57 protein-coding genes, 1 other RNA gene and 1 other annotated feature are annotated in these 50,627 nt (G+C 36.2%); of the genes, 55 read left to right on the top strand and 3 right to left on the bottom strand.

Annotation, left to right across the window (positions count from 1 at the left end; genetic code table 11):
• Window positions 1-108: 108 nt before the first annotated feature.
• Window positions 109-1,110: a WxL domain-containing protein gene (locus F5ESL0228_RS06400; protein ID WP_122023241.1), complete on the top strand. Its 1,002-nt coding sequence runs from the start codon at window positions 109-111 to the stop codon at window positions 1,108-1,110.
• A gap of 261 nt (window positions 1,111-1,371) precedes the next feature.
• Here F5ESL0228_RS06400 and pepC read toward each other — a convergent pair whose 3' ends face one another.
• Window positions 1,372-2,715, bottom strand: coding sequence for an aminopeptidase C (pepC, locus tag F5ESL0228_RS06395; RefSeq protein ID WP_122023240.1), 1,344 nt, complete (start codon window positions 2,713-2,715; stop codon window positions 1,372-1,374).
• 79 nt (window positions 2,716-2,794) lie between these two features.
• Complete coding sequence (locus F5ESL0228_RS06390) at window positions 2,795-3,097, bottom strand: hypothetical protein (RefSeq protein ID WP_122018716.1); 303 nt, start codon at window positions 3,095-3,097, stop codon at window positions 2,795-2,797.
• Window positions 3,098-3,206: 109 nt separating this feature from the next.
• Between F5ESL0228_RS06390 and F5ESL0228_RS06385 the strand changes: the two genes are divergently transcribed.
• The 38 genes from F5ESL0228_RS06385 to tsaD all read left to right on the top strand — a co-directional run bounded on the left by F5ESL0228_RS06385 (window position 3,207) and on the right by tsaD (window position 30,536).
• On the top strand, window positions 3,207-3,758 hold the full coding sequence (locus tag F5ESL0228_RS06385; protein ID WP_122023239.1) for a dUTP diphosphatase: 552 nt from the start codon (window positions 3,207-3,209) through the stop codon (window positions 3,756-3,758).
• Window positions 3,758-5,134: a DNA repair protein RadA gene (radA, locus tag F5ESL0228_RS06380; protein WP_122023238.1), complete on the top strand. Its 1,377-nt coding sequence runs from the start codon at window positions 3,758-3,760 to the stop codon at window positions 5,132-5,134. Before F5ESL0228_RS06385 ends, radA begins: the two co-directional genes overlap by 1 nt.
• 75 nt (window positions 5,135-5,209) lie before the next feature.
• Complete coding sequence (gene gltX / locus F5ESL0228_RS06375) at window positions 5,210-6,709, top strand: glutamate--tRNA ligase (protein WP_122018710.1); 1,500 nt, start codon at window positions 5,210-5,212, stop codon at window positions 6,707-6,709.
• Between the two features lie 127 nt (window positions 6,710-6,836).
• The gene (gene cysS, locus F5ESL0228_RS06370; protein WP_122023237.1) at window positions 6,837-8,261 is read left to right on the top strand and encodes a cysteine--tRNA ligase; all 1,425 of its coding nucleotides are present in this window, start codon (window positions 6,837-6,839) and stop codon (window positions 8,259-8,261) included.
• A 7-nt stretch (window positions 8,262-8,268) separates the two neighbouring features.
• The gene (locus tag F5ESL0228_RS06365; RefSeq protein ID WP_369916858.1) at window positions 8,269-8,694 is read left to right on the top strand and encodes a Mini-ribonuclease 3; all 426 of its coding nucleotides are present in this window, start codon (window positions 8,269-8,271) and stop codon (window positions 8,692-8,694) included.
• The gene (gene rlmB, locus F5ESL0228_RS06360) at window positions 8,681-9,436 is read left to right on the top strand and encodes a 23S rRNA (guanosine(2251)-2'-O)-methyltransferase RlmB (protein WP_122023243.1); all 756 of its coding nucleotides are present in this window, start codon (window positions 8,681-8,683) and stop codon (window positions 9,434-9,436) included. Before F5ESL0228_RS06365 ends, rlmB begins: the two co-directional genes overlap by 14 nt.
• Window positions 9,437-9,669: 233 nt before the next feature.
• The gene (locus F5ESL0228_RS06355) at window positions 9,670-10,251 is read left to right on the top strand and encodes a sigma factor (RefSeq protein ID WP_122023236.1); all 582 of its coding nucleotides are present in this window, start codon (window positions 9,670-9,672) and stop codon (window positions 10,249-10,251) included.
• A 71-nt stretch (window positions 10,252-10,322) separates the two neighbouring features.
• Window positions 10,323-10,541 (top strand): hypothetical protein, encoded by a 219-nt coding sequence (locus tag F5ESL0228_RS06350; RefSeq protein WP_122023235.1) that lies wholly within the window; start codon window positions 10,323-10,325, stop codon window positions 10,539-10,541.
• 177 nt (window positions 10,542-10,718) lie between these two features.
• Window positions 10,719-10,868 carry a 50S ribosomal protein L33 gene (gene rpmG, locus F5ESL0228_RS06345; RefSeq protein WP_122023234.1) on the top strand — a complete coding sequence of 50 codons (150 nt, stop codon included), beginning with the start codon at window positions 10,719-10,721 and terminating at the stop codon, window positions 10,866-10,868.
• 7 nt (window positions 10,869-10,875) lie between these two features.
• Window positions 10,876-11,046 (top strand): preprotein translocase subunit SecE, encoded by a 171-nt coding sequence (secE, locus tag F5ESL0228_RS06340; RefSeq protein ID WP_122018696.1) that lies wholly within the window; start codon window positions 10,876-10,878, stop codon window positions 11,044-11,046.
• A 95-nt stretch (window positions 11,047-11,141) separates the two neighbouring features.
• Window positions 11,142-11,690 (top strand): transcription termination/antitermination protein NusG, encoded by a 549-nt coding sequence (gene nusG / locus F5ESL0228_RS06335; RefSeq protein WP_122018694.1) that lies wholly within the window; start codon window positions 11,142-11,144, stop codon window positions 11,688-11,690.
• Between the two features lie 123 nt (window positions 11,691-11,813).
• Window positions 11,814-12,239 (top strand): 50S ribosomal protein L11, encoded by a 426-nt coding sequence (rplK, locus tag F5ESL0228_RS06330; RefSeq protein WP_122018692.1) that lies wholly within the window; start codon window positions 11,814-11,816, stop codon window positions 12,237-12,239.
• 71 nt (window positions 12,240-12,310) lie between these two features.
• On the top strand, window positions 12,311-13,003 hold the full coding sequence (gene rplA, locus F5ESL0228_RS06325) for a 50S ribosomal protein L1 (protein ID WP_122018690.1): 693 nt from the start codon (window positions 12,311-12,313) through the stop codon (window positions 13,001-13,003).
• A gap of 134 nt (window positions 13,004-13,137) precedes the next feature.
• Window positions 13,138-14,004 (top strand): phosphate ABC transporter substrate-binding protein, encoded by an 867-nt coding sequence (locus F5ESL0228_RS06320; protein ID WP_122023233.1) that lies wholly within the window; start codon window positions 13,138-13,140, stop codon window positions 14,002-14,004.
• Between the two features lies 1 nt (window position 14,005).
• The gene (gene pstC / locus F5ESL0228_RS06315) at window positions 14,006-14,998 is read left to right on the top strand and encodes a phosphate ABC transporter permease subunit PstC (RefSeq protein ID WP_122023232.1); all 993 of its coding nucleotides are present in this window, start codon (window positions 14,006-14,008) and stop codon (window positions 14,996-14,998) included.
• A gap of 6 nt (window positions 14,999-15,004) precedes the next feature.
• Window positions 15,005-15,898, top strand: coding sequence for a phosphate ABC transporter permease PstA (gene pstA / locus F5ESL0228_RS06310; protein ID WP_122023231.1), 894 nt, complete (start codon window positions 15,005-15,007; stop codon window positions 15,896-15,898).
• A gap of 9 nt (window positions 15,899-15,907) precedes the next feature.
• Complete coding sequence (gene pstB / locus F5ESL0228_RS06305) at window positions 15,908-16,708, top strand: phosphate ABC transporter ATP-binding protein PstB (protein WP_122018681.1); 801 nt, start codon at window positions 15,908-15,910, stop codon at window positions 16,706-16,708.
• Between the two features lie 12 nt (window positions 16,709-16,720).
• Entirely contained in the window at window positions 16,721-17,476 is a 756-nt protein-coding gene (pstB, locus tag F5ESL0228_RS06300) for a phosphate ABC transporter ATP-binding protein PstB (protein ID WP_122018678.1), read from the top strand.
• Window positions 17,477-17,492: 16 nt separating this feature from the next.
• Window positions 17,493-18,161 (top strand): phosphate signaling complex protein PhoU, encoded by a 669-nt coding sequence (gene phoU / locus F5ESL0228_RS06295; RefSeq protein WP_122018676.1) that lies wholly within the window; start codon window positions 17,493-17,495, stop codon window positions 18,159-18,161.
• Between the two features lie 29 nt (window positions 18,162-18,190).
• Window positions 18,191-18,315: a sequence feature (ribosomal protein L10 leader region), on the top strand.
• A 34-nt stretch (window positions 18,316-18,349) separates the two neighbouring features.
• Window positions 18,350-18,859 (top strand): 50S ribosomal protein L10, encoded by a 510-nt coding sequence (gene rplJ, locus F5ESL0228_RS06290; protein ID WP_122018674.1) that lies wholly within the window; start codon window positions 18,350-18,352, stop codon window positions 18,857-18,859.
• Between the two features lie 46 nt (window positions 18,860-18,905).
• The gene (rplL, locus tag F5ESL0228_RS06285; protein ID WP_122018672.1) at window positions 18,906-19,268 is read left to right on the top strand and encodes a 50S ribosomal protein L7/L12; all 363 of its coding nucleotides are present in this window, start codon (window positions 18,906-18,908) and stop codon (window positions 19,266-19,268) included.
• Window positions 19,269-19,427: 159 nt separating this feature from the next.
• Window positions 19,428-20,048 carry a class I SAM-dependent methyltransferase gene (locus F5ESL0228_RS06280; protein ID WP_122023230.1) on the top strand — a complete coding sequence of 207 codons (621 nt, stop codon included), beginning with the start codon at window positions 19,428-19,430 and terminating at the stop codon, window positions 20,046-20,048.
• The gene (gene tadA, locus F5ESL0228_RS06275) at window positions 20,048-20,563 is read left to right on the top strand and encodes a tRNA adenosine(34) deaminase TadA (RefSeq protein WP_233551602.1); all 516 of its coding nucleotides are present in this window, start codon (window positions 20,048-20,050) and stop codon (window positions 20,561-20,563) included. The genes F5ESL0228_RS06280 and tadA overlap by 1 nt, the downstream gene beginning before the upstream one ends.
• Window positions 20,564-20,591: 28 nt before the next feature.
• Window positions 20,592-20,685: signal recognition particle sRNA small type (ffs, locus tag F5ESL0228_RS06270), an RNA gene on the top strand.
• A gap of 55 nt (window positions 20,686-20,740) precedes the next feature.
• Complete coding sequence (gene dnaX / locus F5ESL0228_RS06265; RefSeq protein WP_122023229.1) at window positions 20,741-22,525, top strand: DNA polymerase III subunit gamma/tau; 1,785 nt, start codon at window positions 20,741-20,743, stop codon at window positions 22,523-22,525.
• Window positions 22,526-22,536: 11 nt separating this feature from the next.
• Window positions 22,537-22,866: a YbaB/EbfC family nucleoid-associated protein gene (locus tag F5ESL0228_RS06260; RefSeq protein WP_122018666.1), complete on the top strand. Its 330-nt coding sequence runs from the start codon at window positions 22,537-22,539 to the stop codon at window positions 22,864-22,866.
• Window positions 22,867-23,469, top strand: coding sequence for a recombination mediator RecR (gene recR / locus F5ESL0228_RS06255; RefSeq protein ID WP_122018664.1), 603 nt, complete (start codon window positions 22,867-22,869; stop codon window positions 23,467-23,469).
• Window positions 23,466-23,696: a YaaL family protein gene (locus F5ESL0228_RS06250; protein WP_369916857.1), complete on the top strand. Its 231-nt coding sequence runs from the start codon at window positions 23,466-23,468 to the stop codon at window positions 23,694-23,696. The genes recR and F5ESL0228_RS06250 overlap by 4 nt, the downstream gene beginning before the upstream one ends.
• Before the next feature lie 102 nt (window positions 23,697-23,798).
• Window positions 23,799-24,446, top strand: coding sequence for a dTMP kinase (tmk, locus tag F5ESL0228_RS06245; protein ID WP_122018659.1), 648 nt, complete (start codon window positions 23,799-23,801; stop codon window positions 24,444-24,446).
• Between the two features lie 5 nt (window positions 24,447-24,451).
• Window positions 24,452-24,775, top strand: a complete 324-nt coding sequence (locus tag F5ESL0228_RS06240) for a cyclic-di-AMP receptor (RefSeq protein ID WP_122018657.1) — start codon at window positions 24,452-24,454, stop codon at window positions 24,773-24,775.
• On the top strand, window positions 24,775-25,626 hold the full coding sequence (locus F5ESL0228_RS06235) for a DNA polymerase III subunit (RefSeq protein WP_122023228.1): 852 nt from the start codon (window positions 24,775-24,777) through the stop codon (window positions 25,624-25,626). The genes F5ESL0228_RS06240 and F5ESL0228_RS06235 overlap by 1 nt, the downstream gene beginning before the upstream one ends.
• A gap of 20 nt (window positions 25,627-25,646) precedes the next feature.
• Window positions 25,647-25,982, top strand: a complete 336-nt coding sequence (yabA, locus tag F5ESL0228_RS06230) for a DNA replication initiation control protein YabA (protein WP_122018755.1) — start codon at window positions 25,647-25,649, stop codon at window positions 25,980-25,982.
• Window positions 25,983-25,994: 12 nt separating this feature from the next.
• Complete coding sequence (gene rsmI, locus F5ESL0228_RS06225; protein ID WP_122023227.1) at window positions 25,995-26,849, top strand: 16S rRNA (cytidine(1402)-2'-O)-methyltransferase; 855 nt, start codon at window positions 25,995-25,997, stop codon at window positions 26,847-26,849.
• 9 nt (window positions 26,850-26,858) lie between these two features.
• Window positions 26,859-27,596 carry an acyl-[acyl-carrier-protein] thioesterase gene (locus F5ESL0228_RS06220; RefSeq protein WP_122018651.1) on the top strand — a complete coding sequence of 246 codons (738 nt, stop codon included), beginning with the start codon at window positions 26,859-26,861 and terminating at the stop codon, window positions 27,594-27,596.
• Between the two features lie 54 nt (window positions 27,597-27,650).
• Window positions 27,651-28,169, top strand: coding sequence for a folate family ECF transporter S component (locus tag F5ESL0228_RS06215; RefSeq protein WP_122018648.1), 519 nt, complete (start codon window positions 27,651-27,653; stop codon window positions 28,167-28,169).
• A gap of 29 nt (window positions 28,170-28,198) precedes the next feature.
• A complete protein-coding gene (gene tsaB / locus F5ESL0228_RS06210; protein ID WP_122023226.1) occupies window positions 28,199-28,939 on the top strand; it encodes a tRNA (adenosine(37)-N6)-threonylcarbamoyltransferase complex dimerization subunit type 1 TsaB in 741 nt (246 codons plus the stop codon).
• A gap of 189 nt (window positions 28,940-29,128) precedes the next feature.
• On the top strand, window positions 29,129-29,494 hold the full coding sequence (locus F5ESL0228_RS06200; protein ID WP_122018642.1) for an N-acetyltransferase: 366 nt from the start codon (window positions 29,129-29,131) through the stop codon (window positions 29,492-29,494).
• Window positions 29,487-30,536, top strand: a complete 1,050-nt coding sequence (gene tsaD, locus F5ESL0228_RS06195; protein ID WP_122023225.1) for a tRNA (adenosine(37)-N6)-threonylcarbamoyltransferase complex transferase subunit TsaD — start codon at window positions 29,487-29,489, stop codon at window positions 30,534-30,536. The genes F5ESL0228_RS06200 and tsaD overlap by 8 nt, the downstream gene beginning before the upstream one ends.
• A 48-nt stretch (window positions 30,537-30,584) precedes the next feature.
• Here the strand turns inward: tsaD and F5ESL0228_RS06190 are convergent, their stop codons facing one another.
• Window positions 30,585-32,495 (bottom strand): ABC-F family ATP-binding cassette domain-containing protein, encoded by a 1,911-nt coding sequence (locus F5ESL0228_RS06190; RefSeq protein WP_122023224.1) that lies wholly within the window; start codon window positions 32,493-32,495, stop codon window positions 30,585-30,587.
• Between the two features lie 281 nt (window positions 32,496-32,776).
• Here F5ESL0228_RS06190 and F5ESL0228_RS06185 point away from each other — a divergent pair, with 281 nt between their 5' ends.
• The 16 genes from F5ESL0228_RS06185 (at window position 32,777) to F5ESL0228_RS08250 (ending at window position 50,455) form a co-directional block, all read left to right on the top strand.
• A complete protein-coding gene (locus F5ESL0228_RS06185; RefSeq protein ID WP_122018636.1) occupies window positions 32,777-33,421 on the top strand; it encodes a redox-sensing transcriptional repressor Rex in 645 nt (214 codons plus the stop codon).
• Window positions 33,422-33,595: 174 nt separating this feature from the next.
• Window positions 33,596-33,880 carry a co-chaperone GroES gene (gene groES, locus F5ESL0228_RS06180; protein WP_122018634.1) on the top strand — a complete coding sequence of 95 codons (285 nt, stop codon included), beginning with the start codon at window positions 33,596-33,598 and terminating at the stop codon, window positions 33,878-33,880.
• Between the two features lie 16 nt (window positions 33,881-33,896).
• Window positions 33,897-35,528, top strand: a complete 1,632-nt coding sequence (groL, locus tag F5ESL0228_RS06175; RefSeq protein ID WP_122018632.1) for a chaperonin GroEL — start codon at window positions 33,897-33,899, stop codon at window positions 35,526-35,528.
• 157 nt (window positions 35,529-35,685) lie between these two features.
• A complete protein-coding gene (locus F5ESL0228_RS06170) occupies window positions 35,686-36,348 on the top strand; it encodes a DUF969 domain-containing protein (protein ID WP_122018630.1) in 663 nt (220 codons plus the stop codon).
• On the top strand, window positions 36,349-37,272 hold the full coding sequence (locus F5ESL0228_RS06165) for a DUF979 domain-containing protein (protein WP_122018627.1): 924 nt from the start codon (window positions 36,349-36,351) through the stop codon (window positions 37,270-37,272).
• A 21-nt stretch (window positions 37,273-37,293) separates the two neighbouring features.
• Window positions 37,294-37,941: a pyroglutamyl-peptidase I gene (gene pcp / locus F5ESL0228_RS06160; protein WP_122018625.1), complete on the top strand. Its 648-nt coding sequence runs from the start codon at window positions 37,294-37,296 to the stop codon at window positions 37,939-37,941.
• A gap of 155 nt (window positions 37,942-38,096) precedes the next feature.
• Entirely contained in the window at window positions 38,097-40,679 is a 2,583-nt protein-coding gene (mutS, locus tag F5ESL0228_RS06155) for a DNA mismatch repair protein MutS (protein ID WP_122023242.1), read from the top strand.
• A 2-nt stretch (window positions 40,680-40,681) separates the two neighbouring features.
• Window positions 40,682-42,565: a DNA mismatch repair endonuclease MutL gene (gene mutL / locus F5ESL0228_RS06150; protein WP_122018623.1), complete on the top strand. Its 1,884-nt coding sequence runs from the start codon at window positions 40,682-40,684 to the stop codon at window positions 42,563-42,565.
• A 3-nt stretch (window positions 42,566-42,568) separates the two neighbouring features.
• Window positions 42,569-43,153, top strand: a complete 585-nt coding sequence (gene ruvA, locus F5ESL0228_RS06145) for a Holliday junction branch migration protein RuvA (RefSeq protein WP_122018621.1) — start codon at window positions 42,569-42,571, stop codon at window positions 43,151-43,153.
• Between the two features lie 44 nt (window positions 43,154-43,197).
• Window positions 43,198-44,211: a Holliday junction branch migration DNA helicase RuvB gene (ruvB, locus tag F5ESL0228_RS06140; protein WP_122018619.1), complete on the top strand. Its 1,014-nt coding sequence runs from the start codon at window positions 43,198-43,200 to the stop codon at window positions 44,209-44,211.
• A 65-nt stretch (window positions 44,212-44,276) separates the two neighbouring features.
• Window positions 44,277-44,699, top strand: a complete 423-nt coding sequence (gene yajC / locus F5ESL0228_RS06135) for a preprotein translocase subunit YajC (RefSeq protein ID WP_122018617.1) — start codon at window positions 44,277-44,279, stop codon at window positions 44,697-44,699.
• 132 nt (window positions 44,700-44,831) lie between these two features.
• Window positions 44,832-46,280: a glucose-6-phosphate dehydrogenase gene (gene zwf / locus F5ESL0228_RS06130; protein ID WP_122018615.1), complete on the top strand. Its 1,449-nt coding sequence runs from the start codon at window positions 44,832-44,834 to the stop codon at window positions 46,278-46,280.
• Complete coding sequence (dinB, locus tag F5ESL0228_RS06125) at window positions 46,273-47,403, top strand: DNA polymerase IV (protein ID WP_122018751.1); 1,131 nt, start codon at window positions 46,273-46,275, stop codon at window positions 47,401-47,403. Before zwf ends, dinB begins: the two co-directional genes overlap by 8 nt.
• A gap of 55 nt (window positions 47,404-47,458) precedes the next feature.
• Complete coding sequence (locus F5ESL0228_RS06120) at window positions 47,459-48,415, top strand: bifunctional oligoribonuclease/PAP phosphatase NrnA (protein ID WP_122018613.1); 957 nt, start codon at window positions 47,459-47,461, stop codon at window positions 48,413-48,415.
• The gene (locus F5ESL0228_RS06115) at window positions 48,408-49,766 is read left to right on the top strand and encodes a DEAD/DEAH box helicase (protein ID WP_122023223.1); all 1,359 of its coding nucleotides are present in this window, start codon (window positions 48,408-48,410) and stop codon (window positions 49,764-49,766) included. The genes F5ESL0228_RS06120 and F5ESL0228_RS06115 overlap by 8 nt, the downstream gene beginning before the upstream one ends.
• A gap of 398 nt (window positions 49,767-50,164) precedes the next feature.
• Window positions 50,165-50,455 (top strand): hypothetical protein, encoded by a 291-nt coding sequence (locus tag F5ESL0228_RS08250; RefSeq protein WP_147441046.1) that lies wholly within the window; start codon window positions 50,165-50,167, stop codon window positions 50,453-50,455.
• Window positions 50,456-50,627: the final 172 nt, after the last annotated feature.

The raw sequence follows: 50,627 nt of genomic DNA, 5'->3' as shown, positions 1-50,627 counted from the left end.
ACTTGGAAGACGATCAATCTTTATTAACTAGTAAACAATCGTTGGAATAATCATTGCAAGATGATTAGTTGTGTATGAAAAATATGTATTTGAAGGAGGAACTTCAAAATGAAATTAACTAAAATAGTCAGTATGGTAATGACAAGTGCCACGGTCTTATCGACTGTAGCTGCCGCTACTCCGGCCATTACCCAGGCTACGTCGCAAGAGGGTATAGCTGCGGGAAATAAATTTAATAATGGCCGGACCTTACCTGATAACGGAAGAAGTAAAGTAGGAATTACTTTTGGAAAAGGCAGCGGTACTAATCCTGGCGGCGGCGGTACTAATCCTGATAATCCTGGCGGCGGCGGTAATCCAAATAAACCAGATGATGGCAAGGGTTCAAATACTGATCCTGGCGATGGTGACCACAATGGTGATGGTACCCTCAAGCCAATCGGCTACTTACGTCTGCAACATGTGCCAGAAGTACTCGATTTTGGTAGTTATACTGCGTTTAATTCTGCCAACCCTGTCTTTACCGCAGCTGGTACGAACTTAAATGATACCGGCAATGATGTACATCCTGGATATGCCGGTGCAGATAACCAGACCCCGAAGCTTTCTACCACTGATCCTAATTTAAGTGGTGTTAATGGTAAGACTTGGTTAACAGTGGTTGATAAGCAAGATAAGCGTACAACTACTGATGGCAAGAATGATAAGTATACAGGTAGTTGGCAATTAAAGGTTAAAGCCGATGGTCCGCTGACTACTGGTAGCGACGCTAATGCTAAAACAATTGCTGGAGCTACATTAACCTTTAAAAATACGAAAGAGAGCACAACAGATAAGCTTTTTGACTTAACGGGGAATGAGGCCGATAAAGGGTATGAAACTTTTACTCCCTTAGTAAATCTTCCTGTCTCTGATTTTACGGTTAACTTAAATTCTAGTAGCACTGCAGTTCAGATTGGAGAGGATAAAGGACCAAATTTATCTGGTGGAGCCTATGTTTTTGCTTGGGATCCAAGTGATATCAAGTTGACTTTACCAGCAAGTGCCAGTGTTGATGCAGGAACTTATACGACTTCATTAACTTGGACTTTATCCACAGGAATTCAATAAACTTAAGATTTTGTCAAGATACTTACTAACTAACAATTAAGTAATATATCTCTGCACTAATACCTACAAGTTTTAACTAATTTTCTTAAATTAAAGTTTAAGGAAATTCTGTAGAAGTTTGTTGTTAGGCAACAATAATAATGATTTTATAAAAGGTGCTCAAGCATAAAGCTTGAGCATCTTTTTTTGTTTAATTAGGATTATAAAAAGGCAGTAGACAACTCTAGGTCTACTGCCCTTTACTTATTGTTGCTAAAATAATTATTTCGCTAAGGCGCCCATTGGATCCCATGGCAAAAGTTGAATAGGATCTTTAGCCCCTTCATCAAATTCGGTCTTTAAAGTATCAGAGAGAAACTTTCTGTTAATCACCGCTTGGTATACAAAAGCATCAAACCAAGTATCACTCATTACAAAGTAACCTTTAAAGCCGGGCTTTTCACCCCAAGAGTTTTCAATTTTCCATTTAGTTGGTTTTCCTTCAACTAAATCAACCCCAGTAATCACCATGGCGTGATCCATCATGCTTTCGCCAGAATCAAGTTTGTCGCCCTTTGACATTGACATATCAATATCAAATAATTCATCGCGCTGGTAAATCTTGGTATCAAGCAAGCCTAGTTGTCTTTCGGAATCTTTGCCCACATTTGAGCCAAACCAAACAACTTCACCACCCTTTAATTGTTGGATGATTAAATCTTTCATTTCAGAAATTTCTAAGTTCATGTGCCTTACTTGACGACCACCGACAATATTGCCAAGGTATTCAACAGAAAAGACTTTATGATATGGCTTATCAGTTGTTGGTGAATTAATAATTGATACGTGGTCTTCAAGATTCATTCCGACATACTTATCGAAGAATTCTTTTGGTGTAAGATCTGCTTCGCGGTGATAGTTGCCATCATCATCTTTGTATTCAAAGTCAAATTTCTTTGGTGGCATTCCTAATGAAATAACAAGAACTCTGAAAACATCATTCAAAAATTCATTCTTGCGAGCAGTAACTTCATTTTCGGTTTTACCACTATTAATCATCGCGCGCAAAGCTAACCCATCTTTACGTAAAAGAGTATTCAAAGTGTCATTCAAGGCACTTGAACTAGTGGCATTAGCTGTTTCGGGATAAACTGCTTTAGGTACAATACCGTATTTTTCGATTAGGCCGCATAGCATATCCCATTGCCCACCATCTTGTTGTGGAGTTGCAAACAAGAAGCTAACTTTCCGATCTCCTAAAGGTTTATCGGCAGTAGCAATTACGTTTTCAAAGAACCAGTTAGACTTTTCGAATTTGTCCCAGAAGTTAGTGTAATTTTGGGATAATTCAAAGTCTTTAACTTTGTATTCTTTTTGTAAAGGGTGACGCATGGTATTTAAAGCTGAAAACATCCAGCAGCGACCTGATTGTTTTTGGTCAGCGGGTTTACCTGTATCAATTTCGATAGAAAAAGTTGGCTCGAGGTCAATCTTTGATTGCAAATTTTGACTAGCCTTGTAAATGCCATTTTGTTGGGCAGCTCGGCTAGCAATGTTAATGCCAGGGTGCTTGTCTAGATCAGCAGCAAAATTAGCAATTGCTTCATTGGTGATTTCTTTTGTCATAAAATGTTTCCTCCTTAAAGTTAATTACTTCTATTTTAGCCTAATGCACGTGAGTAGTCTAATATAGAAAGTTTGATAATTATTTGCTATAAGGCTTGTGATACCAAATTTTATCAAATTCTGAATGTTGGCTAAAATAGGCGATGACTTGTGGGTCAAGTGGCCACACTGGTATTTGAGATTTTTGAGCAATTTCCATTACTACTTTCATCTGATCGTGTAAAATTTGTTTACTATTTACATCGGGGTTAATAAATAAGTGATTCATTACCCAGACTGGTCCAGTTTGTCGGTTAATTTTGTCCATTGACCACCGGCAGATTAGGCGATTATTATCGTCGTTAACTTGAAAGGCTTGATGGGGATTATCAATATCGAACATGGCATTTTCCTTTTAAAATAACTTATTTTTACGTATTTAATCATATAGAAGATTTCTGAATCTTTGTAATCTATTGTAAAATAAATATTAGTGTTTTAAAGGAGATAAAATGAAGAAAAATCGTGGCTTTGAAGTCGTATCTAAATATCAAGATCAAAAAATCATGTTACCAAGACGGCAAACACTTGCAAGTGCAGGCTATGATTTAGAGGCGGCTAAAGATATGGTAGTTCCGAGTATTTGGCGTCTTAATTTTGTACGCATTTTTCGTTTATTGCGTAATGGTCATCAACTTTATGAATCTGATTATGAGCTTGCTGATGAAATTTTACGACCAATATTAATACCAACTGGAATCAAGGCGTATATGCCTGAAGATGAAGTTCTGATTTTGGCAAATCGCTCATCTAATACTTTTAAACGTAGCTTAAGTTTACCCAATGGAATTGGAGTCATAGACGCAGATTACTATAATAATGAGAAAAATGAGGGTGAAATTTTCGTTCAAATGCTTAATTACGGTATCAGACCAATTAAAATTCACAAGGGAGATCGCATTGCCCAAGGTATTTTTATTAAATACAACAAAGTTGATAATGATTTGCCAGTCGATCGTCAAAGATGTAACGGCTTTGGTTCAACAAATGAGAAGGAGGACTAATGGGAAAGATTAAAACTAAGTATAAATGTCGTTCATGTGGCTATATTTCTGCTAGTTATTTAGGGCGTTGTCCTAATTGTGGGGCATGGAATCAGTTTGAAAAAGAAACTGAAACATTGCAGACACGATCAAGTAAAGGTAGTCCCAGTAGACTCATTAAGCAAGCTGGTGGCAGTGAACCGATTAAAATGGATCAGGTAAAAGCAGAAAAAGAAGAACGTATTCAAACTAGCATGGGTGAATTAAATCGTGTCCTTGGAGGCGGGATTGTACCTGGATCACTTGTTTTGATCGGTGGAGATCCAGGGATTGGTAAATCAACATTAATGTTGCAAATCATGAGCGAGTTATCGCATCAGCATAAAGTGCTTTATGTTTCAGGAGAAGAGTCTGCAAATCAGATTAAGTTGCGTGCTGATCGTTTAGGGTTAAAATCTAGCGAAATGTTACTATATCCTGAAACCGATATGGAAGATATTAGACGTCAAATTGATACCATTCATCCCGATTTCGTAGTTATAGATTCAATTCAGACGATGAATGAGCCAAGTCTTGATTCAATGACGGGTTCAGCTTCACAAGTGCGAGAAGTAACAAGTGAATTAATGAAGATTGCTAAAGTTGATGCAATTACGGTTTTTGTAATTGGTCATGTCACTAAAGAAGGCACAATTGCTGGACCAAAAATTTTGGAGCACATGGTTGATACCGTTCTTTATTTTGAGGGTGATGAACACCATGCCTACCGCATTTTACATTCAGTAAAAAATCGTTTTGGCGCCGCAAATGAAATTGGAATGTTTGAAATGGTAAATAGGGGTCTCAAAGAGGTAACCAATCCGTCAGCAATATTTTTGGATGAGCGTTTACCTGAATCAACGGGCTCAGCAATTGTAGTTTCATTAGAAGGAACAAGACCAATTCTGGCAGAGATTCAGGCACTAGTTACGCCAACGGCATTTGGTTATGCTAAGAGAACGACTTCAGGGGTTGATTTTAATCGAGCGGCTCTTTTATTAGCAGTCTTAGAAAAGCGGGGCAACTTAATGTTGCAAAATCAAGATGTCTATTTAACTGCAACGGGTGGTATTCGTTTGAATGAACCTGCCGTTGATTTAGCGGTTGTAATGGCGATTGCTTCTAGTTATAAAAATCAGGAGATACTGCCGACCGATTGTTTTGTGGGTGAAGTTGGTTTAACGGGCGAGGTGCGCCGTGTTAATCAAATTGATGCCCGGATTAGGGAAGCCGCTAAGACTGGTTTTAAGCGTATCTTTATTCCAAAACATAATATGAGGAATAGCTTGAAGCAATTAGGAATTGAAGTAATTCCTGTTGCAAGTATTCCACAAGCATTAAAATTGGTTTTGGGATAAGGAAAGATTGAACTTTTAGCTTATTACGGGTAAACTAAAATTGTTTGAATTTACTATATTGAAAGAGGCATAATTTTGGCAAAACAAAAAATTCGAGTAAGATATGCCCCCAGTCCAACGGGGCATTTACACATCGGTAATGCACGTACCGCGCTTTTTAATTACTTATTTGCTCGGCACAATAAGGGCACTTTTGTTTTAAGAATTGAAGATACTGACACTAAGCGTAATGTCGAAGGTGGCTCTAAGTCACAAATGGAGAATCTTCATTGGCTCGGAATAGATTGGGATGAAGGTCCTGATAAAGGGGGAGACTTTGGCCCCTATCGTCAATCCGAACGTAAAGAAATTTACAATAAGTATATTCAGCAGCTACTTGATGAAGGTAAAGCTTACTATTCTTATAAAACTCAAGAAGAACTTGAAGAGCAACGAGAAGAGCAACGTGCTATGGGAATTGCGCCGCACTACACCTATGAGTATGAAGGCATGACTGCTGATGAAATTGCGCAGAGTCAGGCCAAAGCCCGAGCTCAAGGCTTAACTCCAGTTGTTCGTATTCATATTCCAGAAATGGAAACTTATGAGTGGGAAGATTTGGTTAAAGGGCATTTGAGCTTTGAATCGGATACCATTGGTGGTGATTTTGTTATTCAAAAACGTGATGGCATGCCAACTTATAACTTTGCGGTTGTGGTTGATGATCACCTAATGGAAATTACTCATGTTCTTCGCGGTGATGACCATGTTTCTAATACACCTAAGCAGTTAGCAGTGTATGAAGCATTAGGCTGGGAACCACCTAAATTTGGTCACATGACGTTAATCATTAACGCTGAAACTGGGAAAAAGCTATCTAAGCGTGATGAATCAGTTTTACAGTTTATTGAACAGTACCGTGATTTAGGGTATCTTCCTGATGCAATGTTTAATTTTATTACGCTACTTGGATGGTCGCCAGTTGGTGAAAGCGAAATTTATAATCAACGAGAACTGATCAAGCAGTTTGATCCTGAGCGTTTATCTAAATCTCCGGCTGCTTTTGACCAGAAAAAGCTGGAATGGATTAATAATCAGTACATTAAACAGGCAAATCGTGATACCTTACTTGATTTAGCTTTAAACAACTTACAAGAGGCTGGATTAGTTGAAGAAACCCCATCACCAGAAAAGCTAGAGTGGGTTCGACAATTAGTAAATATTTATTCTGTACAAATGTCTTACACTAAACAAATTGTTGATTTAGCTAAAATATTCTTTGCTGCACCAAAAAATTTGGATGACGAAGAAATTGCTGAAATTCGTAAGGATGAGGCACGACCAGTAATTGAAGAATTTAAGAAGCAGCTTGAATTGATTCCTCGCTTTACTGCTACACAAATAATGAAGGCAGTTCAAGCAACACGTAACGAAACAGGAATTAAGGGTAGGCGACTCTTTATGCCAATTAGAATAGCGACAACTAGATCAATGGTTGGTCCTGGAATTGGAGAAGCTATGGAGCTTTTGGGTAAAGAACGAGTATTGCAACACTTAGACTTAACTTTAAAACAAATGAGTGAAAACGGCTTATAATTGCTTATCGAAATAGCGTATAACGTTCTTAAAGCGTGATACGCTATTTTGTTTTGAAAATTGGTGTTGAATGTGTTCTTTCTGTTAAAATAAAAAGAAAAGTTTAAAGAAAGGCAAGTTAGCCGCTGTGAAAATTTATAATACTTTAACTAAGACTAAAGAAGAATTTCGACCGATTACGCCTGGACAAATTACGATGTATGTTTGTGGCCCGACTGTATATAATTATATTCATATTGGTAACGCACGCAGTGTGATCGCTTTTGATACAATTAGGCGCTATTTTGAATATAAGGGTTACCAAGTTAACTATGTCTCTAATTTTACTGATGTCGATGACAAGATGATTGATGAGGCACGAGCGGAAGAGATTACAGTTCCTGAACTAGCTGCACGCTATATTCAAGCTTATTGTGAAGATATTCAAGCATTAAACGTTGAAAAAGCGACCATGAATCCACGGGCAACAAATGAAATTCCAGCAATTATTGACTTTATTAAGAAATTAATTAAACGAGGTTATGCTTATGAATCTAGTGGAGATGTTTATTATCGAACACGCAAATTTAAGCATTACGGAGAACTGAGCAATCAAAATATTGCTGAACTTGAAGCTGGTGCTTCTGAACATGTGAATCAAGAAGAACAACAACGTAAGGAAGATCCAATTGATTTTGCTTTATGGAAAAAGCAGAAACTACCAGATGAAATTGCGTGGGAATCTCCTTGGGGCAAGGGACGTCCAGGGTGGCATATTGAGTGCTCAGTAATGTCAACTAAGTATTTAGGTGAAACAATTGATATTCATGGTGGAGGACAAGACTTAGAGTTTCCACACCATGAAAATGAGATTGCTCAGAGCGAAGCAGCCACGGGTAAGAAGTTTGTACACTATTGGATGCATAACGGTTTTGTCACAGTTGGGGCTGGTCAAGAAAAAATGTCTAAATCTTTGCATAATTTTGTGACTGTGCATGATTTGTTAAAGACGACTAATCCGCAAGTTTTACGCTTTTTTATGGCTAGTGTACATTATCGCCGGCCAATTAATTATTCTGATAACAATTTAGCTCAGGCGAAAAATATTTTAAACCGGTTTAAAAACACACTAATTAACATTGCTTATCGTCTTAATGACCAGACTAACAGTATGGCTTCATCAATATTAGTGGCTAAAATAGCTCAGACTGAGGATCAATTTACTGAGGCAATGGACGATGATCTAAATGTCCAAAATGCCCTTGCAGCTATTTATGATTTACTACCAGAAATCAACGCTAATGTTGCATCTGCTTTTGCTGATAAGGATGCACTTAATAGGGCTCAACAATTGTTGATTACATGGTTAGGAATTTTCGGAATTGACGCTCAAAAATTGACTACTTCGGTTAGAAGAAAATCGGATGACGAAATCAGTAATTTAATTCAAGAGCGAGAAAAGGCACGAGCAAGTAAAGATTGGGCAAAAAGTGATGCTATCCGTGCACAATTAAAGAAAATGGGTGTTATGTTAGAAGATACCCCTCAAGGGACAAGGTGGATACGTGATTAAAAGAAAAATGACAGAAAGAAAAATCAATCCTGATACGTTAAATGGACAAACTTTAGCTTATTTGGGGGATGCAGTATACGAAATTGCTATTCGTGAACATTTAATTAAATGTCAGATTGTTAAACCGCAGGTTTTACAGCGTCAAGCTACGTACTATGTTTCGGCTAAGGCACAGGCAGCTTTGATTACAAAATTGCAAGCTGATAACCTTTTAACTGCTGATGAAGTAACAATCTTTCATCGTGGTCGTAACGCTAAGACACACACTAAAGCGAAGAATACAAGCCTGTCAACTTATCAATTGTCAACAGGTTTTGAAGCAGTATGGGGTTATTTGGAATTGTTAGGAGAAAAAGACCGTATTTTTGAACTAACCTCATGGTGCATAAAAGCAGTAGAAAATGGTGGGATAGATGAATATGAGTTCAATTAATAGTGATTTTATTTTCGGTAAGCATGCTGGACTAGATTTTTTAAAAACACAGGATGCTGAACGGATTAATAAAGTTTTTCTTCAACAAGGCGTACAAGAAAATTTTGCCAACGAAGTTTTTGAATTAGCAAGAAATAAAGGTGTGATTGTTCAGACCGTACCTAAAAATAAGCTGGATCGATTGGTAGCGGGCGAAAATCATCAGGGTCTAGTTTTAACGATTGCAAGTTTCGAATATACAGATTTAGCTCGGTTGTTAGACCAGTTAGATCAAGCAAAAGAAGATCCTTTTTTGTTAATGTTGGATTCAATTGAAGATCCGCACAATTTGGGTTCAATTCTGCGAACAGCTGATGCAACTGGAGTAGACGGAATAATAATTCCTAAACGTCATGCAACGGGGCTGACATCGGTTGTTGCTAAAACTTCTACCGGTGCAATTGACCATGTCCCAGTTGCCCGTGTTAATAATCTGGTTCAAACTAGTAAAATTTTAAAAAATAAAGGTTATTGGTTATTTGGAACAGATATGAATGGTATTGATTATCGTCGCTGGAACAGTAAAGGTAAGGCCGTGTTGGTAATTGGTAACGAAGGCAAAGGTATTTCACGGTTACTTAAAGAACAAATGGACCAAATGTTAACTTTGCCAATGGTTGGACACGTTCAATCGCTCAATGCAAGCGTGGCAACGGGTATAATGCTTTATCAGATGCTCAATAGTCGTAATCCGTTAAACTAAAGAATAAAAATACCCTGAAACTAAGTAATTAACAGTTTAATTATTTAGTTTCAGGGTTTTTTTATGTTGATTAAGATTATTTTGGTAATTATATTAACGTTGAAAATAATGTGTTTTAATGTTTTGTTGCACCAAAAATAAATTGTAGTATATAAACGTTTGTTCGATATTTTAGTAAGAAAAAGTTGCGTATTCTTCACCTCAAATACTAAGAAAGTTTGAGGATAAGAAGAATGGTCAGAAAAAAATCATTTGATGTAAACGCAGATGAAACGAATTTAATCTCACAGATTAAGGAAGGAAAAGACGATGCACTTGTAAAACTTTATCAACTATATTATCCGTTAGTATATAGTGTGAAGCAAAAATATTACGTTCGATATTATGATGACCAAGATTGGAATCAGGACGCATTAATTATTTGTCATGCCTCGGCTATGAATTTTGATCAAAGTAAAGGAAGATTTGGCAGTTATTATAAAACTAGGCTCACTAATCATGCTAAAACATTGGTCAGATATGATTCTGCTTACAGAAGAAAGGCAATGAATCAATCAGTTTCATTAGACGCGGCAAAAGAAAAGGGATTAGAACCGATAGCAAAATCAGTTATAAGCCCAAGTGAAATTCCATTAAGTGAATTATTAGCTAGTTTAATTGCCAGCTTATCTGATTTAGAAATTAGTGCTCTACTAATTGAGTTAGGGATTATTGATATAGAAGATGCCCTGCAAAAGCTTAAAGTGGAACGGGTTACAATTTTGCGTGCACGCTCACGCGTGTCACGAAAAATGCGCCATGTACTTTTAGATTAGTTATTTTAGTAGTCGGCACTAAAAAGGGGTATAATAAATAATTGTAGAATAATATTTAGGAGGTAATTAAGATGGCAGAAGAAGTTATAAAGACAGCATTGCTAGATCGTCACATGAAAGAAGTATTTGACTGGAGTGACTCTGATATTCCTGTTAGAGATGCACTTTGGGACTATTTTATGGAAAAAAATGGAAGAGATACTATCAAGACAGAAGAAGATATGCTTCCGTTTCTTGATGATGCTGACGACAAAATCGAATCCTTCGTAAATGAAAATCTTAAGAAGTAAGTCCGACTAATAAGATATTCTACGCTCAGTGGTCACGCTATATGTTGATCACCAATGGCCGCCCGCGATAGAGTGGCTATTTTTATTGAGACCATTTTACTAATTAAAGTGGCAAACTGTAATTAATTGCTTATAGAGATTTTTTTTGCTAAAATACAATAGTTTGGAAGTGAGATTATGGCAGTGAAAAAAGCATCCTTAGCCTGTAGCATTTGTGGCTCACGTAACTACTCGATCACCGCAAGTAAGAATCGCACTCAGCGGCTTGAGTTGAATAAATTTTGCAAGTATTGTGGTAAGATGACTTTACATAAAGAAACGAGGTAAGAGGATAATGATTAAATTTTTTAAGAGCGTTGTTGAAGAAATGCGATTAGTAACTTGGCCAAGTGCTAAGCAGAACCGTCATGACACGGGAATTGTTATCGGCTCCTCGATTTTGTTTGCATTATATTTGGGACTACTTGACTGGGCATTTAGCAGTCTAACTCAAATTGTTATGTGATAGCAAAATAAATTTATTTGTGTTAAAATATATAATCATTTATAACCTCTGACCTAGAGGTTTTTTGTTTGCCTTAAAAAGGAGAATCTGTAGTAATGGTTGAAACAATAAAAAAGCAATGGTATGTACTTCATACATATTCAGGATATGAAGATAAAGTCAAGTCGGACTTGCTATCACGTGCACAAAGTATGGGAATGCAGGATTATATTTTCCGCGTGATGGTTCCTGAACAAGAAAAAATTGAAAAAGTCAACGATAAGAAAAAAGAGATTGAAGAAAAAATATTCCCTGGTTATGTGCTAGTTGAAATGGTAATGACAGACGAAAGCTGGTTTGTAGTTAGAAATACACCTAATGTTACCGGATTTGTTGGCTCCCATGGTGGTGGATCCAAGCCTTCACCTCTTCTTGATGAGGAGGTTAATCGGTTATTGCGTCAACAAGGTGAGCCGGTTAAGCGTCCACAAATTGATTATGAAATTGGCGAAACAGTCACAATCATTGATGGTGCATTTAACGGTGTTGAAGGTAAGATCACAGAAATTCAACCTGATAAATACAAATTATTTGTTTCAGTCGAAATGTTTGGTCGAGCAACAACAACCGAGCTTGACTATGATCAAGTAAAGAAAATTAATTAAATTTTCAAATATTGCAAATTTGTTCAAACGATGGTACGCTATTAACGTAGTTTTATTATTGTGGGAGGAAGAGCAAGTTGCTTTTCCATTTTAACCACACACGGAATCAAGGAGGTTTTGACCGTGGCAAAGAAAGTTATTAACGTTGTCAAATTACAAATACCAGCTGGTGCTGCAACACCTGCACCTCCAGTTGGTCCAGCTTTAGGTCAAGCCGGGATTAACATTGTTGGCTTTACCAAGGACTTCAATGCTAGAACAGCTGACCAAAAAGGCATGATTATTCCTGTAGTCATCACTGTTTACGAAGATCGTTCATTTGAATTCGTAACTAAGACTCCACCAGCTCCAGTGCTATTGAAGCAAGCTGCTAAGATTGACAAAGCATCTGGCGAACCTAACACCAAGAAAGTTGGTAAGGTTACCAAGGCTCAAGTTAAGGAAATTGCTGAAACAAAGATGCAAGACCTTAATGCTGCTGATGTCGAAGCTGCTATGCGGATGATCGAGGGTACTGCTAGAAGTATGGGCATCGAAGTCGAAGACTAATCCTGTTATTTATAACATTTTAGGTGGGAGAGCTTAACGCTTGTTTGACCACATATTAAGGAGGAAATCACATGCCAAAGCATGGTAAAAAATATTTAGAAGCTGCTAAAAAAGTAGATTCAAAGAAAATGTATTCGGTTGCCGAAGCAATTAAGCTAGTTAAGGAAACCTCGTATGCAGGCTTCGATGCTTCAGTTGAAGTTTCATACAACTTAAGTGTTGACCCTAAGCAAGCAGACCAACAAATTCGTGGTTCAATTGTTTTGCCAAATGGTACAGGTAAGACTCAAAAAGTTATAGTTTTTGCAGAAGGTGCTCAAGCTGAAGCAGCTAAAGCTGCCGGTGCTGATGAAGTTGGTTCAGACGACTTAGTTGAAAAAGTTCAAAATGGTTACTTAGACTTTGATGTTGTTGTTGCTACACCAACAATGATGGCTAAAGTAGGACGCTTGGGTCGAGTATTGGGACCTAAAGGCTTAATGCCAAACCCTAAGACTGGAACTGTTACAATGGATATTGAAAAAGCCGTTAAGAATGTAAAGGCTGGTCAAGTTGAATACCGTGTAGACCGTCAAGCTGCAATTCATGCTGCGATTGGTAAAGTTTCATTTACTGATGAGCAATTAGTTGAAAACTTTGATGCTTTACGTGATGTTATTTTACGTGCGCGTCCTTCGGCTGCTAAAGGTCAATATATTAAGAGTGTAGCTGTAGCTGCAACCTTTGGACCTGGAATTAAGCTTGATCCATTAAACCTAGACTAAAATCAAATAAGACCAAAAGCAACTTTGCTGTAAACGCAAGTTGCTTTTTTTAAACCATTTTTCAAGGGAATATGATTGGTCAATTATCAATGTTTTGATAAACTAATAATGAATTTAATTGAGGGAAATGTATAATGCGAAAAAGTAATTTAAGCAAAGTGCTGGTTGTATTTTTGATTATATCGATTTTTTTAGTTGGTTGTAGCAAAAATAATAAGAAAATTACGATTGTCGGCTCAAGTGCCTTGCAACCCTTAGTTGAACAGGCTGGAAATGATTATCATTTATCCCATCTTGATAGTAATATTGTTGTTCAAGGTGGAGGTTCTGGTACTGGTCTTAGTCAAGTTCAAGCAGGGGCAGTTGAAGTAGGAACTTCTGATGTTTTTGCAGATACTCAAAAGGGAATTGATGGTAAGAAGTTGGTAGACTTTCCTGTTGCGGTGGTTGGTATTGTTCCAATCGTTAATAAAGGCGTTGGAATAAAAAGTTTGTCACGCAAACAACTTGCCGCTATTTTTACAGGAAAGATTAAAAATTGGCGTCAAGTTGGGGGAAAAGACTTGCCAATAATTGTTATTAATCGTTCTCGCGGTAGTGGAACAAGGACAACCTTTGAGGATCTTATCTTAAAAGGTCAAGAAGCCGTAAATTCACAGGAACAGGATTCTAACGGTAGTGTAAAGAAAATAGTTAATTCAACTCCTGGGACGATTTCGTACATTTCTTTTCCATATGCAAATGATTCTAACATTCAAAAGATTAATCTTGATCATGTAAAACCGATTAATGAGAATATTCGTACTAACAAGTGGCCATTATGGTCTTATGAGCACATGTATACTAAAGGAAAGCCTAATAAGGCAACTGCTGCTTTTATTAAGTATATTTTGAGTAAAAAAGTTCAGCAAGATTTAGTGCCAAAAATTGGTTATCTCAGTGTACACGAGATGGAAGTTACGCGTGACAGTCAAAATAGAGTTACGAAAATAGGTAATTAGCATGGCAAAAAAAGAACAAGATTTGCAAAAGGTTGTTGAAAAGGCAATTGCACAGCAGAAAGTACCACATGTTAAATTTAAGGGGATAGATCCTAAAAATATAGATATAGCACGTTTAACAAAACCATCTAAGGAAACAAAGCAAGAACGATGGGGCAAAGGTTTAACATTTTTGGCAATTGCTCTAATTGGTATTTTAATTGTGGCAATCATTGGTTTTGTGGGGATGCATGGACTTGCTACTTTTTTTGATAATAAAGTTAATATTTTCCACTTTTTATTTTCTACTGACTGGAATCCAAGTGCTGGAAATAATCATGTTGGTGCAGCTGCAATGATTGTTACTTCATTTGCGGTAACACTACTGGCTGCATTAATTGCGACTCCATTTTCAATTGCTGTTGCTTTATTTATGACAGAATATGAATCTGGTAAAAGAGCGGGACTGCTACAATCAGTTATTGAACTCTTAGTGGGAATTCCTTCTGTTGTCTATGGCTTTTTAGGCTTAACAGTTGTCGTTCCGGCTATACGAACAATTTTTGGTGGGACAGGATTCGGAATTTTAACAGCAACCTTAGTATTATTTGTGATGGTTTTGCCAACAATTACTTCTTTGACAGTCGATGCTTTTAAGGCTGTTCCCAAGGAATTGCGAAAATCCTCAGCTGCACTTGGTGCTACTAAGTGGCAAACAATTTTTCATGTCGTTTTACGAGCCGCAAGAGCAAGAATAATGACCGCAATTATTTTTGGAATGGCACGTGCTTTTGGCGAAGCTCTGGCTGTACAAATGGCTATCGGCAATGCGGTGCTAATGCCTTCTAATTTGGTTAGTCCAGCTGCAACTCTGACTAGTCAATTAACTAGTCAAATGGGTAATACGGTCATGGGAACCTTACCAAATAATGCTTTATGGTCTTTGGCATTACTCCTATTATTAATGTCACTATTTTTCAATTTCTTGGTTCACTTAATTGGAAAGAAGAGTTAGCAGCATATGAATTCAAAAAGAAATAACCGAATTGCTACAGGCATAATTTATTGTTTAGTCGGAATAGTAATTCTCCTATTAATCGGTATTATTGGCAATATCCTACTATCAGGTGTGACACACTTATCATGGCATTTCTTAACTTCAGCTTCATCTTCTTTTGAAGCAGGTGGAGGGATTAGAGATCAATTATTCAATTCACTGTATCTCTTAATATTGACCTTGCTTATTTCATTGCCAATTGCCCTTGGAGCCGCAATTTATTTAGCTGAATATGCTCCAGACAACTGGTTAACACAGATAATTAGAACAACAATTGAAATTTTAAGTTCATTACCCTCAATTGTAGTAGGTTTATTTGGATATTTAGTTTTTGTAGTCCAGTTTGGATTAGGTTTTTCAATTATTTCCGGTGCTTTAGCACTAACCTTTTTTAATTTACCAATATTAACTAGTAATATTGAAGAAGCGATTAAAGGGGTTCCCCAAACTCAGCGTGAAGCTGGTTGGGCTCTTGGCTTATCTAATTGGAAAACTATTCGTGGAATAGTTATTCCAGCTGCATTACCAGGAATTATTACAGGTGTTATTCTTAGTGCTGGTCGGGTATTTGGAGAAGCTGCAGCCTTAATTTATACTGCTGGTCAAAGTGGTTCAACGGTTGACTACACTAATTGGAATATGTTTAGTCCAACGAGCTTTTTAAATGTAATGAGACCTGCTGAGACCCTGGCTGTACATATTTGGAAAGTAAATACTGAAGGAATTATTCCTGATGTCAATATTGTGTCAGCTGCAACCTCGGCTTTATTAGTAATTGTAGTTATTATTTTCAATTTTGGGGCGCGAGCTTTAGGCAATTGGTTATATAAGCGGTTAACAGCTGCTAAGTTAAAATGAGGAAGTTTTATGGACAATTGGCAAGATCAGCCAAGATATATCAAATCATTTGCTGAAGGTGATTGTGCAATTTCTACACAAAACTTAAGTGTTTTTTATGGCGGTACAATTCAGAAATTATTTGATGTTAGTTTGGGGTTTAAGAAAAATACAATTACGGCTCTAATTGGTGCTTCTGGTTCAGGTAAATCAACATTTTTGCGTTCGTTAAATCGAATGAATGATCAGGTAGCACGTGTGGATGGGAAAATTATGTTTCATAATTTGGATGTTAACCAAAAAAAGATTAACGTTTACGAATTACGTAAAACAATTGGAATGGTATTTCAAAAGCCTAATCCGTTCCCTAAGTCAATCAAAGAAAATATTATTTATGCGTTAAAAGCAAATGGTCAACAAGATAAAGTTAAGTTAAATCAAATTGTAGAAGAAAGTTTAAGGGCAGCTGCTTTATGGGATGAAGTTAAAGATAAACTTGATCAAAGTGCGCTCGCTCTTTCAGGTGGCCAACAGCAAAGACTTTGTATTGCCCGAGCAATTGCATTAAAACCTGAAATATTGTTATTGGATGAGCCGGCTAGCGCACTTGATCCGGTTTCAACTGCTAAACTTGAAGATACGCTGAAGCAGTTACGCAAAAAATATACGATGGTAATGGTAACACATAATATGCAGCAAGCGTCTAGAATTAGTGAATACACCGCTTTTTTCCATCTGGGACATGCGTTAGAATATGACACAACTACTAACATTTTCACTAATCCGCAGGGAGAAGTTACAGAAAAATATATTCAAGGTAGTTTTGGCTAAAGGGGTGCAAGTATGACTAATGTGATGGAAGCGCAAAACGTTAAACTGAATTATGGCAATTTTGAGGCTTTGCATGGTATTACCCTGGCTTTTCCTGCTCAGAAGTTGACCGCATTGATTGGACCATCGGGCTGTGGCAAATCAACATTTTTACGTTGTTTGAACCGGATGAATGATGATATCGATGATATTAAGATTAGCGGCAAAATCTTGTTAGAAGGTAAGGATATTTATCACTCGCATCTTGACCTAGTTGCATTACGAAAAAAAGTTGGAATGGTTTTTCAGCAGCCAACACCATTTCCTTTTTCCGTTTTTGATAATGTAGCATATGGGCTGCGTGTAGCGGGAGTGAAAGATAAGCAGTTAATTGAAGAGCGAGTTGAAGAGAGCTTAAAGCAAGCTGCAATCTGGACGGAAACTAAGGATAGTTTACAAAGAAATGCTCTAGCATTTTCTGGCGGACAGCAACAACGCATTTGTATTGCACGCGCACTGGCTGTTAGACCAGAAGTGGTTTTATTGGATGAGCCCACTTCAGCACTTGATCCTATATCTAGTGCTGAAATTGAAGAAACATTAATGGGATTAAAACAAAAGTACACTTTTATTATGGTGACGCATAACTTGCAGCAGGCAAGTCGAATTTCAGATCAAGTTGCTTTTTTAATGAATGGTGAATTAATAGAATCTGGTTCGACACAGGAGATGTTTTTAGCACCGCACAAAGAAATTACTAGTAATTATCTTAACGGTCGATTTGGTTAAACTGGAGTAAACAATTATGCATGAAATATTTTTAGATGAATTAAAAAAATTAAACGCCAGATTTATGGAAATGGGCGTCCTTGTCAATGATTTAATTGACAAGGGAACAAGATCATTTGTTGCCCATGATAAAAAAATGGCACAAGAAATGATTGAAGAAGATAAAGAAGTTGCCAAGGAAGCAGTTAAAATCGAAAAAAAGGCCCTAGATTTAATTGCGCTACAACAGCCCGTTGCGACGGATTTTAGAGTAGTAATTAGCATTTTGAAGGCGACCACTGATTTGGAAAGAATTGGTGAAAACGCCAATAGTATTGCTGTTGAAACTGTTCGGGTAAAGGGAAACCCACGAATTGAAGAAGTAGAAAAAGTCATTTCAGGTATGACTCATCAAGTGCGAACTATGTTAATTCAAGTTTTAACTGCATATGTTCAAGAAGATGAAAAGACTGCACGTGAAATGGTTGAGGGTCATGAAGAAATTTATGATGATTATAAAAAAGCTAGAAAAATGATTATTGATGGTGTTGAACAAGACCAGAACGTAGCGGTTGCATCTGCTAGTTACTTTGTTATTATCAGATTACTTGAAAGAATTAGTGACCATATTGTGAACATAGCAAACTGGGTAATTTATAAAGTGTCTGGTGAATTATACGAATTGCTTGAGGTAAATTCGAAATAACTTGCATTAGATAGTCGTTCCTGCTATACTTAACAAAGTAAATTCTACCTAAGACTCGGGTGGTTCAATACCTTAATTTCCCGCCGAGGCCAGAAGATAATGAAGATGAGAAAGCTCCATGTCTTGCTTGGCATGGAGCTTTTTGGCTTTATGGAATTTATTAATAAATTTGATGGAGGTGAATTTGATTGAGTAAAGCTGCTATTGCTGAAAAAGAAAAGTTTGTTGAAGCGTTTGCTGAAGAACTTAAGGCTGCAAAGGCGATCTTGGTAATTAATTATCTTGGCTTAACTGTTGAAGAAGTTACTAACATGCGTCAAGAACTTCGTGATAACGATGTTAAGATGAAAGTCATTAAAAACACTTACTTAAGACGTGCGGCTGCTAAGGCTGGCATTGAAGGTCTTGATGATACTTTTGTTGGCCCAACTGCTGTTATTTATACTGATAATGCAGATGACATTACTGAACCAGCTCGTATTGTTTCTAAGTACGAAAAGGATTTTGACGTTATCGACATTAAGGGTGGTGTGCTTGAAGGTAAATTGACTTCTAAAGAAGAAATCAAGGAACTTGCTGCTATCCCTGGTCGTGAAGGTTTATTGTCAATGCTTGTTTCTGTATTACAAGCACCTGTTCGTAACGTTGCTTACGCCGTTAAGGCTGTTGCTGATTCAAAAGATGAATCTGCAGAATAATTAAATTGATTTTTAACTAATACTAAATTTCGGAGGATACATAAGTATGGCTTTAGATACTGAAAAGATTATTGAAGACTTGAAAAATGCTTCAATTCTTGAATTAAATGACCTTGTAAAGGCTATTGAAGATGAATTTGGCGTTTCAGCAGCTGCTCCAGTTGCTGCAGCTGCTGCTGGTGGTGAAGCTGAAGCTAAGTCAAGCTACGATGTAGAATTGACTGCCGCTGGCCAAGAAAAGGTTAAGGTTATTAAGGTTGTCCGTGACATTACTGGACTTGGCCTTAAGGACTCAAAGGATCTTGTTGATGGCGCTCCTAAGAACGTTAAGGAAGGCGTTTCAGAGGACGAAGCTAACGACATTAAGGCTAAACTTGAAGAAGTTGGCGCTTCTGTAACTTTAAAATAGTTACAGTCCAACTGGACAAGTTAATAAAAAAACGCGTGTTTGCAATTTGCAAGTGCGCGTTTTTTGTTGACAATTAATATTTAAGCAAATAAAGTTTGCAAATATTGCTGTGTCCGCTAAAATTATTTAGATATAGACTATTTTAGAATCGAGTAAATTATGACTGATCAAAAAAATCAAATGTATTATGCGGCAAATCCAATGGCTGACCATGATGAACGCTTGATTGATTATCATGTAGACGGAATTGACTTGAAATTTACCACGGATGCAGGAGTTTTTTCAAAAAAACGAGTAGACTATGGGTCTGGCGTTTTAATTAAGGAAATGGTAGAAATAGCATTTCCTATCGCTAACATTTTAGATGTTGGAACTGGTTATGGACCATTGGGATTATTTGCAGCAAAGTTATGGCCAGAACAAATTGTTGAAATGGTCGATGTTAATGAGCGTGGATTGAAATTGGCACAAAAAAATGCTGCTTTAAATGGAATTAGTAATGTGAAGATTTATTCTTCTGATGTTTATAATCAAGTTGAACCAACAAAGAAGTTTGGTCTTATACTGACTAATCCACCAATTCGCGCTGGTAAGAATGTTGTATCTGATATTTTAACGGGAGCTAAAGAGCATTTGGTTGAAAATGGTATTATTTTAGTGGTAATCCAAAAAAAACAAGGTGAACCAAGTGCTCGTCACTTGCTTCAAACCACATTTGGCAATTGCACGATTTTGAAACGCGATAAAGGTTACTATGTGTTACAGGCGGTGAATCACTAATGGAATTTACGAAAGCTGATAAGGAAAAATACATGCAGTTGGCGTTTGTGCAAGCAAAAAAAGCACAGGAATTGGGTGAAGTACCGATTGGAGCAATCGTAATTAGTCCAGACGGCCAAGTTATTGGAAAGGGTTATAATCGGCGTGAAGTAGAGCAAGATGCAACGCAGCATGCCGAAATGATTGCTATTAGAAATGCTTGTACTGTAATAAATACATGGCGTCTAATTGATTGTAGCTTATTTGTAACGCTTGAGCCTTGTCCGATGTGTGCAGGCGCAATTATTAATTCACGTCTAAAAAATGTTTTTTACGGTGCATTAGATCCCAAGGCTGGGGCCGCAGGTAGTGTAGTTAACTTATTTGATATTGCTAAATTTAATCACCATCCTAATGTAATCCGTGGATTGTATCGAAAAGAAGCAAGTCAGATGATGAAAGACTTTTTTAAAGAAATTAGAATTAGGCAAAAGCATGCTAAAGATAATGAAAAAAGCAAAATTTTAGCAAAATAGTGGAAAATTTAACAAAAATACGGTATCATACTTTGTGGGCAATGTTCGACCTCTGAAGCGTGTCAGGACCGGAAGGTAGCAGCACTAAGGTTGCTTGAACATGTGCCTTTTATTAGACATTTACAAACTCTTAACTCTTTCAAAGAGTTAAGAGTTTTTTACTAGGAAAGAATATCAATGGCTTATCAGGCATTATACCGCAAATGGCGACCCCGCACTTTTGATAGTGTCGTTGGTCAAGAAGATATTACGAATACTTTAAAACATGCAATAAAGCGCGGCACAATTTCACATGCATTTTTGTTTGCTGGTCCACGCGGTACTGGAAAGACTTCGTGCGCCAAAATTTTTGCCAAGGCATTAAATTGTACTAATCTTAAGGACGGTGAGCCATGTAATAGTTGTGTTAACTGTCTTGCAGCCGATAAAGGAGCAATGGCCGATATTATAGAAATAGATGCTGCTTCTAATAATGGTGTTGATGAGATTCGTGAGATTAGAGATAAGGTTAAGTATGCACCTACGCAAGGAAAATATAAGGTTTATATTATTGATGAAGTTCATATGTTGTCAATGGGTGCATTTAATGCGCTATTAAAGACATTGGAAGAGCCACCAGAACATGTCGTTTTTATTTTGGCAACAACAGAATTGCAAAAAGTTCCTGCAACGATTATTTCCAGAACACAGCGCTACAATTTTAAGCGAATTTCACAAAAAGACCTTGAAAAGAGAATGAAGTACATTCTTGATCAAGAAAAAATTAAATATGATGACCGGGCTTTGACTGTTATTGCCCAAGTTGCTGACGGTGGAATGAGGGATGCTTTAAGCATTTTAGATCAACTACTTAGTTATGAAAAAGAAACGGTTGAATATGAGGCTGCCCTTGAAATTACTGGATTCGCGGCTAAGGAGGATGTTGAAAAACTCTTTTTATCAATCTTACAAAAGAATGTTGACAAGGCATTGGAACTGGCACAATCTGAACTGCAAAAAGGAGCAAGTTCTAAAAATATTTTGAATGAATTAATTGATCTTGCTACGAATGCTTTGATGGTTGTTAAAACTAATGGAAATAGTCAAGGAAATTTTTTAACAGCAGACTTTACGAAAAAAATTAAAGATATTCCATTAGAAAATTATTTTAAATTAATATCCTCTGCTAATACAGCATTGAACAATTTGCGTTATACTAATCAGCAGCAGATTCCGCTTGAAGTTTTTCTGGTTGAAAGTACCAATATTTCTGCGACCATAGTTTCTCCACCTAGAACAGAAATGGTAAGTAACAAGAATAATAATTTACAATCTGAAGTTTCGGCCTTAAAAAAACAGGTTGTATCGTTAACAGAACAAGTAGCGAGAATTAGTCAACATCACAATAATAGTAGTCAGATTTTTCATATTGATGATGGTGATAATCGTATTTCAAAAAAGGTAAGTGCGCCTGTTAAAGAACAAAAACCGTCGAAAAAGCTGATTAAAAATAAGCAGCATAACCAGAAAAATCGTGAACAGGTCTATCAAGTCTTAGAAAATGCAACTAAACATGACTTGCAAGCAATTAAAGATATTTGGCCTGATTTGCAATCCGTTCTACAAGTCTCGCAACGAGCTCTGTTAGATGTTTTGGAGCCAGTTGCAGCCAGTTCAAGTCAAGTTGTGATGAAATGCAAGTATACCCTCTGGTTTGAAAAAGCAAGTTCTGATGATGATTTGCTGACTATTCTGACCGAACAGATTGCTAAATTTGCTAAACATGAATATCAAATTGTTCTTGTTCCGGATGAAGATTGGTTTACGGTTCGGAAGGACTTTTTACAAGCACATGGAACTGAACTGCTAAAGCGCAAGAAGCAGGTAAATAATGAGAATCAACAAGAAGAAGTAAAAGTTGAAAAAGAAATTGTGGAAAAGGCCAAAGAAATATTTGGCGATGCAGTTAAGGTAAAAGATTAAAGGAGATAATTATGAGTAAAAGACCTAATTTTGGTTCAATGGGTGGCATGAATATGCAACAAATGATGAAGCAGGCGAAGAAGTTACAAGAACAAATGGCCCAGGAACAACAAAATATCACTGCTCAAGAATTTTTAGGTAAATCTGCTGATGATTTAGTTGTTGCTACTTTTAGTGGTGATCGCAAATTGAAGAAAATTTCTATTAATAAAGATGCTATTGATCCTGATGATCCAGACATGTTGCAAGATCTTATTATTGATGCAGTTAACAAAGGGTTAACAGAAATTGATCATGCAACACAAGCAAGCATAGGAAAATATACGAAGGGTATGATTTAATTGCAATATCCAGCGCCGATTGCACATTTAATTGATGCATATTTGAAATTACCAGGTATTGGAGAAAAAACGGCAACAAGGCTAGCGTTTTATACTCTAGATATGCCTGATAATGATATCCATAGTTTTAGTGTAGCTTTAAATGAAGTTAAGGAAAAGTTACATCGTTGCTCGATTTGCGGTAATATAACTGAAAAAGATCCCTGCGCAATTTGTAGTAATCCTGAACGTGATCAGTCAACAATCATGGTTGTTGAACAACCTAAAGATGTCATGGCTTTTGAAGATATGGGCGAATATAATGGTCTGTATCATGTTTTGCATGGCGTCTTGTCGCCAATGGATGGAATCGGACCCGAAGAAGTTAATATTAAATCACTTATAGTTCGTTTACAAAAGCAGGATAGCATTAACGAAGTTATTTTGGCATTAAACTCAACCCCTGAAGGTGAATCAACCGCGATGTATATTAGCAAGCTAATTAGACCAGCAGGAATTAAGGTGACACGTTTGGCTGCTGGATTAGCAGTTGGTAGTGATATTGAATATGCAAATTCAATTACGCTGAAACGGGCAGTACAAGGGAGAACATCAATCGAATGAAACAAAATAAAGTAAAGAAAATGGGGGATGATAGACTAGTTGCATCTATCGAAAAATTGCAAGAAGAGATTGTGATTCAAAAAAATCTAGACCCCACTACCTTAGATATGTCGGAAAATAATATTGTTGCTAATAAAATTTTGCTAGCTAAGTACGCATTTTTATATAATGAAGCCCGACATCGACACACAAGATTTAGTGGTTTCACCAATGCAATATCGGAGTAAAAGTTCTCTTATAAGAGGACTTTTTATTTTTCCTAAAATTAAAAGTTCTTTAGGGTGTTCATATAGAACAAACTCTTGTAAAATAGAGACATGGAGAGTTTTATGAAAAGTTTTTTTATTAGTTTTGAGGGACCTGATGGGTCCGGTAAGAGTACGGTTTTGGAACAAGTTGTGGCCCAAATTGCTCCTCGCTTGCAAACACAATATCTAGTAACGCGTGAACCAGGTGGTTCAGAAATTGCCGAAAAAATTAGACGATTCATTTTGGATCCAGCTAATGAAAAGATGAGTGCTCAGACAGAGGCACTGCTTTATGCAGCTGCACGAAGTCAACATATGGCTGAGACAATTTTTCCAGCGTTAAAAGCTGGTAAGGTTATTTTTTCTGATCGTTTCGTTGATAGTTCTTTAGCTTACCAAGGAATTGGACGTGACTTAGGAATAAGCGCAGTCAAACAAATTAATGACTTTGCAACGAATGGAACAGAGCCGAATTTAACGCTGTTTTTGGATATTCCACCTCAAGTGGGATTAGCACGAATTGCTAAAGAACGTGCTGGTGAAGAAGATCGCTTAGAACAAGAAAAACTAGCTTTTCACCAAAAAGTTTACCATGGTTATCAACAAGTTGTTCGGGAGAATCCCGATCGTATTAAGGTAGTTGATGCACAACAGTCAATCAACGAAGTTGTTGCTATCTGTCTAAAAATAATCGTAAACGCATTACCAAAAAAATTGCTAAAGGACTGATTCAAATGAAATTAATAATCGCAATTGTACAAAAAGAAGATGCCACTAGATTACAACGTGCTTTTGTTAAAGCAAATGTTCCTGCCACTAAGTTATCAACAACGGGTAGCTTTTTAAGCGAGGGCAATACAACTTTTATGATTGGAATTGATGATCAGCACGTTAAGCAGGTTTTACGTATCGTTAAAGAAGAGTCGAAGGCACGCGAAGAGTATATGAACCCTAATATGATGATGACCGGGTTTGATGTTAGTCGGCAGCCTGTTCAAATTACAGTAGGAGGGGCTACATGCTTTGTCATACCGGTAGAAGAGTTTAAGAAATTCTGATGGAAGTTGATATTACAAATAAGGATGAACAGCGGGCTATATTTTTAAAAAAAGCAACTGAACAAAAGAAATTAGCTCATAGTTATTTGTTTTTTGATATAAATGAACAACAGGCGCTAAATACTTCATATTGGTTGGCATGTCTTTATAATTGTACTGGGAAAAATAAACCAGACGGAACTTGTCGAACTTGTCGACAAATTATTTCAGGTAATCACCCAGATGTTCTGTTGGTTACTCCAGAAAATAAGCAAAGCCTTGGAATTGACCAAATTAGATATTTAAAGGATGAGTTAGCAAAGAGTCCGGTTCAAAGTGACACCCGCTTCTTTTTTATTAATGAAGCTGAAAAGCTTACGTTATCTGCGTCTAATGCATTGCTTAACTTACTAGAAGAACCAATTGCTCCGGTCGTTACAATTTTAATTACTAATAACTCGGCACAAATTTTGCCAACTATTCGTTCAAGAACCCAAATTGTTAATTTTTCAAGTGATGAACATGATTTAGGTTTAAACGAACGATTATTGGAAAATGGCTTTAGTCATGAAGAAATTTCTGAATTAGGTAATACCCAAGCATTAGATCAAGCTTGTAAATATTTTTATCAAGAACTGTTGGAACATAATTCTTTAGCAATGATAAGCGCGCATCAGTTAGCCGATATGGCTAAAACTAATGTGCAACAAAATTATTTGCTATTTTTATTAAAGGAAATGGCTCAGAATGATTTAATTAATAATAAACAGCAGATGGGAGCAAGATTTTTAAAGTATTTACTTGAGGTTGATAAAATGCGCTACAGTAATGTTAGTTTTCGGAACTTACTGGATTATCTTGCTCTGCAATGAAAAAGGTAGGTGTTTAGATGGTGGATTCATACTCAAAATTACAAGAACTGCATGATTCAATGGTTAATATGACTAAAACAATTGAAAGCCTTGAAAACAGTATCTTGGATACTCTTAAAGAAAATACAGAATTAAAAGTAGAAAATCAACTTCTTCGAGAAAAAATGGATAAATTAAATAATGCTAATACGGGTTCAATTAAAACCCAGAGCGGGTTGGAATCTTTAAGGCAGATATATACATCTGGTTATCATATATGTAACATGTATTATGGTTCCCATCGAGATCCTAGCTCGGATTGCATGTTTTGTTTAGACATTCTCGATAATTTTGGCGAGAAAAAGAAAACACACTAAAGGACTGATAAAATGCAGCAACAAAAAAGTTATGATCAAGAACGGGGCAAGCTTTATTTAGTTCCAACGCCAATTGGTAATTTGGAAGATATCACTATTCGGGCCAAAAAAATTTTACAAATGGCTGATTACATTGCGGCTGAAGATACGAGGACAAGTGGGATTTTACTTGAAAAAATCGGTATTCATAATCATATGTTGTCTTTTCACAAATATAATTCAAAGGCTCGGGCTCCAGAATTGATTAAACTGATGCAGGAGGGGGCAGTAATTGCTGAAATTAGTGATGCAGGGATGCCCGTTATTTCAGATCCTGGTTATGTTTTAGTTCAAAAATGCATTGAAAATGATATTCCTGTTGTTCCGCTTCCTGGCGCTTCGGCCTTTACCACTGCTTTGATTGCTTCTGGTTTTGATGCGCAGCCGTTTACCTATTATGGCTTTTTGCCACGTAAAATTAGTGAACAGTTGCCTTACTTTAAGCAGATGGCGACCGCACATGCGACATCAATATTTTATGAAGCTCCTCACCGCTTATGTAAAACACTTGTTAATATGGCAGTTGAAATTTCTTCAGACCGAAAAATTGTTGCAGCAAGGGAATTAACCAAAATACACGAAGAATTTGTTCGTGGTACATTGGCTGAATTGACAGAATATTTTACCGAGAATAGTCCGAGAGGAGAATTTGTCGTTTTAGTCTCTCCTAACGATGAGGTTTCAGTGCAACTGTCATGGCCGCAATTAATTGCGCAGGTTAATGACTTAGTATCTCAAGGAATGAGTAAAAAATCGGCGATTAAGGAAGTTGCCCAAGAGAACGAAATTTCTAAAAATGAATTATATGAACAATATCATCAGAAATAAGGTCGTAAAATGAAGTATAGTGAAAAACATCAAGTTAATTTTTATGAATGTGATGAAAATGAAAATTTGAAATTGCAGGCAATGATCGACTTAATGATGAGTACGTCAGAACATCAATTAAATGGTGATGCTGCCGATACAATTGCATTAAATGAGCGAGGTCTTGGTTGGGTGGTGACACAATATCATGCCGAAATTATTGATTTGCCTCACCCTAATGAACAGATAACGATTATTACTAATCCAGTTGGCTATAACCGTTTCTTAGAATATCGAGATTTTGCGATAAATAATGCTTCTGGGAAAGAAATCGTTAAGATGAAAAGTGAATGGGTTTTATTTGATTTACATAAACGTAGATTGGTATCTACTGATAGTGACCTAATGGATAAAATTGGCGTTCCTCTTTTGAAAAAAATGCCGCGTTTTCCAAGAATTCGTGTGCAACAAAAGTATCAGGAGCATCGTAATTACCGTGTTCGTTATGATGATTTAGATACAAATCATCATATGACTAATAGTCATTATTTTAATTGGTTTATTGATTCGCTTGATCGGGATTTTTTAAAACAGAATATGATTCAAACAATCGATATTAAATTCAACCAAGAAGTACGCTACGGACAAAACCCACAAGTGTTGGCAAGTTTAATTAATGATGAGAATAATCTCAAGTCATATCATGCAATCGCTGATGAGGAGCGCAAAGATAAAGCCGTTTGTGAACTAATTTGGCGCAAATTATAATATAATTAGGCACGGTTATAGGCCGAGTTTAATTAAAGAAAGAAAGTGCTGCAAATGACGACGAAGGAAGTATTCAAAGTTGAGTTGCGTGACTTAATTTTATTAGGATTTATTGTGGCAATCAAAGTAATCCTTGGGCGCTTTACAATAGGTACAAATATAGCACATATAGGTTTGGGATTCATTGGCAGTGTTTTATTAGGATACTTGTTTGGTCCAATATGGGGAGCTGCTGGTGGTGGAATTGCAGATATTATTTCTTCAGCATTATTTGGCAACCAAGGTGGCTTTTTTATTGGCTTCACATTGAGTGCGATGATAGGTCCTTTTATCTATGGGCTGTTCTTTTATAAAAGTCAGGTAAGTATTTGGCGAATTATTGTGGCAACTTTATTAGTTACTATTATTGTAAATATAGCAATGAATACCCTTTGGCTTCATTTTTTATATGGTATTGATTTTAAGACTGCACTTATTCAGCGAATTCCGCTTGAAATCATTTCACCTTGGATTCAAATGGTTGTCACGTATTTTGTATTGCGGGCAATTTCGCGTGTTAAAATAAAAAGGTAATTGTTAAGTAAAGGTGAAAATAATTAAAGATGAAAATTTTAAGTGTGTCAACGGCCACTAGTCAGCTTAGTGTGGCTCTTAATGAAAATCAAATGGTTGTTGCTGAAAAAGATGAGCAAGATGAGCGCAATCATAGTGAGCATCTTGATCCCTTGATTAATGAAATTTTAGTAAGTAATCATCTTAAACTCAAAGATATTGATCGTTTTGCAGTTGCTATTGGTCCAGGATCATATACTGGTTTACGCATCGGTGTGACTACTATGAAAATGTTTGCGAGCATTTTGCATAAAGAAGTTGTAGGAGTTTCTACTCTAAAAGCTTTGGCAGCAAGTTGTACTGATAGTGATACACTAATTGTTACAGGTATTGACGCACGCAATGATAATTATTTTGCTGGTGCTTATTTAAATCAAAATGGTCATATGGTGAATATTTTGGCAGATGGACATTATTACATTACGGCTTTATTGGATCAAGTTAACCAATATTTAAAAGCTCAAAAAATACCGAAGGTGATTTTTCTCGGTTCGGGGTTTGAAAAGCAAGAAGAATTAATTAACAAATTGACTGTACCTTTTAGTTATGGAACAAATATTCAAAATCAAATTCATGCAGGGTTGATTGGCAAATTGGCTATGGATGAAGAGCCAGTTTCGCCTGATCAACTTTTACCACGCTACTTGCGGCGAACGCAAGCCGAAGTAGATTGGCAAAAGAAAACCGGAAAAGCTTTTGGCTCGGATAATAGTTATGTGGAAGAAGTTTGATTCTTTAATCAATTTTTCGCGGCTAATACCGCCAAAAACAAAACTTTATTTTGATGATAGTATTTTTATGTTAAATAATCATCGATTACAAGCTAGGCGGGCAAGGCTAGACGATATTTTTGCAATACTAGAACTTGAAATTAAGGTTTATGGTTATTTACCATGGAGTAAAGAGTATTTTCAAAATGAATTACAGAAAAAACTGCGCTATATATAGTTGTCTATGACGTGACAAATCTAATTGCGGTAGTTGGAATTCATTTAAATGGGGAAAAAGGTCACATTACCTATTTAGCAGTTTCTCCTGTTTGGCAAAAGCAGGGCTTAGGTACATATTTATTACGATTAATTATTAATTTAGCGCAAAAATGGCATTGTGTACGATTGAGTTTGGAAGTTAGAAAAGATAATAAGATAGCTCAAGAATTGTATTGCCGATTCGGTTTTGTTACTAATTTTGTTCGACCAGATTATTATCAGGACGTACACCAGGATGGTTTGAATATGATATTAGATCTACCAATAAAGCAAAAGAAAGGGAAAAATTTTGGATAGTAAAAATGATATCCGTATTTTGGCTTATGAAAGTTCATGTGATGAGACATCAACCGCTGTTGTCAAAAATGGTCGAGAAGTTGAAAGTATGATTATAGCAACGCAAATCAAAAGCCACCAGCGGTTTGGTGGGGTTGTCCCTGAGGTTGCTAGTCGGCATCACATTGAGGTAATTAGTCAGATAACTGCTAAAGCCTTAACTCAAGCAAATGTGACTTGGCAAGATATTGATGCAATTGCCGTTACTTATGGTCCTGGACTTGTTGGTGCGCTATTAATAGGGGTCAGTGCCGCTAAGGCTGCTTCAATGGCAACGGGGATTCCCTTGATTGGCGTCGATCATATAATGGGACATATAATGGCTGCACAATTAACTTCTGAAATTGACTATCCTGCTCTTGCTTTGCAGGTTTCTGGTGGTCATACAGAAATTGTTTTACTTCAAGATCCAACTCATTTTGAAATTGTTGGAGATACACGCGATGATGCTGCTGGTGAAGCTTATGATAAAATTGGGCGTGTTCTAGGAGTGAATTATCCAGCTGGAAAGACAATTGATAAATGGGCACATGAAGGACAAGATACATTTAACTTTCCACGGGCTATGATGGAAGATGACAACTACGACTTTTCTTTTTCTGGTCTGAAAAGTGCATTTATCAATACCTGTCATCATGCTGATCAAATTCATCAAGAATTAAATAAGTATGACTTAGCGGCTAGTTTTCAAACAGCTGTGGTGGATGTTTTAGCTACTAAAACAATTAGAGCAATTAAAGAATATCAACCTAAGACCTTTATTATGGGTGGCGGAGTAGCCGCTAACCAAGGCTTGCGTGAGCGAATGGAACAAGAAATTGAAAATTTATCTATAGGTTTGAAACCAAAAGTTATTTTGCCAGAATTAAAATTATGTGGTGATAATGCTGCAATGATTGGTGCTGCAGCTTATAATTTGTATAATGAAGGTAAATTTGCTGACTTAACTCTGAATGCGAATCCCTCACTTGAATTACCTTATGCTGATAAAATTTTGTATTAAAAAAGTTGACCTCTTTATTAAAGAAGTCAACTTTTTTTAATATTAACGTTAAAAGTTGTCAAGCTCGATCATGATATTTTCCCATTTCTCATTCGTTTTAGTTAGTTCAGTTTGAATTGCTGATAAGTCTTCTTGTAAAGGTCCAAGTTTGCTAAAGTCAGTTGCAATTAGCGGATCAGCCATTTCGCTCTGAATTGTTTTCTGTTGTCTTTCTAAATTATCAATTTCAACTTCAATTTCTTCAACCTGTCGCTGTAGCTTACGCTTTTGTGAGTCTTTAATTTTTTGTTCCTGGTAAGATAATTTAGTGGCTTTTTGTGCGTCTTCATTGTCTAGCTTAGGAACAATTTTTGTGGTGCTAAGTTGGTTATTTTTTTTATCTAAATAATAAGTGTAGTCACCCTCATAGACCGTCGCGTGTTGCTGGTTAACTTCAACAATTTTATTAGATAATTGATTAATAAAGTAGCGGTCGTGAGAGACAAATAGTAAGGTACCATCGAACTTTTGTAAAGCCTGTTCAAGTACTTCTTTGGCTTCTAAATCTAGATGGTTAGTTGGCTCATCCATCAATAAAAAATTATTATGTTCTAGAGACAAAACGGTTAGGGTTAATCTTGCTTTTTGCCCACCAGAGAGTTGCCCGACAGTTTTATCAATATCTTTTGCTGTAAACAGAAAACTAGCTAATACTGACCTAACATCCCGTTCTGGCATCATTTTGTGACGATCCCAAATAGTATCAAGCACAGTTTTACTAGAATCAAGTAATTGTAATTCTTGATCATAATAACCGATATCAAGCGATGCACCATATTTAATAGTACCCATTTTAGGTTGTAATTTTTTCATAATAGTTTTAAGTAAAGTAGATTTACCAATTCCGTTAGGTCCGATAACTGCAACTCGATCCCCTTTGTTAACTTGTAGATTAATATTATTTACCATAATTTTATCAGGATAACCAATTGTTAAATCGCGCAAAATCAAAACCTCTTTACCAGAGGGATGATCACTTTTGAAATTAATTTTGACTTTATTTTTATGTTTTGGTGGAGTAATGCGATCAATTTTTTCGAGTTGCTTACGCCTGCTCTGGGCTCTTTTAGTAGTTGTAGCCCTGACGATATTTTTTTGGATAAATTCTTCGTCTTTTTTGATTTTTTCTTGTTGTTTTTCGTATGCTTCTTCTTGCTGACGATCCCTTAATTGACGCTGCTTTACGTAATCAGAGTAATTACCTTTGAAGGTTGTTAATTTTCCAAATTGTAATTCAAAGATTTTATTGGTCAAATGATCCAGAAAGTACTGGTCATGTGAAACCACTAAAATTGCACCATTGTATCCTTTAAGAAATGCTTCTAGCCAATCTAGCGTGTTTAGGTCTAAATAGTTAGTTGGCTCATCGAGTAGTAATAGTGGTGGCTTATGTAAGAGTAATTTAACTAAAGCTAAACGGGTTTTTTCACCCCCAGAAAGACTGCCGATAATTTTTGCCCATGTTGCTTGTGGGAAATTGAACCCATTTAAAACAGTTTTGATCTCTGCTTGAAAGGTATAGCCACCTTGTTGTTCAAAATCAAATTGCAGCTGATCATAATTTTTTAGCAATTTTTTATCTTGCGGATGTTCAGCAATTTTTTGCTGTAATTTTTGAATTTGAGTTTCCATATTAATTAATGAAGTAAAAACACTAAGCATTTCATCCCAGATGGTTTTATCTTCGTTTAAACTATTTTCTTGTGCAATGTAGCCAACTTCAATCTCCTTATTAATGATAAATTCGCCATGAGTTGGTTCTTCTTTGCCCATCATTATTTTAAGAAGGGTGGTTTTTCCCACACCATTTGGGCCTACTAAACCAATTCGCGCATTTGCGTCAATTGAAAAATTAACATTGCTAAATAAAGTGTTGGCACCAAATTGTTTTTCTAAATTGTGTCCTTGTGCTATTATCATATTTTTCACCTAAAGTCTATTTTAGCATATGAAAAGCAGATACAGTGGACTGCAAAAATGACTTTTAAAATTTACAACTTTTTTATAAGTAATAAAACAAAAATAACAAAAATTTGTGTTAATTACTTATATTCGCATAGTAAAGTTGTCTTTGTTGTGTTAAAATTTGGTACATTGTGAAAAAAATATTTGCAACTTAAGCAAATTTATAGGTAAAATAATATTAATTGATGATTAATTCACAAAACAGGTGCAAGAAATAATAAAGTTGGAGGCTTTTTATGGAAAAGATCAAAATTCCCACAGCGACAGCTAAAAGACTGCCGCTTTATTATCGATATTTAATAATTTTAAATGAAGCGGGGAAAGAAAAAGTTTCATCAACTGAGTTATCCGAAGCGGTTCAAGTTGATAGTGCATCAATTAGACGCGATTTTTCGTATTTTGGTGCTCTAGGTAAACGTGGTTATGGTTATGATGTGAAAAGCTTACTATCTTTTTTTAAGAAAATTTTGAATCAAGATACGTTAACCAATGTAGCCTTGGTTGGAGTGGGTAATCTTGGTCATGCTTTACTTAACTACAATTTTAAACGTAGTAATAATATCCGAATTTCGTGCGCTTTTGATATTGATGAAAAAATCACAGGTAAGATATTAAGTGGAGTACCAGTGTATCGAATGGATGAATTACAGAAGCAATTAAGTGACCAACAAATAACGATCGCTATTTTAACGGTTCCTTCCACAACTGCACAAAAAACAGCCGATGAAATGGTTGAAGCAGGTATTAAGGGAATTATGAATTTTACTCCAATTCGTTTGTCTGCTCCAAGTGGAATCAGAATTCAAAATGTTGATTTAGCAACAGAGTTACAAACTTTAATTTATTTCCTTGATAGCGATAAGAATAAGCAAACAAATTAAAAGTTAGAGAGGCATTCTAATCTATAAGAAATTAGCACTTTTTTACGTAAAGTGCTAATTTTTTCTTGCAATTTATTTGTAAAGGAGTTATTATCATATTTGTAAGTTAGCACTTGGTTGATAAGAGTGCTAACGGCTAATAATGATTTTAATTAAAATTTAGGAGGGACAAACGTGTTACAACCAATAGGTGATCGCGTGATCGTAAAAGTTAAAGAAGAAGAAGAAAAAACTGTAGGCGGAATCGTCCTTGCTTCTAACGCTAAACAAAAACCAACTGAAGGCGAAGTTGTTGCCGTAGGCGAAGGTAGTTATGCCGAAAATGGTAACAAGATTCCAATGACTGTAACTAAAGGTAACATTGTTTTATACGACAAGTATTCTGGAACTGACGTTAAGTATGAAGGCGAAAAATACTTAGTCCTTCATGAAAAAGATATTTTAGCAATTGTTAAGTAATTAAGGGGTGGATAAAATGGCAAAAGATATTAAATTTTCAGAAAATGCAAGACGTTCCTTATTAAAGGGTGTTGATAAATTAGCTGATACAGTTAAGGCAACGATTGGTCCAAAAGGAAGAAACATTGTTTTAGAGCAATCATATGGTAACCCTGACATTACTAATGATGGAGTAACAATTGCAAAGGCAATTGAACTCAAAGATCACTATGAAAACATGGGTGCAAAATTGGTAGCAGAAGCTGCTCAAAAGACCAATGATATTGCTGGTGATGGTACTACAACTGCAGTTGTTTTGACTCAAGCCATTATTCGTGAAGGAATGAAGAACGTAACTGCTGGTGCAAATCCAGTTGGAGTTCGTCGAGGAATTGAAAAAGCTACTAAAGCAGTTGTTGACGAATTACATAAGATTAGTCATACTGTTTCTTCTAAAGAACAGATCGCTCAAGTTGCTGCCGTTTCATCTGCCTCAAAAGAAGTAGGTGATTTAATTGCTGACGCTATGGAAAAAGTTGGTAATGATGGTGTTATTACTATTGAAGATTCTCGTGGAATTGAAACCGAATTATCAGTAGTTGAAGGAATGCAATTCGACCGTGGATATTTGTCACAATACATGGTAACTGACAACGATAAGATGGAAGCTGATTTGGATAATCCTTACGTTTTAATTACCGATAAGAAGATTTCTAACATTCAAGATATTTTGCCGCTATTACAAGAAATCGTTCAACAAGGTAAGTCATTATTGATTATTGCTGATGATGTTTCCGGAGAAGCTTTACCAACGCTTGTTTTGAACAAGATTCGTGGTACTTTCAATGTTGTTGCTGTTAAGGCTCCTGGCTTCGGTGATCGTCGTAAAGAACAATTGCAAGACATCGCAGCTTTAACTGGCGGTACAGTGATTACAGAAGACCTTGGTCTTGAATTAAAGGACACTAAGCTTGAACAATTAGGTCAAGCTCGTCGCATTACTATAACCAAAGATTCAACTACTATTGTTGATGGTTCTGGTTCAGATGAGGCAATTAAGGATCGTGAAGATTCAATTAGAAAGCAAATTGCTGAAACAACTTCTGACTTTGACAAACAAAAATTACAAGAACGCCTTGCTAAATTAACTGGTGGTGTAGCTGTTATTCACGTTGGTGCTGCTACTGAAACCGAATTAAAGGAACGCAGATACCGAATTGAAGATGCCTTGAACTCAACACGTGCTGCTGTTGACGAAGGCTATGTTGCCGGTGGTGGTACTGCTTTAGTAGATGTTAAGGGTGCAGTTAAAGATTTGAAAGGTGATAATGCTGACGAACAAACTGGTATTAATATTGTTCTTCGTGCTTTGACTGCTCCAGTTCGTCAAATTGCTGAAAATGCTGGTGAAGATGGTTCTGTCATTTTGAACAAACTTGAAAGTCAAGAGATGGAAGTAGGCTATAATGCAGCTGACGGTAACTGGGAAAACATGGTTGAGGCCGGAATTATTGACCCAACCAAGGTAACTCGTACTGCTTTACAAAATGCAGCTTCAATTGCTGCTTTACTGTTGACTACTGAAGCAGTAGTAGCCGAAATTCCTGAAGATAAGCCAGCAGTTGATCCAAATGCCGCAGCTGGTGCTGGTGCTCCTGGTATGATGTAATTTAAATATGCTTATCTTTAAAAAGACTGTTCATTTGAAGTGAGCAGTTCTTTTTTTTTTGAAGTAGCTAATGATAACCAGAACAAGACCTAATTTGACAAAAAATAATAATATTAGTATTTTAAATTAATATTATTTTTTAATGAAAGGGAATTTGATGGAATTTTTAAATTTAATTGGTGTTCTAGTAATTGTACTGGGATTTGCTATTGGACTAGATACAGTGGGTGTGGTCGTAATCGCTGCTCTAGTAACTGCCTTGGTTTCCGGAATTGATTTTGTTTCGTTCTTGCGGATTTTAGGAAAAGGGTTTATGGATAACCGTATGGTCTCACTCTTTTTCTTAACATTGCCAACAATTGGTATATTGGAAAGACATGGTCTTAAGAAAGCAGCTGTCAATTTAATTCAAAAAATGAAAAATTTAACCCCAGGTCGAATATTCGATATTTATTTGGCAATAAGAGAAATTGCATGCATCTTTGGTATCACATTGCAAGGACATGTTCAGTTTATTGCACCTTTGATTAATCCTATGGCACAAGCTGCTGGTAAGGTAAATCATGAATTAACAGAACTAGAGATTGATCAGATTAAGGCAAGAGCTGCAGCTAATGAAAATTTTGGTAACTTTTTTGCTCAAAACTTATTTGTGGCGTCTTCAAGTGTTCTCTTGATTTCTAGTACAATGAAATCGTTGGGGCATCCGATTACGCCATCGGGAGTTGTATTATATACGATTCCTGTTGCTGTAATTTGTTATCTCTTGTGCTTATTCTATAATCACATGTTTGATCAAAAAATAAAGAAGGAGAAATAAATGGTAACATTGATTAACAATCTTTTATTGGCTTTCTATATTTTAATTGGTCTGTTCTTTTTGGCAGCAGCAATAGAATCGTGGCGTGATCAAACAAATCAAGTGCGCTGGGGTACAGGCTTATTTTGGTTTTTGTTTGCTGTTCTCTTTTGCCTTGGTCAATGGTTACCAAGTGAAGTGAGTGGTGGATTAATTATCTTCATCGCTTTGCTTTCATTATTTAAGCAAGTTCGTGTTGGTCATATTAAAGAGCTTAACGAAAAAGTTGCGGCTGATACTGTAAAACGAATCGGCAATTGGATTTTTCTGCCAAGCATTTTGCTTGCGATCTTAGCCTTAGCAATTGCACAATATACAAACTTAGGAGGTCAAGTTGGCATTGGAATCGCTGCAATTGTGTCATTAATTGTGGCGATGATACTAACTAAGTCAGATGTTAAAACTGCTTATGAGGATTCTCAGCGAATGGTTCGTTCAGTAGGCTCTGCTGGGATTTTGCCACAATTATTAGCAACACTTGGGGTTGTCTTTACCGCTTCAGGAGTGGGCGAAACTACTGCTAAAGCGATCTCAGGTTTATTCCCAATTGGTAATCATTTGTTAGGAGTTTGTCTTTACTGCGTGGCAATGGCTATATTTACAGCAATAATGGGTAATGCATTTGCTGCATTCGCTGTGATTACGGCTGGAATTGGAATTCCTTTTGTTGTTGCTCAAGGTGGTTCGCCAGTAGTGGTTGCAGCTTTAGGGATGACTTCTGGCTATTGTGGAACTTTGGTAACTCCAATGGCGGCTAATTTTAACACTTTACCAGTTGCTTTAATGGAAATGAAAGATCAATTAGGAGTAATTAAGCAGCAATTGCCAATTGCAATTAGTATGTTAATCATTCAAATTATTTTGATGTATTTTCTAGCATTTTAGTGATTAATTGAGGAGAGAACAATGAAAATTTTAGTTACAGGTTTTGATCCATTTGGTACTGATAAAATCAATCCTGCTATTGAGGCTGTTAAACGTTTGGATGATAAAATTGCTGATGCGAAAATTGTAAAACTTGAGATACCGACAATCTTTAATGAATGTGCTAAAGTCGTGCATGACGCAATTGTTGAAGAAGATCCAGATTATGTTTTGAATATTGGTCAGGCAGGAGGACGATACGGCTTAACTCCTGAGCGGGTTGCGATTAATTTTGATGACGGTCGAATTGCTGATAATAAAGGCTATCAACCAATTGCTATGCCAATTCAGGCAAACGGTAAAAATGCCTACTTTACCCAATTACCTGTTAAAGCTATGGTACGTGAAATTCGGAGTGTTGGTATTCCAAGTTATGTTTCTACAACAGCTGGTACTTTTGTTTGCAATCATATTATGTATCAAGTTCAGTACATGATTGATAAGGAATTTCCACAGCTTAAAGCTGGCTTTATGCATATTCCCTATTTACCAGAGCAGGTTGTGGCTTTACCAGAAACTCCAAGTTTAAGTTTAAAAGATGATGTTCGCGGAATCACAGCAGCAATTAAGGCAATTGTTCAAATGGATGGTAAAGAGGATATTAGGACAATTGAAGGGCATATTGCCTGATTAAGCTAAGCATTGTACATGGAGGCTAAGCTTAAAATTATAAAAAGATCGTTTACTTACGGTCTTTTTTCTTTTGTATTCTCGATTAGCGTATAATAGGTAACAGTAATGAAACAGAAGAAGAGGTATAAATGGCTAACGCAAATACCACTCCGATGATGGAGCAATATTATGAAATCAAGAAGCAATATCCCGATGCTTTTCTATTTTATCGCGTCGGTGATTTTTATGAATTGTTTGAAGATGATGCTGTTAAGGGGGCTCAAATCTTAGAATTAACTCTGACTCATCGTTCCAATAAGTCAGCTCATCCAATTCCTATGGCTGGTGTGCCACATGTGGCAGTGAATTCGTATGTTGATACGCTTGTGGAAAAAGGTTACAAGGTAGCCCTTTGTGAGCAGCTAGAAGATCCCAAACAAGCTAAGGGAATGGTAAAACGGGGAATCATTCAGTTGGTGACTCCAGGAACATTGATGAACGACAAACCAAGTGATGCTAAGGATGCTAATTATTTAACGTCTCTTGTCAGTACCCAAAATTCTTTTGGGTTGGCCTACAGTGATTTATCTACAGGTGAAATTTTTGCTACACACTTAAAAAGTTTTGCTGCGGTTTCAAATGAGTTATTAACTTTAAGGACTAAGGAAATGGTATATGCTGGCCATTTAAATAGTCAAACTAGTGACTTTTTGCACAAGGCAAATATTACTGTCTCTGAGCCAGCACAAGTAAAAGAACAACATGCCGAAGTCTCATTTGCGGAGCAGAAACTAACAGATCCTGCTGAAAAAGCAGCAGTTGAGCAATTAGTGAAATACTTATTGCAAACCCAACGCCGTAGTTTATCGCATTTGCAGGTAGCTCAAAGCTATGAAGTGAGCCAATATTTGCAAATGTCACACACTGTACGCGATAATCTTGAATTAACTGTTTCTGCTAAAACTGGTAAAAAAATGGGTTCATTATTCTGGGTACTTGATAAAACCCATACAGCAATGGGTGGACGGTTACTCAAACAGTGGTTAGCAAGACCACTTCTTTCAGTTGAACAGCTTAATAAGCGTCAAGAAATGGTGCAGTCGCTATTAGATGAATATTTTATTCGAGAAAACGTGATTGACGCGTTAAAGGGAGTATATGACTTAGAACGCTTGAGTGGACGTATTGCCTTTGGTAATGTAAATGCGCGAGAACTTCTGCAATTAGCCCATTCACTTGAAGCAGTACCAACTATTCTTACTACTTTGGCTAAGTCTAATAGCAAATCTTTACAACAATTTGCCCAAAAAATTGATCCATTAAAGGGAGTAGCGAAATTAATTACCGCGACTTTAGTCGATCAGCCACCAGTACTAACAACAGAAGGTGGTTTGATTAAATCAGGTGTTGATCAACAGCTGGATCGCTATCGTGATGCAATGAATAACGGTAAAAAGTGGCTAACTGAAATGGAAAAAAGTGAGCGTAAGAAAACTGGAATTGAAAATCTTAAGGTCGGGTATAATAAGGTTTTTGGATATTATATACAAATCACTAACTCTAATAAAAATAAGGTACCGCTTGATCGCTATACACGTAAACAAACGCTGGCGAATGCCGAACGCTATATCACACCTGAACTAAAAGAGCATGAAAATTTGATTCTTGAGGCACAGACTAAGTCTACCGATTTGGAATACGACTTGTTTGTCAAATTACGTGAGGAAGTTAAGAAATATATTTCGGCATTACAGTCATTAGCAAGCCAAATTGCTGCTTTAGATGTTTTTTGTTCTTTTGCTCAGATTGCTGAAGAAAATAATTATTGTCGGCCACACTTTCATAGTAATTCTCAAGATATTGAAATTAAATTAGGACGTCATCCAGTTGTTGAAAAGGTAATGAGAACGGATGCTTACATTCCTAATGATGTTAAATTAGATAAAGGAACCGATATCTTTTTGATTACTGGTCCTAATATGTCTGGTAAAAGCACTTATATGAGACAGATGGCATTAATTGCAGTGATGGCACAAATAGGTTCTTTTGTTCCAGCTGAAAAAGCAGAATTGCCAATATTTGATCAAATTTTCACTCGCATTGGTGCTGCAGATGATTTGATTTCAGGACAAAGTACGTTTATGGTTGAAATGACTGAAGCCAACGATGCACTTCAGCATGCAACTAAACGTAGTCTTGTTTTATTTGATGAAATTGGACGAGGAACAGCAACCTATGATGGAATGGCCTTAGCGGGCGCAATTGTACAGTACTTACATGATGAAGTAGGAGCAAAAGTTTTATTTGCGACACATTTTCATGAGTTAACTGCTATGGCACAAACATTACCACATTTAAAAAATATCCATGTTGGTGCAGCTCAAGAAAATGGTAAATTGATTTTTCTTCACCAAATTTTACCCGGACCTGCTGATCAAAGTTATGGAATCCACGTTGCTCAACTTGCAGGATTACCACATAAAGTTTTGCATAAAGCACAAGAATTGTTACAACATTTAGAAGAACAGGGTAGTGGCTTGGATTCTAGTGCAAAGCAGTTGGAATTATTTAAAATCACCCCAACTGATCCATCTTTAAATTATGATCCAGATATATCTAGCAGTGAAAAACAATTGCCTAATAAAAAACAAGAAATTTTACATGAAATTGCTAATCTTTATTTGAATGATAAAACACCGCTAGAAGTAATGCAACTTGTTAAAAATTGGCAGGAAGACTTGAAGGATGAAGACTAATTATGGCAGAAATTCATGAGTTATCTGAGAATTTAGCTAATCAAATTGCCGCTGGTGAAGTTATTGAGAGACCAGCAAGTGTTGTTAAAGAATTAGTTGAAAATTCGATTGATGCTGGTAGTGATCGTATCCAAATAGAATTTTTAGATGCTGGACTAAAGAAGATTGTAGTTCAAGATAATGGAACAGGAATTGCTGGTAACCAACTTGATTTGGCATTTACAAGGCATGCAACAAGTAAAATTGAAAATGAACATGATCTGTTTAATGTTGATACACTTGGTTTTCGTGGAGAAGCCTTAGCTTCGATTGCAGCAGTTAGCCATGTTGAAGTATTAACAAAAACCGAAAATATGGTGGGCAAACGGGCCGTATTTGATGCTGGTATTAAAAAAACTCAAGAAGATGCTGCAGCACCTTTAGGTACCCGAATTACTGTTAGCGATTTGTTTTATAACACACCGGCTCGGTTAAAATACTTACGTAGTCCTAGAACTGAAATCATGAAAATTGTTGATATTATTAATCGAATTGCTCTAGGTTACCCTCAAATAGCTCTAACATTAAAAAGCGAAAAACGTATTTTACTTAAAACTGCGGGTAACAAGGTTCTTAAACAAACTGTTGCAAGTGTTTATGGTCGAGAAATTGCTGAAAAGATGTTGTTAATCAAGGGGAGTGACCAAGATTTTACAATTTCTGGACTTATTTCTAAACCAGAATTAACCCGTTCAACGCGTAATTTCATTTCGATTTTACTTAATGGTCGGTATATTAATAATTATCAATTAGCTAAGGCGGTAATGAGTGGCTATGGTGCTAACTTGACAGATAGGCACTATCCAATTGCAGTAATTAAAATAGTGGTTGATCCATTTCTAGTAGATGTGAATGTTCATCCAACAAAGCGAGAAGTGCGGTTATCAAAAGAGACACAATTAAGTCGACTAATTACAAGTACTATTAGTAAAGTGCTTTTGCAAAAAGATGCTCAAGCAGATGGGCTTGGTAATTTATCTTCTGTTAAAACTGAAACTTTAATTGATCAATTAAAGTTTGATTTAAATAAAGATGTAGTTGAAACTAAGCGTAGGTCCCAAATTGAGGATGAGGTGCAAGAAAGTCAGCCACTAACAATTAAATCTCCACAAGTGATGCACTATGTTGATCTAAGTATTCCACGTGAAGATGATTATTATGTAATTTCTAAAAGCTGGTCCCAAAATGTGGCTATTCAAAAACGGTTACGACCCTTTTCTAAGCGAGTGATTACTGAAAAACTTACCTCAACTGGAGATGACGTTCTAACTAATAGTCTACCTAACTTAGAATTCGTAGGAAAAGCTGGCACCTATCTTATTGCCAGTAACAAGGGAGATTTATATTTGATTGACCAGGTGGCAGCAAGGCGATTGTTATGCTTTGAGAAAATTAAGAGTGCACTTGTAAAACAAAAGATTGCTCAACAAACTTTGCTGACACCATTAATTCTAAATTTTGGTAATTTAGAATTTATTCAAATAAGTTCTAAACTAACGGAAATAAAAAAAATAGGAATTTTTTTAGAAGATTTTGGTCAAAATACTTTTATTTTGCGTACAACTCCGACCTGGTTACAGGATGATTCGGAAAAGGAAATACGCACAATTCTTGATTACTACTTAAATGTTGATCAAAATAATTCAACTAAATTAATCGACCGAATTGCAGCAAATCAAGCTCAACAAGTTGTTGTAGGCAAAGAGCAGTTAAGTAATCTAGAATGTAAGGATATTTTGACTAAATTACGGAAAATAGAGGATCCGTACCACGATGCTAAAGGTAATGTTGTTCTTATTCGTTTACGAAAAAATGAATTACGCAAAATGTTTAAAAAGGATGAATAATTAATGTATGAGTATTTAATAGGCATCATTACTGTTACTAAGCCTAACTACCTTGTCATTGAAGTTAATGGTATTGGGTATAAAGTATATAGTCCGACACCTCTTGAATATCAAGAAGGTCAAAAAGCTAAAATCTTCATTGAACAAAGTGTGCGTGATACGGCTATAACGCTTTATGGCTTTCGAACAGAAGAAGACAAGGGTTTATTTTTGAAATTATTGAGTGTTAGTGGTATTGGTCCCAAATCAGCTTTAGCAATTATGGCGGCAGAGGATAGTAATTCTTTAGCAGAAGCAATTGAGCAAGGAGAAGTCAAATATTTGACACGCTTTCCAGGTGTGGGTAAAAAAACCGCTTCTCAAATCGTCCTTGATTTAAAAGGAAAATTAGGTGATTATGTACAGCAGGTCAATAAACCTATAGGTCAAAATGTTTCACCAGAGTTAAATGATGCACTGCTAGCATTACTAGCTTTAGGCTACACGAAAAAGGAAGTTGATCGAATTGCGCCAAAATTAGATGATTTAGCTGAGACAACTGCTGATCAATATATCAAAAAAGGCTTGGCGCTTCTATTAAAGCGTTGATTATTGCTATAATAAAAAAGTGTGTTAAAAGGGAAGTGAGACCGGTGGCAGATAAGGAAGATCAAATTGTTTCGGGTAAAATTCAAGGAACGCAGGAACAGCAGACAGAATTTTCGCTAAGACCGCAAAAGTTGAGTGAATATTTGGGACAACAGCGAGTTAAAAAGGAATTGGCGGTTTATATTGAAGCGGCTAAAAAGCGGGATGAATCGCTTGACCATGTTCTGCTTTATGGACCACCAGGTCTTGGGAAAACGACATTAGCTTTCGTTATTGCTAATGAGTTAGGGGTTCATCTTAAAAGTACAAGTGGTCCTGCAATTGAAAAGGCTGGTGACTTGGTTGCCTTGCTGACTGATCTTAATCCGGGCGATATCTTATTTATTGATGAAATTCATCGGTTAGCAAAGCCGATCGAGGAAGTTTTGTACTCAGCAATGGAAGACTATTATGTAGATATTGTGATTGGTGAAGGTCAAACTACCCATGCGGTTCATGTTCCCTTGCCACCGTTTACTTTAGTAGGTGCAACGACACTAGCAGGGCAATTATCTGCACCTTTACGTGATCGTTTTGGAATTGTTGAACATTTGCAGTACTATAGCGCTGATGAATTGCAAAAAATTGTTTTGCGTTCTAGTAATGTCTTTAATATTAAAATTGAACCAGAAGCAGCACATGAACTAGCTCGTCGTTCACGAGGAACACCGCGGATAGCTAATCGACTACTTAAACGAGTGCGAGATTTTGCTCAGGTCAAGGGAGAAAAAATAATTTCTTTCGCAACAACTAAAAACACATTGCAGCAACTTCAAGTAGATGATGAAGGTCTTGACCAGACAGATCGGAAGATTTTACGGGTAATTATTGAAAATTATCAAGGTGGTCCGGTAGGTATTCGGACATTGGCTGCTAATACAGGAGAAGATTTTGAGACAATACAGTCATTATACGAGCCATATCTGTTGCAACATGGCTTTTTAATAATGACGCCGCGCGGTCGAATGGTTACGGAAAAGGCATATTTGCAGTTGGGATTGCCAATCCCACATGAATAGTGCAAATCTGACTTATTTTCTGTATAATTAAGTGATTGTTAATTTGAAAATGATGGGGTGTAAACATGAATACTTTATTTTTAGCAGCTAATAATGGTGGTAGTAATAATATGATGATTATTATTACGTTTGTTTTAATTATTGCTTTAACTTATTTTATGATGATTAAGCCGCAAAAAAAGCAACAACAGAAAAAAGCCGAAATGATGAATCAGTTGAAAAAAGGGGATAATGTTATCCTGATTGATGGTTTGCATGGTAAGATTGATTCTGTTAATACCGAAGATAAGACTGTAATAGTTGATGCCGATGGAATTTATTTAACCTTTAGTCGAATGGCTGTTCAACAGATTATACCAATGAAAGATAATGGTACAACTACTAAGACACTTGAGAAACCGGCAGAAGATGCTACCGAAAATCAACCGGTTAAAACAGCAAAAGAAGAAAATTCTAGTGAAAATAATGATTCGACTTCGGAAAAATAATAATAAATAAAGTGCCTATCGGGCACTTTTTCTTTTAAGAGAATTTAATAACCAATTGCTAAAAACTAAAGTTTGCAAATAAATTATTATAGAATAAAGTTAATACAAAGTAAGTAATTGAGAGGAACTCTTATGAAAAACATTCCAGTTGTTATGATTATTTTTGGTGGTAGTGGTGATTTAGCACATAGGAAACTCTATCCAGCATTATTTAATTTATATGAGCAGAACTTGATCCATGACAATTTTGCGGTGATCGGAACGGCTCGGCGACCGTGGTCGCATAAATATTTACAAGAACAAGTTGTTGATGCTATTCATGAAACACATGACAGTGTAGATGAAAATGATTTAGCCGCTTTCGCTAGTCATTTTTATTATCAATCTCATGATGTAACTAATATTGAGCATTATGAAACTTTGAAAAATTTGGCTGAGGATCTTGATGCACGTTATAGTGCTCAGGGTAACCGGATATTTTACATGGCAATGGCACCACACTTTTTTGGAACAATCGCCGAACACATTAATGATCAAAATTTAACGAGTACTGGGTTTAATCGAATTGTGGTGGAAAAGCCTTTTGGTCATGATTTGGTTTCTGCTGAAGAACTTAACCGGCAAATCACCGCTTCATTTGATGAAGATGATATTTTTAGAATTGATCATTATCTTGGTAAAGAAATGATTCAGAATATTTTGCCAATGCGCTTAACCAATCCGTTAATTAAAAATGTCTGGAATAAAGACACGATTAAGAATATTCAAATAACTTTGTCAGAACGTCTTGGAGTTGAAGCACGAGGCGGTTATTATGATACTTCAGGAGCTCTTCGTGATATGGTTCAAAATCATATTTTTCAAATTATCACGCTTTTGGCTATGCCTGAACCTAAAGATTTAACTGCTCAAAGTATTCATGCGGCAAAACAAAAGCTTCTTGAAAGTTTGATTGTTCCTTCTAAAGAAGAGATTGATCAGCATTTTGTACGTGGCCAGTATCTTGGTAGTGATATGACTTTTGGCTATCGTGAAGAGCCTAATGTTGACACCAACTCAAAGACTGAAACTTTTGTTGCTGGCGAAGTAAAATTTGAACAAGGACCTTTAGCAGGAATGCCAATTTACTTTAGGACTGGTAAGGAAATGCGTGAAAAGAAAACACAAATTGATATTGTTTTAAAGCATATGTCCAATTTATACGGGCAGGCTCATTCTAATAATATTTCGATTGTTGTTGATCCTGATATGAAAATTTATATTACGATTAATGGTAAAAAAATTAGCCAGCCGGGAATTCGGCGTGAAAATTTAAGTTATCTATTTTCTCAAGAAGAGCAAGACAAAATACCAGATGGTTATGAGCGGTTGTTGCACGATGTCTTTGTTAATGATTCAACCAATTTTACTCATTGGAGTGAATTGAAAAATTATTGGAAATTTATTGATGCTATCGAGGCAGCTTGGCAAAAAGATAATGATAATGGGCAAACTCCGGTCCAATATATACCGTACAGAATGGGACCAAAAGAAGCAGACCAGATCTTTGAATCGGCTATCGAACATTGGATTTATGAATAATTATGACCTACTTCCGCGTAATGATACGAGTCGAAAAATTATTCATATTGATATGGATGCTTTTTACGCTGCAGTTGAGACCCGTGATAATCCGGATTTAAAAAACAAAGCCTTAATAATTGGACAGGATCCACGTCAAAATAATGGCCATGGGGTAGTGGCAACTGCTAATTATTGCGCACGTAAATTTGGTGTTCATTCTGCGATGTCTTCAATTAAGGCATTACGATTAATCCCTGCAGAAAAAATAGTCTTTTTACCGCCAAATTTTTCTAAATATCGCCAAGTTTCATCCGAAATTCATGAAATAATGCATGATATTACAGATACTGTTCAATCAATTGCCTTAGATGAGGCGTATTTAGATGTTACAACAAATAAATTAGGAATAACTTCTGGTGTAAAAATTGCGCTTCAGTTACAGACCCGAATTTATCAAGAAGTTGGGCTCAATTGTTCATTTGGGGTAAGTTATAATAAATTTTTAGCCAAAATGGGTTCAGAATATGCTAAACCTTTTGGTAGGACTGCTATTTTGCCAAATGAAGCCCTAGAATTTATTGCTCAACAAAAGATAAATAAATTTCATGGTATTGGTCCAAAAACACAACTTAAACTTGCAAAATTGGGTGTGTATACAGGAAGAGAATTACAACAAATGAGCGTTCGTAGCCTACTCAAGCATTTTAACCGGATGGGTTATATTATGGCTGAGCATGCTAATGGAATAGATTTATCTCGTGTTATTCCAGATGATGAGCATATGCGTAAGTCAATTGGAATTGAACGAACTTATGAGCCTTGTGTTTACGATGAACAATTGGCTTTAACCAATATCCGCAAGTACGTAAGTATGTTAGCTGATAAACTACAAGAGCATAACTTATTTGCCAAAACAATTGTTATCAAAATTCGTAATAATGCTTTTGAAACGATCACTAAAAGACGAAAATTAAGCCATGCAACTAACTCTTCGCTTGAAATTTATGAGGCTGCAAGATATTTGTTTGAAACAGTTTCTGCTCAATTTTTGAGCGATGGTATTAGGTTACTGGGAGTAACTGCAACCGATTTTGCAGAAGCCGAATTTACTAATATAGATCTGAAGCTCTTTTCTGATTGAAGCTCTTTTTTGTTAAACTAATAAAGAATTTTAAAAAATTTGAAGGAGAAAATTAATGAATACCTTTTCGCAAATATACGAAAAAATAGAACAATATTCAACAATCATTTTTCATCGCCATACAAGTCCAGATCCTGATGCATTGGGTTCTCAAGCGGGACTAGCTCGGTCATTACGTCTCCAATTTCCTGAGAAACGTATCCTGTGTGCTGGTGAAAATGACGAAGGTGATTTGGAATGGATTAATCAGATGGATCAAGTCAAGTCATCAGATTATCAAGGTGCATTGGTTATTACAACTGATACGGCTAATACAGCACGAATTGCAAATAAACTATATAGTCAAGGGGACTTTTTAATTAAAATTGATCATCATCCAGATGTTGAGCCATATGCTGATTTAAGCTATGTTGATGATGAGGCACCAGCGGCTTCGCAAATTGTTGCAGATTTTATTATTGAAAAGCATCTTCCATTAACTAAGGAAGTAGCATACCCATTATATGCTGGCATTGTGGGAGATACGGGACGCTTTATGTATCCTGAAACCTCTAAGCATACTTTTTTTGTAGCGGCTAAATTGGCGCAAACTGGAATCAATATTAATGAAATTGCCCGCAATATTAGTGACGTTACTTTTGCTCAGGCAAAGCTGCAGGCAGAAGTCTTGGAACATATGAAAGTCGATCCAAGTGGAGCAGCATATGCAATCTTAACACAAGAAAAGTTGTCAAAACTTGGGGTTGATTCTGAAGAAGCATCGTGCACTGTATCAACCCCAGGTCGAATTAAAGACATTCTTGCTTGGAATGTTTTTGTTGAAAAGTCAGACGGAACGTTTAGAGTGCATTATCGTTCAAAGGGGCCAATAATTAATGGCCTTGCCGCTAAACATAATGGTGGTGGCCATGCTCTTGCCAGTGGCGCCAATGCAAAAAATTTAGTAGAAGTTGAACAAATCTTTGCTGAATTGGTACAAGTAACTAAGGAATATCAAAAATCGCATGAATAATATTTTTAAAGATGAACAACTTAAACCAGCTATAAGAACTGGCTTAACCAAAATTGATTTTACTGAACCAACTAAAGTACAGGAAAAAGTAATTCCCATTCTTTTAGCTCATAAAAATGCTGTCGTTCAAGCTGTGACTGGTTCAGGAAAGACGCATTCTTTTCTAATACCTGTTTTAAATGATATTGCTTCTGAAACGCACTATACTCAAGCTATTTTGACAGCACCGAGTCGAGAATTAGCGGAGCAATTGTATCAAGTAGCACGTCAGTTGCGGGATGCTGCTAATTTACAGATTTCAATTGCTAACTTGGTAGGTGGCAGTGACCGAGAACGGCAACTTAAAAAGTTGAATAACCAAAAGCCACAAGTTGTAATTGCTACCCCAGGTCGTTTGCACGATTTTGTTGAGAAAAAGATTTTATACTTAGATTATGTCAAAGATTTAATCATTGACGAAGCTGATATGACTCTGGATATGGGTTTTCTAAGTGATATTGACTTTATTATTCAAAGGCTTCCTAAAAATACGACACTAGCCGCCTTTTCTGCTACAATTCCAGTTAAATTATCTAATTTTTTGCGCAAGTACATGGCGAAACCAGAACAAATTGTAATAGACAATCCGTTAGTTATTTCGCCTACGGTTAAAAATGACTTAATTGATATTGGTAGTAAAAGTCGTAAGCGGCTTTTATATCAATTATTGACTATGGGACAACCATATTTGGCCTTAATATTTGCTAATACGAAACAGAACGTTGATGAATTAACACAGTATTTACAAGAAGAAGGATTAAAGGTTGCTAAAATTCACGGTGGAATAACTGAACGTGAACGTAAGCGAACTTTACGTGAAGTAGAAAATGGCCAGTATCAATACGTTGTTGCAACAGATTTAGCCGCTCGCGGATTAGATATTGATGGGGTTAGTCTGGTTGTTAACTATGAGATTCCACGAAATTTGGAATTTGTAGTTCATCGCATTGGCAGAACTGGGCGTAATAAAATGACAGGTCATGCTGTAACACTAATTCGTGAAGAAGAAATGACACGGATTACTTCGTTAGAACAAATGGGAATCCACTTTGATTTTGTTGAAATCAAAAACGGAGAATTGGTTTTGCGTAAACATTATCACCGTCGAGATACTGTCAAATTTTCTAGTCATACCCTTGATCCGAATATGAAAGGTTTTGTTAAAAAAACAAAAAAGAAACGTAAGCCAGGATATAAAAAGAAAATAAAGCGGGCAATTCAGCAGGATAAAGCGCAGAAAAATAAAATTGAGCAACGTCATAAAATGCGTAAAGAAAAAGCGCAACGAAAAAAGCGGCGTGATCGAAAATAAATACTTAAAACAAAACTGAAATCTTCAGTTTTGTTTTTTTTCTTATAAATTAATAACCTTATATTTATATATTGTTAATTAAAATAATTGTTTTTTTGGTATTTTTTATTGTTTGAAAGCGATATAACTGTTATATTTTATTTATCAGAATTTAATTAAGAGGTGAATTAAAATTGTTGACAATTAGGGCGGAAAAAATTCTAAAGCAGTGTTTATCAGAGCAAATCGTGCATAAATATACCGTATTAGAATTCTGTCAAGCTGCAAGTATTAACCGGGGAGTATTTTATCAGTACTATCGAAATATTAGTGATCTATTTTTATCGGTAATGATAATCGAGATAAGGAGAACTTTGCGTTCTACCAAAAACGAAAGTATTGGAAAGATGTTTTATAGAATGCTCATAAAAATTCGCGAGAATAAATTTTTCTACTTAAACATGCTAACAATTGCAAAAGATTTGCGAGAATTTTATCAGGTTTTAAATAAAGAATTAGCGCATGCAATTGAACTTTATATGCGACCAAGAGGAGCATTTTCAGTTAGAAAAATCGAATTAGTTTCAAATGGCATTTATGCAATTGTTTTGAACTGGGTCTTAAATGAATGTAAAAATGATATTCGTGATATTTATCAGTGTATATATCTGCTGCTAAAACAGGTTGAAGAGCCAACAAAACAGTTCTAAGTTCAATACTCATTTAAACTAAAATTGAATAAAATTATTTTTTTCAAAAAAAGCTTGCAAAAGAAGAAAAAGGTTGCTAATATAAATAACTGTCGTCGGGCGAAAGTCAAAGAGACAGAAGCGAAGAGGACAAAAAACATTTGAAAGAAAAGCTTGACAAAGGAAAGCTGAT

The organism is Lactobacillus sp. ESL0228 (assembly GCF_003692825.1).
Classification (GTDB): domain Bacteria; phylum Bacillota; class Bacilli; order Lactobacillales; family Lactobacillaceae; genus Lactobacillus.
Note: the sequence above shows the minus strand (reverse complement) of the source record. Positions and strands in the feature narration are given on the sequence as shown.

What these genes read in the sequence shown, in the direction of transcription:
- groL (WP_122018632.1), top strand. Translation starts at nt 33,897, where the DNA reads ATGGCAAAAGATATTAAATTTTCAGAAAATGCAAGACGTTCCTTATTA.
- zwf (WP_122018615.1), top strand. Translation starts at nt 44,832, where the DNA reads ATGAAAAACATTCCAGTTGTTATGATTATTTTTGGTGGTAGTGGTGAT.
- mutS (WP_122023242.1), top strand. Translation starts at nt 38,097, where the DNA reads ATGATGGAGCAATATTATGAAATCAAGAAGCAATATCCCGATGCTTTT.
- F5ESL0228_RS06250 (WP_369916857.1), top strand. Translation starts at nt 23,466, where the DNA reads ATGAAACAAAATAAAGTAAAGAAAATGGGGGATGATAGACTAGTTGCA.
- F5ESL0228_RS06120 (WP_122018613.1), top strand. Translation starts at nt 47,459, where the DNA reads ATGAATACCTTTTCGCAAATATACGAAAAAATAGAACAATATTCAACA.
- F5ESL0228_RS08250 (WP_147441046.1), top strand. Translation starts at nt 50,165, where the DNA reads ATGCTCATAAAAATTCGCGAGAATAAATTTTTCTACTTAAACATGCTA.
- dinB (WP_122018751.1), top strand. Translation starts at nt 46,273, where the DNA reads ATGAATAATTATGACCTACTTCCGCGTAATGATACGAGTCGAAAAATT.
- pstA (WP_122023231.1), top strand. Translation starts at nt 15,005, where the DNA reads ATGAATTCAAAAAGAAATAACCGAATTGCTACAGGCATAATTTATTGT.
- pstC (WP_122023232.1), top strand. Translation starts at nt 14,006, where the DNA reads ATGGCAAAAAAAGAACAAGATTTGCAAAAGGTTGTTGAAAAGGCAATT.
- rlmB (WP_122023243.1), top strand. Translation starts at nt 8,681, where the DNA reads ATGAGTTCAATTAATAGTGATTTTATTTTCGGTAAGCATGCTGGACTA.
- F5ESL0228_RS06355 (WP_122023236.1), top strand. Translation starts at nt 9,670, where the DNA reads ATGGTCAGAAAAAAATCATTTGATGTAAACGCAGATGAAACGAATTTA.
- F5ESL0228_RS06215 (WP_122018648.1), top strand. Translation starts at nt 27,651, where the DNA reads ATGACGACGAAGGAAGTATTCAAAGTTGAGTTGCGTGACTTAATTTTA.
- phoU (WP_122018676.1), top strand. Translation starts at nt 17,493, where the DNA reads ATGCATGAAATATTTTTAGATGAATTAAAAAAATTAAACGCCAGATTT.
- F5ESL0228_RS06170 (WP_122018630.1), top strand. Translation starts at nt 35,686, where the DNA reads ATGGAATTTTTAAATTTAATTGGTGTTCTAGTAATTGTACTGGGATTT.
- F5ESL0228_RS06280 (WP_122023230.1), top strand. Translation starts at nt 19,428, where the DNA reads ATGACTGATCAAAAAAATCAAATGTATTATGCGGCAAATCCAATGGCT.
- ruvA (WP_122018621.1), top strand. Translation starts at nt 42,569, where the DNA reads ATGTATGAGTATTTAATAGGCATCATTACTGTTACTAAGCCTAACTAC.
- rplA (WP_122018690.1), top strand. Translation starts at nt 12,311, where the DNA reads ATGCCAAAGCATGGTAAAAAATATTTAGAAGCTGCTAAAAAAGTAGAT.
- F5ESL0228_RS06220 (WP_122018651.1), top strand. Translation starts at nt 26,859, where the DNA reads ATGAAGTATAGTGAAAAACATCAAGTTAATTTTTATGAATGTGATGAA.
- F5ESL0228_RS06385 (WP_122023239.1), top strand. Translation starts at nt 3,207, where the DNA reads ATGAAGAAAAATCGTGGCTTTGAAGTCGTATCTAAATATCAAGATCAA.
- secE (WP_122018696.1), top strand. Translation starts at nt 10,876, where the DNA reads ATGATTAAATTTTTTAAGAGCGTTGTTGAAGAAATGCGATTAGTAACT.
- F5ESL0228_RS06115 (WP_122023223.1), top strand. Translation starts at nt 48,408, where the DNA reads ATGAATAATATTTTTAAAGATGAACAACTTAAACCAGCTATAAGAACT.
- nusG (WP_122018694.1), top strand. Translation starts at nt 11,142, where the DNA reads ATGGTTGAAACAATAAAAAAGCAATGGTATGTACTTCATACATATTCA.
- rplL (WP_122018672.1), top strand. Translation starts at nt 18,906, where the DNA reads ATGGCTTTAGATACTGAAAAGATTATTGAAGACTTGAAAAATGCTTCA.
- radA (WP_122023238.1), top strand. Translation starts at nt 3,758, where the DNA reads ATGGGAAAGATTAAAACTAAGTATAAATGTCGTTCATGTGGCTATATT.
- F5ESL0228_RS06320 (WP_122023233.1), top strand. Translation starts at nt 13,138, where the DNA reads ATGCGAAAAAGTAATTTAAGCAAAGTGCTGGTTGTATTTTTGATTATA.
- F5ESL0228_RS06190 (WP_122023224.1), bottom strand. Translation starts at nt 32,495, where the DNA reads ATGATAATAGCACAAGGACACAATTTAGAAAAACAATTTGGTGCCAAC.
- F5ESL0228_RS06350 (WP_122023235.1), top strand. Translation starts at nt 10,323, where the DNA reads ATGGCAGAAGAAGTTATAAAGACAGCATTGCTAGATCGTCACATGAAA.
- dnaX (WP_122023229.1), top strand. Translation starts at nt 20,741, where the DNA reads ATGGCTTATCAGGCATTATACCGCAAATGGCGACCCCGCACTTTTGAT.
- mutL (WP_122018623.1), top strand. Translation starts at nt 40,682, where the DNA reads ATGGCAGAAATTCATGAGTTATCTGAGAATTTAGCTAATCAAATTGCC.
- F5ESL0228_RS06185 (WP_122018636.1), top strand. Translation starts at nt 32,777, where the DNA reads ATGGAAAAGATCAAAATTCCCACAGCGACAGCTAAAAGACTGCCGCTT.
- pcp (WP_122018625.1), top strand. Translation starts at nt 37,294, where the DNA reads ATGAAAATTTTAGTTACAGGTTTTGATCCATTTGGTACTGATAAAATC.
- pstB (WP_122018681.1), top strand. Translation starts at nt 15,908, where the DNA reads ATGGACAATTGGCAAGATCAGCCAAGATATATCAAATCATTTGCTGAA.
- F5ESL0228_RS06165 (WP_122018627.1), top strand. Translation starts at nt 36,349, where the DNA reads ATGGTAACATTGATTAACAATCTTTTATTGGCTTTCTATATTTTAATT.
- rsmI (WP_122023227.1), top strand. Translation starts at nt 25,995, where the DNA reads ATGCAGCAACAAAAAAGTTATGATCAAGAACGGGGCAAGCTTTATTTA.
- rpmG (WP_122023234.1), top strand. Translation starts at nt 10,719, where the DNA reads ATGGCAGTGAAAAAAGCATCCTTAGCCTGTAGCATTTGTGGCTCACGT.
- F5ESL0228_RS06235 (WP_122023228.1), top strand. Translation starts at nt 24,775, where the DNA reads ATGGAAGTTGATATTACAAATAAGGATGAACAGCGGGCTATATTTTTA.
- tsaB (WP_122023226.1), top strand. Translation starts at nt 28,199, where the DNA reads ATGAAAATTTTAAGTGTGTCAACGGCCACTAGTCAGCTTAGTGTGGCT.
- pstB (WP_122018678.1), top strand. Translation starts at nt 16,721, where the DNA reads ATGACTAATGTGATGGAAGCGCAAAACGTTAAACTGAATTATGGCAAT.
- F5ESL0228_RS06390 (WP_122018716.1), bottom strand. Translation starts at nt 3,097, where the DNA reads ATGTTCGATATTGATAATCCCCATCAAGCCTTTCAAGTTAACGACGAT.
- F5ESL0228_RS06365 (WP_369916858.1), top strand. Translation starts at nt 8,269, where the DNA reads ATGACAGAAAGAAAAATCAATCCTGATACGTTAAATGGACAAACTTTA.
- F5ESL0228_RS06400 (WP_122023241.1), top strand. Translation starts at nt 109, where the DNA reads ATGAAATTAACTAAAATAGTCAGTATGGTAATGACAAGTGCCACGGTC.
- tmk (WP_122018659.1), top strand. Translation starts at nt 23,799, where the DNA reads ATGAAAAGTTTTTTTATTAGTTTTGAGGGACCTGATGGGTCCGGTAAG.
- yajC (WP_122018617.1), top strand. Translation starts at nt 44,277, where the DNA reads ATGAATACTTTATTTTTAGCAGCTAATAATGGTGGTAGTAATAATATG.
- F5ESL0228_RS06240 (WP_122018657.1), top strand. Translation starts at nt 24,452, where the DNA reads ATGAAATTAATAATCGCAATTGTACAAAAAGAAGATGCCACTAGATTA.
- F5ESL0228_RS06260 (WP_122018666.1), top strand. Translation starts at nt 22,537, where the DNA reads ATGAGTAAAAGACCTAATTTTGGTTCAATGGGTGGCATGAATATGCAA.
- pepC (WP_122023240.1), bottom strand. Translation starts at nt 2,715, where the DNA reads ATGACAAAAGAAATCACCAATGAAGCAATTGCTAATTTTGCTGCTGAT.
- tadA (WP_233551602.1), top strand. Translation starts at nt 20,048, where the DNA reads ATGGAATTTACGAAAGCTGATAAGGAAAAATACATGCAGTTGGCGTTT.